This is a genomic window from Stenotrophomonas sp. 107298_Sma (assembly GCF_056480345.1).
In genome coordinates this window covers 3546255-3603925 of the sequence record NZ_CM151094.1, presented here as the reverse complement: position 1 = coordinate 3603925, position 57671 = coordinate 3546255, and the positions used below count along the sequence as shown (strand labels likewise).

Below are 57671 nucleotides of genomic sequence, written 5' to 3'. Positions count from 1 at the left end.
GGCCATCGACGAGATCACCCGCCTGGATTCACGTGGTGACGTGCTGATCTTCCTGCCGGGCGAGCGTGAGATCCGCGATGCGCACCAGTCGCTGGAGCGCCGCAAGTACCGCAATACCGAGGTGCTGCCGCTGTACGCGCGGTTGTCCAACCAAGACCAGGACCGCGTGTTCAACCCCGGCTCGAACCGCCGCATCGTGCTGGCCACGAATGTGGCGGAAACCTCGCTGACAGTGCCGCGCATCCGCTACGTGGTCGATCCCGGTTTCGCCCGTGTAAAGCGCTACAGCCCGCGCAACAAGCTCGACCGCCTGCACATCGAGCCGATCTCGCAGGCCAGTGCCAACCAGCGTAAGGGCCGCTGTGGCCGCGTGGCCGAGGGTATCTGCTACCGCCTGTACGCCGAAGCCGATTTCCAGGCACGGTCGGAATTCACCGATCCGGAAATCCGGCGCTCCAGCCTGGCCGGGGTGATCCTGCGCATGCTGCAGCTTGGCCTGGGCCGCATCGAGGACTTCCCGTTCCTGGAGGCCCCCGACGAACGTGCGGTGGCCGACGGTTGGCAGCATCTGACCGAACTGGGCGCGATCGACAGCGAGCGTCACCTGACCGCGATCGGCAGGCAGATGTCGCGCCTTCCGGTGGACGTGAAGCTGGCGCGCATGCTGGTAGCCGCGCAGGCCGCCGGCTGCCTGCGGCCGATGCTGGTGATCGCCTCGTTCCTGGGCATCCAGGACCCGCGCGAACGCCCGCCCGAAGCGCGCGGCGCGGCTGACAGCGCGCATGCGCAGTTTGCCGATGGGCGCTCCGAGTTTGTCGGTGTGCTGCGCCTGTGGGATGCCTACCGGCAGGCCCACGAAGACCTGACCCAGTCCAAGCTGCGCGACTGGTGCGGCCGTCATTTCCTCGGCTTCCTGCGCATGCGCGAGTGGCGCGAGCTGCATCGGCAGCTGCGCCTGCTGTGCGAGGAACTGGGCTGGAAGGAAGAAGCCAACGAGGCGTCGATGGCGCCGTTGCTGGCCGGCAGCAGTGCACCGCCTGCAGCCCGCGATGATGCCAGTGCAGTGAAGGCCACCCGTGGCCAGCTGCACCGTGCCGCGCGTCTGGCCCGCGAAGGCAAGGCTGAAACCGCACCTGCGCCGGTGGCGGCACGCGCGCAGAAGGATCAGGCGCCCGACGGTGGTGGTTACAGCGAGCGCGTGCGTGCCGCCACCTACCAGACCTTGCACCGGGCGCTGGTGGCGGGCCTGCCGACGCAGATCGGCCACCGCACCGACAAGGGCGATTTCCAGGCGCCGCGCCAGCGTCGCTTCCTGCCCTTCCCGGGCTCGACGCTGTCCAAGCGGCCACCGCCGTGGCTGCTGGCGGCCAACCTGCTGGACACGCAGAAGGTATGGGGCATGACCCTGGCGGCGATCGAGCCGGACTGGGTGATTGCCGAACTGCCGCACCTGCTGCTGCGAAAACATTTCGATCCGCACTGGTCACGCGCACAGGGCCAGGTGCTGGCCTCCGAGCAGATCAGTCTGTTCGGGCTGGTACTGGCACCGAAGAAGCCGGTGCACTACGGCCGCATCAACCCGGGCGAAGCGCACGACATCTTCGTGCGCCAGGCGCTGGTGACCGGCGAGATCAACACCCGCGCCAGCTTCGTGGCCGACAACCAGAAGGTGCTGGAGGTCGCGCGCGAGGAAGAAGCCAAGCTGCGCCGCGCCGGCATTGTTGCCGACGAGGATTGGCAGGCCCGCTGGTACCTGGACCGGGTGCCGCCGCAGATCCATTCGGCCGCGGGGCTGGATACCTGGTGGAAGGGGCTGGCACCGGAACAGCGGAAGACCCTGCACTGGTCGCTGGTCGATCTGTTGCCGGGTGAGGGCAGCGAACAGGAGCGTTATCCGAAGTACCTGGCGCTGGGCCAGGCGCGCTTGCCGCTGCATTACCGCTTCGAGCCGGGCGCTGACGATGACGGCGTGACCCTGGACGTGCCGCTGCACCTGCTCAATGCGCTGGATGCCGTGCAGCTGGGCTGGCTGGCACCGGGCTTCGTTGCCGACAAGGCGGCCGCGTTGATCCGCAGCCTGCCCAAGGCGATGCGCCGCAACTATGTGCCCGCGCCGGACTTCGCGCGTGCATTCTTCGAGGCATTCCCGCAGCCCAGTGCCGACGCCATCACCGGCGAGCTGGCGCGCTTCCTGTCACGCGCGACCGGCGCCAAGGTGGCAGCCACTGACTTCGAACCGGATTCAATCGAAGCGCACCTGCACATGAACCTTCGCCTGCGCGACGAGAACGGTAAGGTACTGGCAACGTCGCGCGATCTGGAGGCGTTGCGTGCGACATTCGGTGGCCGCGCCGGTGATGCCTTCGCCGCACGCGCGGGGCGCGAGATGGCCGCCGATGGCCTGCGCACGTTCCCGGCCACGCCGATTCCGCTGCAGGTACCGGGCGAGGCGGGTGTTCCTGCCTACCCGGCGCTGCTGGACGAGGGCGACAGCGTGGCCCTGCGCATCTTCGCAGACCGCCAGCAGGCCGAAGAAGCACATCCGCTTGGCGTGCGCCGACTGCTGGAGATCGGTCTCGGCGAGAAGATCAAGCAGGCGCGCAAGCAGTTGCCGGTAGCGGCCAAGACCGGCCTGCTGTACGCCTCGATCGAAACGCAGGAGCGCCTGCGGGGTGATCTGGTCGACGCCGCATTGAACGCGGTGTTGGCCGATGGCCTGGGCGAGATCCGCGATACGCAGGCATTCGAGCAGCGTCGCGAGCATGCGGCCAAGGCGTTGTTCGGCGAAGCCATGCAGCGGCTGAAACTGGCCGAGGCCATCCTGGCGCTGGTAGCGGAACTGAAGCCGATGCTGGAAGCACCGCTGATGGGCTGGGCGCGTGGCAATCTGGATGACATGGAGGCGCAGCTGGTCGGGCTGATCCACCCCGGCTTCCTGCGCGATACGCCAGCCGACGCGCTGGCGCAGTACCCGCGCTACCTGAAGGCGATGATCCTGCGCACCGAGCGTGCCAAGCGCGATCCGCCACGTGACCAGGCACGCATGCTGGAACTGCATCCGTTCCTGGAGGCGCTGCAGGTGGGTGAGCAGCAGGGCCTGCGCGAGCGCCCGCAATGGCAGGCGCTGCGCTGGGATCTGGAAGAGCTGCGGGTGTCGCTGTTCGCGCAGGAGCTGGGCGCACGCACCGGCATCTCGGCAAAGAAGCTGGCGCAGCGGGTGACCGCACTGCGCCAGGCGTGAACCCGGTCCTGTAGAGCCGAGCCGATGCTCGGCTGCTTCTGGCGATGGACGATGGCAGTCCATGGAAAGGCAGCCAAGCGTGGGCCTGGCGCTACAGGAAGGCCATGGCCTTATTTGGTACGACGAACCTTCGGCTGTACGTTCACGCCGTCAACTTTCATGTACCACACGCCCATCACGCCAGGACGCATGCTGACTTTGGGCGCATCCCTGCGTCCGCCGGAGTAGTGGGTGGAATCGACCTGCTCCCATTCCTGTCCGTTCTGCAGCACATAGTGGCGGCCCTGGCCGAATCCACGGAACTCACCCTGCAGGTTGCTTTCGATCGGCTCGGCGCTGCCGAAATCGAAGAAGCCACGATTCTTCTTGATTACCTCCTGGCGGCCCTCTTCGCGCGCTTCCTCGCGCACCGCGGCGACCGCCTGGGTGGTGGCCGCTTCGACCTTGCCCTGCAACCAGCGGTTGAGCGCAGCCAGCTCGGTGGCGTTGAGCTTGTCCAGACCGGCAGCCTTGAACTCGGCCGGCGACATCTGCTGCTGCAGGTCGCCTTCGACCACGCGCTGGGCCAGTGCAGGCGCCGACAGGGACAGCAGCAGTGCGGCGCAGACCAGCAGCCGTGGGCGGAAATGCGGGAGGATCGAGGGCATGGCGGGACTCTCCTGGGTTTGCCCGCGAGTGTAGCGGCATGTGCTCATGCCGGGCGATGCAGCCGCAGCGATTGTCCCTGAACGGCACCGGCGCTAGTGTAGAGGCCTCTGTCTTGCCTGCTCGATGCTGTGAACCGCGCTTCCGTCCCCGGCCTGGATGCCTTGTTGAACCGTCCCTCGGCAGCGGTGCTGCCCGCTCCGCTGCGCCAGGCCCTGCGCGAGCGCTGGGAAGCGCCGGAGTGCGACCACCAGATGCGCGCCAGCTGGTCGGTGCTGGGTGACACCCTCGACGCATTGGCAATGCTGTCTGCCGATGAAGGCGCGGTGGTCGCGGCCCTGCTGTTCGACCTGCCTGGCCTGCGGGCGAGCCTGGAACAGTTGCCGCTGGGCAGCCACAAGGCCGCGGTGATCGGCCTGCTTGACGGCCAGGACGCCGCCGACCCGGTATGGGCGCTGCACGCCGGCCGCGAGGCAGGGCGCAACAGTGAAGGCCTGCGCCGGCTGCTGCTGGCGATCATCCGCGACCTGCGCGTTGTACCGATCCTGCTGGCCCGGCAGCTGGCGCGGATGCGTGCCGCCGACAAGCTGGACGACGAGCAGCGCCGCGCGCTGGCGCAGCTGACACGCGACATCCACGCGCCATTGGCCAACCGGTTGGGCATCTGGCAGCTGAAGTGGGAGCTGGAGGATCTGGCGTTCCGCCACCTGGAGCCGGAGACTTACCGGCGCATCGCCCGTGAGGTGGACGAAACCCGCATCGCGCGCGAGCGCTACGTCGAGAACGTCAAGAAGGTGCTGTCGCGCGAGCTGGTCGCGCAGGGCATCAGGGCCGAGGTCAGCGGTCGCCCGAAGCACATCTACAGCATCTGGCGGAAGATGCAGAAGAAGCGTCTGGCATTCGACCAGCTATATGACATCCGCGCGGTGCGGGTGATGGTCGACGATGTTGCTGCCTGCTATGCCGCGCTGGGCGTGGTGCATGCGCTGTGGGCGCCGGTGCCCAGTGAGTTCGACGATTACATCGCCCGGCCCAAGGCCAACGACTACCGTTCGCTGCATACCGCCGTGGTCGGGCCGGAGGGCCGCACCATCGAAGTGCAGATCCGTACCCATGAAATGCACTCGCAGGCCGAGCTGGGCGTAGCCGCGCACTGGAAGTACAAGGAAGGCGGCAAAGGCGCGGAAAAGTCCTTCGACCGCAAGATCACCTGGATGCGCCAGCTGCTGGAACAGGCGCAGGAGGGGCAGGGCAATGAGCTGGCCGGTGCGCTTGATGCCGAGCTGACCGAAGACCGTGTCTATGCACTGAGCCCGAAGGACGAGGTACTGGACCTGCCGCAGGGCGCCACGCCGCTCGATTTCGCCTATCAGGTGCACACGATGGTGGGGCACCGTTGCCGTGGCGCCAAGGTCAACGGCCGCATCGTGCCGCTGACCTACCGCCTGCGCAGCGGCGACCGTGTCGAAATCCTGACCGGCAAGGAGGCCGATCCGCGCCGCGACTGGCTGATGCCGGCCCTGGGTTTCCTGGCCAGCAACCGTTCGCGCGAGAAGGTGCGCAGCTGGTTCCACAAGCTCGACCGCGCGCGCAACGTGCAGGCCGGTCGCGAGCTGCTGGAGCGCGAATTGAAGCGGCTGGGCCTGCAGCACTCGGACCTGGCGGCAGCGGCGAAGAAATTTCATGCTGACAGCGTCGATGACCTGTACATCCAGGTGGCGCTGGGTGATACCGGCCCGAACCAGGTCAGCCGTGCGCTGCTGGAAGCAGAGCGTGCGGCCAGCCAACCGGCGCCCGCGCCGACCCTGCCGCGGCCGACCGCGCGCCGCGAGAACCTTGGTAAATCCAAGTTCACCGTGCAGGGCGTGGGCAACCTGCTGGTGCAGCTGGCACGCTGCTGCCAGCCGGTGGCCGGCGAACCGATTGTCGGCTACCTGACCCGTAGCCGCGGTGTCACCGTGCATCGTGCAGACTGTGTCGCGCTGGCTCGGCTGGCCGCCACCAGTCCGCAGCGCATCCTGCCGGTGGAGTGGGGGCAGGCCGGGGGCGGCTACGAAGTGGACGTGGTGGTCGATGCGGTCGATCGCCGCTGGCTGCTGAAGGACATCACCAACCTGATCGCCCAGGAAGACGCCTACGTGCTCGACATCCACAGTGACAACGTGCGCAACAGCGGCCGTGCCCATCTGCGGTTGCGGCTGAAGGTCAGCGACTACGGCCAGCTGTCCAACCTGTTGGGCAAGCTGGACGCGCTGCCGGGCGTGAGCGAGGCGCGTCGCCTCGGCTAGGCTTCACGCTGCCCCGGCTACCCTGCACGCATGGAACGCGAGCCTCCGCATCGCCCGCATGGCGCTGAACATCCTGCGCTGGACCGCGTCCGCCGCGAAGGCCGTTGGTGGTGGCTGCAGGCGCGCCATGCACGCCGGGTCTGGCGGTGGGCACTGGTCGCCGCGCTGGCGGTGTTCGTGCTGCTGGTGTTGCTGCGCAAGCCATTGGCCGACTGGTTCTGGGACGAGCCGCAGATCGAGCAGCTGCTGGCCGAAGGTGATCGCGCATTGGCGGCCGGTCGACTGAGCGCGGCCGACGGCAGTGGTGCGCGCGAACGCTACCAGGCCGTGCTGGCACTGGATGGCGACCGTCCGCAGGCGCGCCAGGGCCTGGCCCGTACGGGTGCCGCCGCGCTGCAGCAGGCCCGCGACAAACTGCAGGCCAATGACCTGGACGGCAGCGCGCAGGCGCTGGCGCTGGCCCGTGAGCTGCAGGTGCCGCAGGCTGATGGCGACGCCGTGGCGCGCCAGCTGCAGGCACGTCGCAGCGCCGGAGCAGGTATCGGCGCGCTGCTGGCGCAGGCCCGCAATGCCTTTGCCGCCGGCCGCCTGGATGACGGGGACAGCAGTGCGCTGCCTCTGTTCCAACGCATCCTGGCAGTGCAGCCGGATAACCTGCCGGCGCTGGAAGGGCGCGAGGATGCCCTGAGCGATCTATTGCAGCATGCGCGCACACTGGCCGGGCGCGGTGAACTGGCCGCGGCCGCTGGCATCGTGCAGCGCGCACGCCAGTTCGATGCCGGCCATGCCGATCTGCCCGCCAGCCAGGAAGCGTTGGCACAGGCGGTTGACCAGCGCTTGCGGCAGGCCCAGCGTGCCTTGCAGCGGCAGCAGCTGGACGCTGCAGGGAAAGGGTTCCTGGCCGTGCTGGCCGTCGCACCCGACGATCCCAACGCTCAACGTGGCCGTGAGCAGTCGCTGCAGGCTGTGCTGGCACGCAGCCAGAAACAGGCTGACGACTTCCAGTTCGAAGCTGCACAGCGTGATGCCATGCTGGCGCAGGAACTGGGGGCGTCGCCGGCGGCGCGGCAGCAACTGGCGCAGCGCCTGCAGCGTGCGCAACAGGCGCAGCAGGCAATGCAGCAGCCAAGCGTCAGCAATGCGCAGCGTGAGCGGCAACTGCGCGAGCACCTGCGCAGGGTTGAACGCGCCGAGCGTGCTGGTCAGTGGATCAGCCCGCCGGGCCACAGCGCGTTCGATGCGCTGCGTGAGGCGCAATCACTGGCACCGCGCGATGCCCGGGTGAAAGCGGCTGCCGCGCGGCTGCTGCCGGCCAGCCGACGTTGCTTCGATGACAACCTGCGACAGAACCGCGTGCAGGCCGCGGGCGCCTGCCTGCAGGCCTGGCAGACACTGTCGCCAACCGCGGCGAGCCTGCCTGCAGCACGACTGCGACTGGCCCAGCGCTGGCTGGCGATCGGCAGCGAGCGGCTGGGCAGTGGTGATGTGTCGTTTGCCGCGCATGCGGCAGAGCAGGCCCGGCTGCTGCAACCGGATCTGGCCGAACTGCCAGCCTTCGAAGACCGCCTGCGCCGTGCCGGTGGGCACGTGGACTAGGCGAAGAACACCCGCTGCACGGTTGCGCGGGCGGCGTCGAGCGAGAAGTGCTCGGCGATGTTGGCCAGGCCGGCATTGGACAGCTGTTGCCACAACTGCGGGTCCTGGTAGAGGCGGACCACTGCATCGGCAAAGCTGGCCGCATCGTCAGCGACCAGCACATCCTGGCCGGCGCGCAGGTGCATGCCCTCCACCGCGCACGTGGTGCCAACCACCGGCTGGCCATGGGCCATGCTCAGGTTGATCTTGCCCTTCACGCCGGCACCGAAGCGCAGTGGCGCGACGGAGATGCGTGCACCGTCCATGTAGGGCGTGATGTCCTCGACGAAGCCATGCATCTGCACGCCAGGCTGGCGGGCGGCCAGTGCCAGCAGTGACTCTGGTGTTGCGGCACCGATGCAGTGCAGCCGTACCTCGGGCAGGCGGGCGCGGATGCTGGCGAATACTTCGCCGATGAACCACTCCATTGCATCCAGGTTCGGCGGATGGCGGAAGCCGCCGACGAACACCAGGTCATGGCGCTGTTCGAACGGTTTGCCGGCACCGGCGACATCGTGCAGGTTGGAAATCAATTCCACCCGTACCGCTGGCGCATCGGCCTGCAGCTGCTCCCGTTCGGCGGCACTGACCAGCACGGTGATATCGCACTGCTGCATCACGGCCAGCTCGCTCGCACGGGTGCGTTCGGCGGCACGCAGTAGGCCGGCATCTCCGGCCACTTCGGCGCCGCGGCGCTCGCGCAGGTAATGCAGGTCCACCGTATCGAACACGGTGCGCGCCCGGGGTGCATAGCGCTTCAGCAGCGGCAGGCATTCATGGGCGACATGGTGGCGGACCAGTAGTGCCACGTCGAAACGTGCACCATGCATGCGCAACCAGCCGGCCACGCCTTCCAGGAAGGGGGCGTACCAGACCTCCACGCCCATCCGCTGCAGCGCTTCGGTGGCCGAGCCGCCGTGCTCGCGCCGGGTCGGCACGAACACCACGTGGGCGCCGCCCTGCTGCAGCAGGCGGATCAGGTTGACCTGGCGCAGTGACGCGGAATCGCGATCCGGCTGCGGTACTTCCTCGTCCAGGATCAGTACCTGGCGGCGACCGCGCAGCAGCAGCGCCGGCGATGGCACCGTGCCCACGGCGGGGTGGCCTGCCAGCTCGGCCGCCCATTTCTCCGCGAAGACCGCCTGGTTGCGCACCTGGTAGGCCTTGACCCCGCTGCCGGTGTCGGTGCCATTGCTGGTGCCCTCGTCGTGGATCACCCGGCTGGCAGGCTGCACCAGCACGCGCAGGCCCTGCCCACGTACGCGGAAGGCCAGGTCGGTATCTTCGTAGTACGCCGGCTTGTAGCGCGTGTCGAAGCCGCCGAGCTGCTGCCACACGGTGCGCGCCAGCATCAGCGCGGCGCCTGAACAGTAGTCCACGTCGCGCAGGCTGGCGAAACGCGGGTCGTCGGCTGCCTCGAAGCGGCCATAGCTCCAGCCACTGCCGTCGGCGAAGATCACCCCGCCGGACTCCTGCAGGCGACCGTCCGGGTACAGCAGCTGGCTGCCGACCAGGCCGGCGTCGGGCACACTGCTGAAGGTGTCCCGCAGTGCATCCAGCCAGCCCGGCTGCGGCACGGTATCGTTGTTGAGCAGTACGACGTAACGGCCGCGCGCGCGCGAAACGCCGTCGTTGCAGGCCTCGATGAAGCCGCCATTGCGCTCCCGGACCTCGTAGCGCAGGCCGGCCACCTGTGGCATCCATTGCGCGGTCGCATCGCTGCTGCCGTCGTCCACCACCAGGATCTCGCACGCGGCGGCCGGTGGATGCGCGGCGAGGGCGCGAAGGCAGGCCAGGGTGTGCTCGACGTGGTTGTAGACCGGGATGATGATGCTCACCTCCGGCGCCGGGCTGTACGGCACCGCGAACGGGGCAAATGCCTCCGCGGGTGGCAGGTACAAGGGAGTACGCGGGGCGGGGACGGCACGCTGGGCATGGACCCGGATCCGCTGCCAGGTGGCCCTCCAGCCGCGGGTTCGCAGGCTGGCCAGGCTGCGCCGGGCCAAGCCCGACAGGCGGTTGATCAGGTATCGGATCTCGGCCAGGGACATCGCCATCCGGTTGCAACTCCAGCTTAAGCAGGGGAACCCGGGAGAATCCGCCAGCCACGGTGGCTGGGGTAGACTCGCCAGACCTTACATTCTCGCATTCCCGTGCCCCGACGCTACGATTCCGACGACATCGACGATTTCGACGACGACGACCAGCAGGACAACGGTCCCCTGTGGCGGCGCCGCCTGATCACCTGGAGCATGGCAGCGGTCGCGTTGGGATTGGGTTTCCTGATTCCCTATACGCTGTACCTGAACCAGCAGGTGACCCAGCGCTTCGGCGAACTGCGCTGGCAGATCCCGACACGGGTCTACGCCCGCCCGCTGGTGCTCACGCCGGGCAAGGCGATGGACGCGTCCACCCTGAAGACCGAGCTGGCCGCCTCCGCCTACCGCGATGACGGGCAGGGCAAGGAGCCGGCGACCTATGCGGTGCAGGGCGGGCGTTTCACCATCTCCAGCCGCGGTTACAACGATGTCGATGGCCACGTCGCTGCCAAGCGGGTGGAACTGTCGCTGTCCGGTGGCAGCATCGCGTCGCTGCGTGATCCCGATTCGCGCAAGGCACTGAAGGCCGCCCGCCTGGATCCGGCGCGCATCGCCACGTTGTACGGGCAGAAGCAGGAAGAGCGCCGCCTGATCCGCATGAACGAAGCGCCGGACCTGCTGGTGACCGGACTGCAGGCGGTTGAGGACAAGGACTTCAACCGCCACCACGGCATCGACCTGTCCGGCATCGCGCGCGCGGTGTGGGTAACCATCCGCTCCGGTGGCCAGAGCCGACAGGGCGCGTCCACGCTGACCCAGCAGCTGGCCCGCAGCGGCCTGCTCGGCATCGGCAAGGAACAGACGGTCACCCGCAAGTTCAACGAAGTGCTGTACGCGCTGATCATGGAAGCGCGCTACGACAAGCGCACCATCTTCGAGGCCTATCTCAACCAGGTGTACCTGGGCCAACGCGGCAGCCAGGCCATCCACGGCATGTCCTCCGGCGCCGAATTCTGGTTCGGCCGCGACCTGTCGTCGCTGGAAACCGAGCAGATCGCGTTGCTGATCGGCCTGGTCAAGGGCCCCTCCTTCTACGATCCGCGTCGCAACCCGGAACGCGCGCTGGATCGCCGCAACTTCGTGCTGGGCAAGCTGCACGAGGCAACTCTGATCGACGATGCCGAGTACCAGCGCGCCCTCAAGGCGCCGCTCGGCGTACCCAAGACTCCGGGCCTGGTCGCTGCCAACCGCTTCCCGGCCTACGTCGATCTGGTCCGTCGCCAGCTTGGCCATGACTATCCGGAATCGGCGCTGCAGGGCGCCGGCCTGAGCGTGATGAGCGGCATGTCGCCGTCCGCCCAGGCCTATGCCGAAGGCGCGGTGACCCGCACCATCAAGTCGCTGGAGAGCAAGCGCCGGCCCGAGCTGCAGGCCGGCATGGTGCTGACCGATGTGCACAACGGCGACGTGCTGGCGGTGATCGGCAGCCGCGAGGTCTCCGAAGTCGGCTTCAACCGCGCCATCGAGGCACAGCGCCCGGTCGGCTCGCTGCTCAAGCCGTTCGTGTACCTGCTGGCGCTGGCACAGCCGGACCGCTACTCGCTGGCCAGCTGGGTCGACGATTCGCCGGTGACCGTGCAGCTCGGCCGCGGCCGCAACTGGAACCCCGGCAACGCGGACAACCGCAGCCATGGCACTGTGCGCCTGATCGATGCGCTGGCCCATTCGTACAACCAGGCCACGGTGCGCGTTGGCATGCAGGTCGGCCCCGAGCGCGTGACCCAGCTGATTCACGTGCTGGCCGGCATCAAGGCCGAGGCGAACCCGGCGGTGATCCTCGGTTCGACCGACCAGAGCCCCTACGCGATGGCGCAGCTGTACCAGTTCCTGGCTTCGGGTGGCGAGATCCAGCCGTTGCATGCGGTGCGTGGTGTGCTCGATCCGCAGGGCAAGCTGCTCAAGCGCTATGACAAGACCCCAGCGCCAGCGCAGGAAGGTGATTCCATTGCCGCCAACCTGATCAGCATTGGTCTGCAGCAGGTGGTTGCCAGCGGTACCGCGCAGCGACTGAATGCCGATGGCCTGGGCCGCCTGCAGCCGGCGGGCAAGACCGGTACCACCAATGATGGCCGCGACAGCTGGTATGCCGGTTACACCGGCGACCACCTGGCGGTGATCTGGATGGGCAACGACCAGAACGAACAGGCCGGCCTGTACGGTGCCACCGGCGCGATGCGGGTTTGGTCGGGCATCTTCCAGCGCCTGCCAAGCGCACCGCTGAAGGTCAGCAACAAGGGCCTGGATTGGCAGTCGGTGGCCGCCACCGGCATGAACACCACCGACGATGGATGCCCGGGCGCGCGTCGCTTCCCGTTCGTGGTGGGTTATGCACCGGCCTATGCGCCGTGTGCGCCGGCGGTGTCGCCGGATGGGCAGGGTGGGGCCGAAGGTGAGGGCGGCGGCTGGCGCAGCTGGTTCGGCCTGGACCGAAAGCCCGAGCCGCCTGCTGAACCTGCCGCGGCACCCGCCGCAGCCACACCTCCTCCGAGCCGATGATGCCGATGAACATCCGATCCCTGCTGCAGCCCCTGGCCCTGACCGGCCTCAGCCTGGCCCTGGCCGCCTGCGTGAGCAGCCCGCCACCGGCGGCCAAGCCGGTGGATACCACGACGCCGGCGCAGCGCCTGGCCGCAGTCGACGCCGCCGCAGGCCCGGACGACAAGGAACTGTCGGTGCAGCCGCTGCGTGATTCGCAGGTGGAAGACCTGCGGGTGACCGCGCAGGCGCAACGCCAGGCCAACGACCTGGCCGGTGCCGCCAGCAGCTTGGATCATGCGCTGGAAATCGTGGCCGCCGATCCGGCGGTGCTGCAGGAACGAGCCGAACTGGCGCTGCTGCAGGGTCAGTGGGCACAGGCGGAGGCGTTCGCGCGCAAGGCTGTTGATCTGGGCTCGAAGACGGGGCCGCTGTGCCGCCGCCACTGGGCGACGATCGAGCAGTCGCGTCTGGCGCGCGGTGAGAAGGAAAACGCGGTGTCCGCGCATGCGCAGATTGAAGGCTGCACCGTGCCGGGGATCAAGCGGTACTGAGGTATTCCACTCCATCGGGCGCTGCCCCCTCTGCGGCGCGTGCGCACTGATGGATGCGGGTGATGGGCCGGGAGGGTGGGGCGTGCAGGACACGCCGTAAACCCATCCATGGGGGCTCGATGGCGCCATCCATGGCGCCAACGGTCCTGCACGCCCCACCCTCCCGGCCCGCCATACATCGCGCGGGCCGCAGGCAAGAACAAAATAAAACATCAAAAGCGGGTCGCGCGCTGCGCGCACTCGCTGCGGGGTCGGATCCGTTTTCCGCAGGAAAACGGATCCGACCCCTTCCACTTTCTCCGTTACACCAACCGCATCTGCTCTGCCTTTGCATTCCGTCACCGGGAAACTGTCGAAGGCGGGGGACTGTGGGTTTGCGGGGTGTCCGCGGCATGGATGCCGCGGCCAAGCCCCCAAGGACGGGTTTACGGCGTCCCCGCAAACCCACAGTCCCCCGCCAGTCCCCAGTACAACCCAGAGCCATGAGCGCCGTTGCCGTTGCTTGTGCCCCGGCTTGAAACGGGTGCCGGGCAGCGCCCGGCCGGGTATCCTTTCCCTCTGATGTCCGACCTTGTCCATGCCAGCCGCGAAGCCCTCAGCGACGGCGGCGCGCTCGCCTCGCACCTGGATGCCTTCGTCCCGCGTCCCGCACAGCTGCGCCTGACCGAAGCCATCGCCGACGCGTTGCAGCAGCGTGATCTTTTGCTGGCCGAGGCCGGTACCGGCACCGGCAAGACCTTCGCCTATCTGGTGCCGGTGCTGCTGTCCGGGCTGCGTACCATCATCTCCACCGGCACCCGCGCGCTGCAGGACCAGCTCTACCACCGCGATCTGCCGCGCGTGCGCCAGGCGCTGGGCGTCGGCCTGCGCAGTGCGCTGCTGAAGGGGCGTGCGAATTACCTGTGCCGCTATCGCCTGCAGCAGGCGCGCGGCGAGCCGCGTTTTTCCAGCCCCGAACAGGCGGCGCAGTTCCAGCGCATCCTGGCCTGGTCCGGTCGCTCGGAGTTCGGCGACATCGCCGAGCTCGACGGGTTGGCCGACGACTCCCCATTGCTGCCGATGGTCACATCTACCGTCGACAACTGCCTGGGCACCGATTGCCCGTTCTGGGATGACTGCTTCGTGGTGCGCGCGCGGCAACGCGCGCAGGCCGCCGACGTGGTGGTGGTCAACCATCACCTGCTGCTGGCCGACCTGGCACTGAAGCAGGAGGGATTCGGTGAACTGCTGCCGGGGGCGCAGGCCTTTGTCATCGACGAGGCGCACCAGTTGCCGGAGTTGGCTGCGCAGTTCTTCGGCGAAGGTTTCGGCATGCGCCCATGGCAGGAACTGGGCCGCGATTGCCTGGCGGAGGCTCGTGGTGTGGGTGGCGCGCAGTCGGCGCTGCAGGAGCCGGTCGATCAGCTGCAGCAGGCGCTGCTGGCGTTGCGTTCGGCGATGGAAGGGCTGCCATCACGTGGCACGCAGTGGCGCGCATTGGCAATGCCGCAGGTGCGTGACGGCTTCGATACGGTGATGTCCGGCCTGATGATGCTGGAGCAGTCGCTGCAGCCATTGCGCGAAGCGGCGGCCGGCCTGGATGCCTGCCATGCACGGGCGCGCGAGGCGGTCTCGCGGCTCAGCCGCTGGTTGGGCGATGACGAACCCACTCTCGATTTCGACACCGATCCGTCTGAAGCGAGCAGTGCGGCCGACGTGCTCTGGTACGAGCTTACGCCGCGTGGTTTCCGCTGCCAGCGCACGCCGATGGATGTGTCCGGCCCGTTACGTGAGCATCGCGAGCGCAGCCGAGCTGCGTGGATCTTCACTTCGGCGACGCTGACCGTTGACGGTGGTTTCGATCACATCGCCTCCCGCCTGGGTCTGGACGATCCGCACACGCTGGTGCAGCCGAGTCCGTTCAACTGGCCCGAGCAGGCCCTGTGTTATCTGCCCGAGGGCCTGCCCGATCCGGCCGCGCGCGGTTTTGGTACCGCGCTGATCCAGACCCTGCGGCCGGTGTTGCAGGCGTCGCAGGGCCGGGCCTTCCTGCTATTCGCTTCGCATCGCGCCCTGCGTGAGGCGGCCGAGGCGTTGCGCGACGGGCCATGGCCGTTGTTCGTGCAGGGCGAGGCACCACGCGCGACGCTGCTGCAGCGCTTCCGCGAATCCGGCAACGGCGTGCTGCTCGGCTCGGCCAGCTTCCGCGAGGGCGTGGACGTGGTCGGCGAAGCGCTGAGCGTGGTGGTGATCGACAAGTTGCCGTTCGCGGCGCCCGACGACCCAGTGTACGAGGCGCGGCTGGAGGCGATCCGCAGCCAGGGTGGCAACCCGTTCCGCGACGAGCAGTTGCCACAGGCCGTGATCGCACTGAAGCAGGGCGTCGGCCGCCTGATCCGCAGCGAGAGCGACCGTGGCGTGCTGGTGCTGTGCGACCCGCGCCTGCTCAACCGGGGCTATGGCCGGGTTTTCCTCGATTCGCTGCCGCCGTTCCGACGTACCCGCAGCCTGGCCGATGTGCAGGCCTTCTTTACGCCACAATGGGCACCCGTGGCCGATGATGCTGCTGCTCCGTCCGCTGTTGCGGCAGGCCCGCACCCGGCACCCGGCGCCACGTTCCCCCTGTTCTGACCTGATCCGATGAAACTGCTCGCCTTTGAAACCTCCACCGAAGCCTGTTCCGTAGCCCTGCATGTGGATGGGCAGGTGCTGGAACGTTTCGAGATCGCCCCGCGCCGGCATGCCGAACTGAGCCTTCCATGGGCCGAGGCGCTGCTGGCCGAAGCCGGCATCAGCCGCCGCCAGCTTGATGGCATCGCGCTCAGCCGTGGCCCCGGTGCGTTCACCGGCGTGCGTCTGGCGATTGCCATTGCGCAGGGCATCGCGCTGGCGCTGGACCGGCCGCTGCTGCCGGTCTCGACGCTGCAGGTGCTGGCGCTGCGTGCGCCGGCCGAAGAGATCCAGATCCTGTCGGCAATTGATGCGCGCATGGGCGAGCTGTATGTCGGGCGCTTCGAGCGCGTGGACGGCCTGCCGGTGGCACGCGATGCCGAACGCGTGTGCGCACCCGATGCGGTGGCATTGCCGGAAGGGCTGGCTGCCTACGGTGTCGGTACCGGTTTCGGTGCGGCCGAGGGCGCACTGGTGGCGCAGCTCGGTGCTGGCCTGCGCGGATTCGATGCCACTGCACTGCCGCGCGCGTCGGATCTGCTGACGCTGGCGGTGCCGGCCTTCGCACGTGGCGAAGCCATTGCGCCGGAGAAGGTGGAGCCGGCATACCTTCGCGACAACGTGGCATTGACCCTGGTCGAGCAGCAGGCCGCGCGCGAGGCGAAGGCGAAGGCCAACGGCTGAGCCCCTCGTGGCGGGGTTGGCCGCGTAAATCAAAAGCCGTGGTTTGGCCGGGCGGGTGGGCTGCGCAGGGGGCGCTGCAAGTACGTCCATGTAAGCTCGGTCGCCGCATCCATGCGGCTCACGCCCCTGCGCAGCCCACCCGCCCGGCCACGGATAGTTCCCGTGTGCGGCCGCCACGGAAAATCAAAAAAGAAAATCAAAGTCAAAAGCGGGTCGCTTCGCTCGCATCCACGCATGGCGTGGATCTACCGTGTCGACCAAGGTCGACACCTACCAACAGCGATGATGCCCCGCCAAGCCCAGCATCCTGACCGCTGCTGTTGCCGTTGATGTTGACGTTGCTTCCAGCGGGTCCCGGGCCGCAGGCCTGGGCAACAAACTCCTACCGGTCGTCGCGCAGGGCACCGCCCGGCAGGAACACCCACGTACGCGTGACCTGCAGGATGTCGATCTCGTCCTCGCTCTTCGGCAGCGGCGGGAACGGCTGTGCCAGCTGCACCACCCGCAGCGCTGCCTCATCCAGCAATGGCGTCCCGCTCGAACGCAGGATGCGGCTGCTTTCCACGCTGCCATCGCGGCGAACGCCAACGCTGATCACCACCTGGCCGCCCAGCCGGCGCTGCCGCGCCTCGTCCGGATAGTTCAGGTTGCCCACCTGCTCGGCGCGGTCGACCCACGCGCGAAGGTAATTGGCATAGGCATATTCGTGCGTACTGGCGGAGACGAATTTGCGGTTCGGGCGCTTGGCGTACTGCGCAGAACGCAGGTGCACTTCCGCTGCCAGGCGCGCCATTTCCGCATCACGCTGTTCGCGCGCGGTCATCGGTGCATCCGGCGTCGGCTCCAGCGGGGTGGGGCGGGATTGCGCCTGTACCACCGTGTCCTCGCCATTGCGGCTGCTGACCACCCGCGCCTGCGGCGGTGGCACGGGCGCGGCCGATTGCTGCTGTTGCGGCACAGGGCTCAACCCGGATTGGGCCTGCGGCACGATGCCGGCCTGGTTGTCGCGCGGGCGCTGTGCGCGGTCGTGTTCGCCGCCGCCCTCCTGGCTGGCCGCGGCAAGGAAATCGGCCTGCTTGGGCGTGAGTGCGGTGCGGGTCTGGCTGAAGATCACTTCCAGCGTCGGCACCAGCGGCGCATCGCCCTTCACGGCAAAGCCCACGCCCAGGATCAGCAGGGCGTGGACCAGCACCGACAGCGCGATGGTCGCCCCCAGCCGTTGCGCTTCGCGCGGGGGCGGGGGCAGAACGGCAGGTGCGGGGGGCATCAGCGCAGGCCGGCCTCGAGCGCGTCGAACAGGCTGCCGGCGATGTTCAGGCCGTACTGCGCGTCGAGTTCGCGCACGCAGGTCGGGCTGGTCACGTTGACCTCGGTCAGGTAATCGCCGATCACGTCCAGGCCGACGAAACGCATGCCACGACGCTTCATCTCCGGGCCGACCTGGGCGGCGATCCAACGGTCGCGCTCGCTCAGCGGGCGGCCTTCGCCGCGGCCGCCGGCGGCCAGGTTGCCGCGGAACTCATCGCCCTGCGGAATGCGCGCCAGGCAGTAGTCCACCGCCTCGCCATCGACCAGCAGGATGCGCTTGTCGCCGGCGGTGATGTCAGGGATGAACTTCTGCGCCAGCGCCATCCTGTGGCCACCGTCGGTCAGCGTTTCCAGGATCACGTTCAGGTTCGGATCGCCCTGGCCGCTGCGGAAGATCGAGCGGCCGCCCATGCCGTCCAGCGGCTTCAGCACGGCCTGGCCGTGTTCCAGGGCAAACGCCTTCAGCGCCTTGGCATCGCGGCTGACCAGGGTCGGCGGGCAGCACTGCGGGAACAGCAGGGCGGCCAGCTTCTCGTTGTAGTCGCGCAGGCCCTGCGGGTTGTTGACGACGCAGGCGCCAGCAGCCGCAGCCACGTCCAGCACCTGGGTGTCGTAGATGTACTCGGCGTCGACCGGCGGGTCCTTGCGCATCAGTACGATCTGGCCCGGGCCGAATTCGGTACGGCTGAACGCGCCCAGCTCGTACCAGCCGGCCGGGTCGTCGCGCACCTGCAGCGGCGCGGTCTGGGCAACCGCCACGCCGCCTTCCAGCGCCAGGCCGCCCGGGCGCACGTAGTGCAGGGCATGGCCGCGTCGCTGGGCTTCCAGCAGCATGGCGAAGGTGGTGTCCTTGGCGATCTTGATGTGGGCGATGGGGTCCATCACCACGATGACGTTCAACGGCATGGTCGCACCTGTCAGGCAAGACGTTGATGGTAGCGGCAACGCCGGCCGCGCGCCTCCCCGCCGTACTGCAACGCAGCGTCCGTCCGGCGGCGCAGTCATTGCGAAACCGGTCACGTTCAGCAGGGCGTCGCGCCCCGCGTGGTGGGCTGGCCTTGAAGCGGGCGCGGGAAGTGCGATATAGATACGCTTTCGTAGCGGCCCCCGCCAGAGATCGGGCCGTGCGCTTGGGGATAGGCAATGACTGAAAACACGACTGCGGGCGGGGAACTCGCAGGACTCCGGGTGATGGTCATCGATGATTCGAAGACCATCCGCAGGACTGCGGAAACGCTGCTCAAGCGCGAAGGCTGCGAGGTGGTCACGGCCACCGACGGTTTCGAAGCGCTTGCCAAGATCGCAGACCAGCAACCGCAGATCATCTTCGTCGACATCATGATGCCGCGCCTGGATGGCTACCAGACCTGTGCGCTGATCAAGGGAAACCAGCTGTTCAAGGCGACCCCGGTCATCATGCTGTCGTCCAAGGATGGGCTGTTCGACAAGGCGCGGGGGCGCATTGTCGGCTCGGAGCAATACCTGACCAAGCCCTTTACACGTGAAGAACTGCTGGGTGCCATCCGCACATACGTCAACGCCTGACCAGGGGGGAAAGGCACAATGGCTCGTATCGTCCTGATCGAGGATTCACCGACCGACCGCGCGGTGTTCACCCAGTGGCTGCGCCGTGCCGGCCACGAAGTGCTGGAAGCGGACAACGCCGAGGATGGACTGCAGCTGGTCCGCGACCAATCGCCGCAGCTGGTGCTGATGGACGTGGTGCTGCCCGGCATGAGCGGTTTCCAGGCGACCCGGGCGATGGCCCGCGACGCCGCGATCAAGCACATCCCGGTGATCATCGTCAGCACCAAGGCGATGGAAACCGACAGGGCCTGGGGCCTGCGCCAGGGCGCGGCCGATTACATCGTCAAGCCGCCGCGCGAGGATGAACTGATCGCGCGGATCAATGAACTGGTGGCCTGATGCGCTCGCCCTTCGACATTCTTGAAGCCTACGAACGGCGCAGCCTGGCCCACGCGGTGCAGCTGCCCGAACGGCAGTTCGCCCAGGACCTGTGGCGCGGCGTGGGCTATCGCGTCGGCCAGCGCCGGCTGGTGTCCGATTTCCGCGAAGTGGTGGAAATCGTGCCGATGCCGCCGGTGACCCCGGTGCCGTGCGCGCAACCGTGGTTGCTGGGCGTAGGCAATCTGCGCGGCAACCTGTTCCCGGTGGTCGACCTGAAGTATTTCCTGGAAGGCACGCGCACCGTGCAGCAGGAAGGCCAACGCGTGCTGATCATGCGCCAGGCCGGCGGCGACGTCGCGCTGACCATCGATGAATTGTTCGGCCAGCGCAGCTTTGAACTGGCCCAGCAGATCGAGGCCGGTGCACTGGCTGATGGGCGTTATGGCCATTTTGTTGACCGCGCCTTCCATGCCGACGGCCAGGACTGGGGCGTGTTCTCGCTCTCGCTGCTGTCGCGCACCCCTGAATTCCGGCAAGCCGCGGCCTGAGGCCGGGCGTTGCCCCCTGCATTGAAGAACGAGGTTGAACGATGAGTACTGCTTCGGACGCCACCAAGACCGGCAAGCTGCGGCTGGGCGGCAGCAACCTCTGGCTGTTCCTGTTGCTGGCATCGATGATCCTGTTCGGTGTCAACACCGGCGTCGCCACCTGGCAGGGCAGCCGCCTGGCCGATGCAGGCTCCAAGGCCGCCGACCTGCAGGTACTGTCGCAGCAGCTGGCCAACCAGGGCCGTGATGCGGTGGGCGGCAACGCGCAGGCGTTCACCGCCTTCAAGGCTACCCGCAACGCGATCGAACAGAACGTATCGACCCTGCAGGGGCGCTACGGCAAGGAGCCGGGCGTGTCCGGCGCGATCTCCACGCTGGGTGAAACCTGGGCGCCGCTGGGCAAGCAGGCCGGGCAGCTGGTCGCCAGTGAGCCGGCGGTGCTGGCCCTGGCCGGCAACGCCAACAACTTCAGCGGCGCGGTACCGGGCCTGCAGGCCCAGCTGAATGAACTGGTGCGTGCGATGTCCGCCTCCGGCGCGCCGTCGGCGCAGGTGTACAGCGCGCTGCAGCAGGTGGTGGTGGCCGGTTCGATGGCCCGCCGCGTGACCGAAATGCGGGCCGGTGGCAGTGGTGCGGCTACTGCGGGCGATGCGCTGGCACGTGACATCACTGTGTTCTCGCAGGTGCTCGATGGCCTGCGCAATGGCAACGAGGAACTGGGCATCACCGCCGTGCGTGGCGCTGCCGCCGTCGCTGCGCTGGAGCAGTCCCAGCAGAAGTGGGAAGCGATGAAGCAGGACGCCGATGCGATCCTGGCCAGCTCGCGCCAGCTGTTCGCCGCACAGTCCGCCGCCACTGCGCTGGGGCAGGGCTCGGCACACATGCTGGACGACAGCCGCAAGCTGTTCGAAGCGTTCTCCTCATTCGGCTCGGTGTCCGATACCCGCCTGTTCCCCAATTTCTGGATCGGCGTGGTGTCCGGTGCGCTGTCGCTGATCGCGATCATCGGCTTCGTCTCCACCAACGTGCGCAGCCGCTCGCGTGAGCAGGAACTGCGCTACCAGACCCAGGTGGAGTTCAACAGCCGCAACCAGCAGGCGATCATGCGGCTGCTGGACGAAATCTCCTCGCTCGGTGAGGGCGACCTGACGGTGAAGGCCTCGGTGACCGAGGACATGACCGGCGCCATCGCCGACGCAATCAATTACGCGGTCGACGAGCTGCGCCACCTGGTGACCACCATCAACGACACCTCGGCCAAGGTCGCGCTGTCCACCCAGGAAACCCAGGCTACCGCCATGCAGCTGGCAGAAGCGGCCGGCCACCAGGCCAACCAGATCACCTCGGCGTCGGACCGCATCGGCGAAATCGCGGCGAGCATCGAGCAGGTGTCGCGCAACTCGGCCGAATCGGCCGACGTGGCACAGCGCTCGGTGGTGATCGCTGCCGAGGGTGCCGGCGTGGTCCGCGAGACCATCCAGGGCATGGACCAGATCCGTGACCAGATCCAGGAAACCTCCAAGCGCATCAAGCGCCTGGGTGAATCCTCGCAGGAGATCGGTTCGATCGTGGAACTGATCAACGACATCTCCGAGCAGACCAACATCCTGGCGCTGAATGCCGCCGTGCAGGCGGCCTCTGCAGGTGAAGCCGGCCGCGGTTTTGCCGTGGTGGCCGACGAAGTGCAGCGCCTGGCAGAACGCACTTCGGGTGCGACCCGACGCATCGAAAACCTGGTGCAGGCGATTCAGGCCGATACCAACGAAGCGGTCACCTCGATGGAACAGACCACCGCCGAAGTGGTGTCCGGTGCACGCCTGGCCGAAGACGCCGGCACCGCATTGACCGAGATCGAGCGCGTGTCCAACGCCTTGAACAACCTCATCAAGAACATCTCCATCGCCGCCCAGCAGCAGTCGGCTGCGGCCTCGGACATCACCCGCACCATGGGCGTGATCCGGCAGATCACCGGCCAGACCTCGCAGGGTGCCGGACAGACCGCCGAATCGATCGGCCACCTCGCGCAGCTGGCGGCCGACCTGCGTCGTTCGGTCGCCGACTTCAAGCTGCCGGCGTGACGCGGGCAGGGCGGCGAGCAAGGAACCAGTCGATGAAGCATTTCCATTCCCCAAGCCAGAACTCGCGCGGCCAACGCGCGGCGGCGAACGGAGCGCGTCCATGAGCAGTCTGCGCGATGCGATGAGCCACGCAGCGCTGGGCTGGGTCAAGCCGGAGCTGGACGAGACCCTGCGCCAGGTGCGCAACGAGGTCGAGTACTACGCGGAAGATCCCAGCGATGCCAGCCGCATGCGGATCTGCGCGGGCTACCTGCACCAGGTGCAGGGCACCCTGCGCATGGTCGAGCTGTATGCCCCGGCGATGGTGGCCGAGGAGCTGGAACAGCTGGCCAATGCCATCGGTATGGGCCGTGTGGCCGATCGTGATGAGTCCTGTGCAACCCTGATGCGCGGCAGCGTGCTGCTGCCCGATTACCTGGAGCGCCTGCAGAACGGTCATCGCGATATTCCGATCGTGCTGATGCCGCTGCTCAACGAAATCCGTTCCGCGCGTGGCGAAGAAGGCGTGCATGACAGCGTGCTGCTGGCATTCGCGCCGGACAGCGTCAGCGCCACAGAGGCCGAGCTGGACCATGCCCGTGGCAGCGTGAGCGGGCGCAATCGCGAGCTGCTGGATACGGTGGGCAGTGCGGTGAAGGAAGAACTGCTGCGCATCAAGGATGCGCTCGACCTGCACCTGCGTACCGGTGGTGCGCCGGAACAGCTGCAGACCCAGGCCAACGAGCTCGGCGCGGTGGCCGATACGCTGGGCATGATGGGCCTGGGCGTGGCCCGTGGCGTGGTCGTGCAGCAGCGCGATGCGCTGCGTGGGGTGGTCGAGGGTCGCCAGCAGATCGACGAGAACCTGCTGTTGGATATCGCTGGCGCACTGCTGTACGTGGACGCGTCGCTGGACGACCAGGTCGCCCATCTGGGCGCCGGCGGCAGTGGCGAAGATGACCCGAGCGCGGTCGAGAACCGGCGCACGGTGGAGGTGCTGGCGCATGAGGCCATCGCCAACTTCGCGGCGGCCCGTGAGCATTTCGTCGCCTTCATCGAAACCAGCTGGAACCACGCCGAGCTGCAGGACGTTCCGCGCCTGCTGGGTGATGTCTCCGGTGCGCTGCGCATGCTCGACCTGGGCACCGCCGCCGACTACCTGCGCGGCGTACAGCAGTACATCGAAGCCGAGCTGATCGGTCGCCAGCGCGTGCCCAGTGGTCGCCAGCTGGATACCCTGGCCGATGCCATGGCCAGCCTCGAGTATTACCTGGAGGCGCTGCGCGACCGTCGCCCCGGCCGCGAGGACATTCTCGAGATCACCCGCAGCAGCCTGGAAGCGCTGCGCTACTGGCCGCTGCCGGACCGCAATGCAGCTGCGCCTGCCGCAGGCGAGCCGGTGGTGTTCGCATCGCTGCTGGTCGAGCGCGAGCCGGTCGCGGTGGAGCCTGGCTCGCTGCAGCCGGAACCGATCGAGATCCCGGTGCAGCCGGCCGCGCCCGCCGCTGGCAACGTGCCGGTGCCGCTGCCGGACTTCACCTTCGATCCGACGCCGATGGCGCCGCAAGAAGTTGCCGACAACAGCCTGATGTTTGGCGAGCTGGGCTCTGCAGCAGTCACGGCTGCGGTCAACGTCGGCAGCGCCGGCGCGACGCCCTTGTCGCTTCATGACGGGGAGGATGCACCGCTGGTGTTCGCGGCCTCCAGTGCACCGGCACCCGAGGTTCCGCAGTGGGACCTGGCGCCGTTCCATCCGGATGCCGATCCGCTGGCGGCCGCCGATGACGAACGCAGCCCGACCTTCGCCAGCTTCGATCCGGTCGGCTTCGAACAGGCCGATGCCGGGCAGTTCGCTGCGCCGCAGTGGGCGTGGTCCGGGGCGCCGTCGCATGACCTGGCTGATGCCACGACGCTGACCGCTGATGACGGTGGCGATGTCGCGGTATCGATCGACACCGGTTTCGATGCTGCGCCGGTGTTCGACCCGGTCGCAGCCGAGCACGAGCCCGGGGCCTTGCCGGCCGATGATGTGGTGTTCCGCTTCGATGCCGATGCGCTGGACAATGCCGACGACGTGCTTTCGCTGCACGCGATGGAGACATTGTCGCTGGACGACGATGCCGACCCGCTGCCGTCGCTGGAGATTGTCGATGCCGGCCTGCCGATCCCGGCTGCCGACAGCCTGGATGCCGCCGATGGTGATGCCGTTGCCGATGACGTGCCGGCCTTGCGTGCCGATGACACGGTCGCTGCGGCGGAGTCACCGGCTCCTGCGGTGTCGGTGATCGACATCGATACCATCGCGCCAATCGATTTCAGCGAGGCCGATGCGCAGTTCTTCGCTGAACTGAGCGCAGCCGCCGCCGATTTCAATCCGCAGGCGGCAGCCACTCCCGCCGCTGCGGAAACGCCGGTCGTGGTCGCTGCCGACGCCGGCTTCGAGGCCGGCTTCGATGACGACGCGGAGAACATCGACGAGGACATCCGCGAGGTGTTCCTGGAAGAGTTCGACGACGAACTGGCCAACCTCGGTACGTTGCTGCCGGCATGGCGTATGCAGCTGGACAACATGGACCGGTTGCGGCCGATCCGGCGCATCTTCCACACCCTGAAGGGCAGTGGTCGCCTGGTCGGTGCGCGCACGCTGGGTGAATTCGCGTGGAAGATCGAGGGCATGCTCAATCGCGTGCTGGACGGTAGCCGCGCGGCCTCGCCGGCGGTGCTGGCGATGGTCGACAACGCCCACGCCGCGCTGCCACAGCTGAACGCGGCGCTGCGCAACGGCCAGCGGATCAGTGTCGACCTGCAGGCGATGCAGGCCATCGCCGACCGCGTTGGCGCCGGCGAGGAAACCTTCTACGTACCTCTGCCGGTCGCCGCTGCACCGGCAGTGCCGCAGCCTGCGGCCGAAGGCGAAGACGAGATCAGCCGCATCCTTGAGGCTGAAGCGGTCGCATCGACGCAGGCCGACGCTGGCACGGTGGTTGAAGCGGACGGCACGCCGGCCAACATCGACAGCGTGCTGCGCGAGATCCTCGAGGCCGAGGTGGAAGTCCACCAGGCGACCCTGCAGGACTGGCTGCGCTCGGCGCAGCAGGCACCGCAGCCGGTCAGCGATGCACTGCTGCGCGCGGTGCACACCATGAACGGTGCCTTCGCGATGACCGAGGTGCCGGAGATCACCGCCGTCACCGGCGGCGCTGAGTCCTACATCAAGCGTGCACTGGCCGCGGACGTGGTGCCAGGTGAAGAAGGCCTGGCCGCACTGGATGCGACCGCGCAGGCGATCACTGCGACCATGGACGCGCTGCAGGCCGAACAGCCGCGCATCGCATCGCAGGACGCGCTGGTGCAGCGCTTGCAGGCGCTCGCCGGCGAGCTGCCGGAAGCACGCTGGCCGATGGCCGGGCTGGAAGACGGCGACGATGACCTCGCGCTGGACACCGAATTGGAGCCCCGGGCCGAGGCACCGCAGCTGGCGCTGGACGCAGAAGATGACGCCGAAGTGCCGGCAGCTCTCGAAGCGCCACCCGCGCAGGTGCTGGAACCGGTTACGGACGATGTAGAAACGGCGGCGGCCCTCGACACCGCCGACAGCGGGCTGGACGTTGCGGAGCTGACCGCCAGCGACGATCTTTCGCGCTACTTCGATGCGGGATGGCCGTCGGTGCCGGGCGAAGGTGAGCCCGCCGTGGTCGCACAGGAAGGACTTGAATCGGTCCAGGTGGACGCGACCGCGCCACTCCCTGCCGCGGAGGAAGCGGACGCGGAACCGGCGTCGTCGCTGGCCGACGGCGCTGATCTGACCGTGGCAGATGATCTGTCGCCGTACCTCGATGCCAGCGCGCTGCCGGTCGATGACCGCGACGCGGATGAACTGCCTGCGGCCGCAGAAGATGACGTAATCGACCTGAATACGCTGCAGTCCTCCGATCTGGACGACGCCGACGGCAACGGCTTCGATGATGCTGCTGCACTGCCACTCGACAGCGAGCTGTCGAGCCTGCAGGATGAAATGGCTGCGCCGGGTTTTGCAGAACCGGTCACGCTGGCAGCCGCGCTCGAGGCCGGCCTGCACGTGATCGACGAAGAGCAGACCTTGGACGACGACGGGCAATGGCCCGTGCTCGGCCTCCAGGCCAGCGAACTCGCGCCGGGCGAGGCGGAAGCCTTTGCCGAGGATGCGGACGTCGGCGGGGAGGCGGCGGTCGGTGAAGGAGAGAGCGCCGATCAGCCGTCCCCGGCGACGGTGAATGAGGAGACCACTGCAGAAGCACCGCAGGCCACCGATGAGCCGGTGCGCTTCTTCGAACTCGAAGATGCACCGGGTCAAGGGACGTTGCATGCCGAAGCCGCCGAAGTCGCCGAAGTCGCCGAAGCCAGCTCCCCGGCCATCGACGCAATGCCGGCCGCTGCAGCCGAAGAAGAAGCCGAAGACAGTGCAGACACACTCGACTTCAGCGTGTACGACCGCGAGCTGGTCGACATCTTCGTCGAGGAAGGCAAGGACCTGCTCGATCACTGCGATGGCCTGATCAGCGAACTGCGCGATGCACCACAGGACCGCGAGGCGCTGTCCGGCCTGCAGCGCGACCTGCACACCCTCAAGGGTGGCGCACGCATGGCCGGCATCAATGCCATCGGCGACCTTGGTCACAGCATCGAATCGCTGCTGGAAGCTGTCGCCGCAGGCCGCACCGAGATCGAGCGCCGCGATGTGCAGCTGCTGGAGCGTGGCTTCGACCGCCTGCACCAGCTGCTGACCCGCACCGGTGATCATCGCGTGGTGGAACCGGCGCAGGACCTGGTAGATGCGTTCGAAGTGCGTACCACCACCGATATTGCAGCGGCAGCGGCAACCAACGTGGCGAGCGTCGCAGAAACCGCTTCGGCACCGGTCGCCAGTCCGGCTCCGGCACTGCTCGATGCGCCGTTGTCGGCACCGTTGCCGGCCGAAGGCGTGGTCGACGAAGATCCGCTGGCGCGTCCGCAGCAGGAACAGGTGCGCGTGCGCGCCGACCTGCTCGACCGCCTGGTCAACCACGCCGGTGAAGTGGCGATCTACCGCTCGCGGCTGGAGCAGCAGCTGGGTGCTTTCCGAGGCGCGATGGGCGAACTGGAGCGCACCAATGCGCGTCTTCGCGATCAGCTGCGCCGCCTCGATCTGGAAACCGAGGCGCAGATCGTCGCCCGCTACCAGCGCGAGCAGGACCAGGCCGACCAGAAGTTCGACCCGCTGGAGCTGGACCGCTTCTCCACTCTGCAGCAGCTCAGCCGCGCGTTGAACGAATCGGCGGCCGACCTTGGCGGCCTGCAGGGCGTGCTCGACGATCTGTCACGCCAGTACGATTCGCTGCTGCAGCAGCAGTCGCGCGTTAGTTCGGAACTTCAGGACGGTCTGATGCGCGCGCGCATGGTGCCGTTCGATGGCCTGGTGCCGCGTCTGCGCCGTGTGGTCCGGCAGGCCGGCATGGATACCGGCAAGCAGGTCCATCTGACCCTGGAAGGTACCCACGGCGAACTCGATCGCAACGTGCTCGACCGCATGGTCGCGCCGCTGGAACACATGCTGCGCAATTCCGTGGCCCATGGCCTGGAGGCGCCGGAGCAGCGCCGCGCCGCCGGCAAGCCGGAGGAGGGCGAGATCGCCATCCGCCTGCACCGCGAAGGCTCGGAAATCGTGCTGGACGTGGCCGATGACGGCGCTGGCCTGGACCGCGAAGCGATCCGCCGCCGTGCCCTCGACCGTGGCCTGCTGGCTGCCGATGCGCAGCCGAGCGAGCAGGAGCTGGACAACCTGATCTTCGCTTCCGGTTTCACCACTGCCGACCAGGTCAGCCAGTTGGCTGGCCGCGGCGTGGGCATGGACGTGGTGCGCAACGAAGTGCGCCAGCTGGGCGGCTCGGTCGACATCCAGTCGGTGCGTGGCCAGGGCGTGCGCTTCACCCTTCGCCTGCCGCAGACACTGGCGGTCACCCAGGCAGTGTTCGTGCAGATCGGCGAAACCACTTTCGCGGTACCGGTGGCCTCGGTCAGTGGTATCGGCCGCCTGTCGCGTGAGCGTTTCGAAGCCGCCGACAGCAGCTACCGCTACAGCGGCGAAGACTACCCGCTGTACGATCTCGGCAGCCTGGTCGGACAGGCCCCGGCGCGTGCCGATGGCCAGCACCAGGTGCCGTTGCTGCTGGTCCGCGCCGGCGACCTGCGCGCCGCCGTGGCGATCGACCAGGTACTGGGCAACCGCGAAATCGTGGTCAAGCCGGTCGGCCTGCAGATCGCCTCGGTGCCCGGTATCTACGGTGCCACCATTACCGGCGATGGCCGCGTGGTGGTGATCCTGGACGTGGCGCCGCTGGTGCGCCGCTTCCTCGCCAATCCGACGCTGCCGGTACTGGCCAATGCGCCACGGCAGGAGCGCCAGGTGCCGCTGGTGATGGTGGTCGACGACTCGCTGACCATGCGCAAGGTCACCGGCCGCATCCTCGAGCGCCACAACTTCGAGGTCAGCGTCGCCCGCGATGGCGTGGAAGCGCTGGAGCGCCTGGAAGAGCGCGTGCCGGACCTGATGCTGTTGGATATCGAGATGCCGCGCATGGATGGCTACGAGCTGGCCACCGCGATGCGTGCCGACCCGCGCTACAAGGACGTGCCGATCGTGATGATCACTTCGCGCAGTGGTGACAAGCACCGCCAGCGCGCCTTCGAGATCGGTGTCCAGCGTTACCTGGGCAAGCCGTACCAGGAACTGGACCTGATGCGTAACGTGTACGACCTGCTGGGGATCGCCCGTGTCCGTGAGTGAAACCCAAGCGGCTCCGGCCGTGGCCCTGCTGGCCCGCCCCGGCGCGGCGCGTGAGCGCCTGCGTGAGGCGTTGTCGCACGCCGATGTGCAGCTGGTGCTGGAAGACGACCCGAACAGCCTGGAGCCGCAGGTCCTGCAGCAGGCGCGGCCGCAGTTCGTGGTGATTGCTCTGGAGGCGGCCATCGAGGACGCGCTGGAACGGCTGGACGCCGTGCTGTCCGCACCGGGCCTGACCCTGGTGTTCGACGAGGCCGAACTGGCCGCGCGCCGCGATGGCTGGGAAGCCCAGCGCTGGGGCCGACATCTGGCTGCGAAGCTGCACGGCCACCAGCAGGTGTTGCCGCCGGGTGCCGAGGATGAACCCAGCCTGCAGCTGGAGCCGGGCCATCCGGCACCGCCGCCCGCGCCACGTGAAGAAGCACTTCAGCCGCACCTGGACCAGGCGTTGAGCTGGGCCGACGACGTCCCGGCCGACGGCCTGTATTCGCCCCCGGCTCACCTGCATGAACCGATCGCGCTGGAGCAGGCACTGGCCGCGCTGCAGCCGGTCGTGCCGGAGCCACTGGAGGCACCGCCGTTGCCGCCAGCGATGGCAGAGCCTGCCGCAGCCGCACCGCCGGTGTCCTTCGACCACACCGCGTGGTCGCTGGTCGATGACGTGGTGGATGCACCGGCTGCCGTCGGCATCGCTGCGGTCGAGGCGGCACCGCCTTCGTTCGATACCGATCACCTGAGCCTGGTCGATCTGGACGCTGCAGCGCCGGTTGGCGCGCAGGCCGGATCCCTGCTGGTGCTGGCCGGCATTGGCGGCCCGGATGCGCTGCGACGCCTGCTCGGTGCGCTGCCGGCGTCGCTGGCCGTGCCGGTGCTGGTGCACATGCGCCTGGATGGTGGCCGTTACGGCAACCTGGTCAAGCAGATGGCACGGGTGTCGCCGTTGCCGGTGCAGCTGGCCGAAGCCGGCCAACGTGCGGCAGCGGGCGAAGTGCATGTGCTGGCCGATGACATCGGCGTGCAGGTGGCCGCTGATGGCCTGCATTTCATCAGCGACGCACAGGGCATTTCGATTGCCGCGCTACCGGCGGAACACACGGCACTGGTGCTGCTCAGCGGGGCCGACCTGGGCCACGTCGGACCGGCGCTGGACCTGGCTGCCGCCGGCGCCTGGGTGGCCGGGCAGGTGGGCGAGGGCTGCTATGACCCGGCCGCAGCCACCGCTGTGGTTGCCGCCGGCATGGTGGCGGGGGAGCCGCAGGAACTGGCACAGGCGATTGCCGCACGCTGGGGCGTGGATGACGACAACGGAGAGGCACCATGAGCTACGCCAGCAATGACGAGATCCGCGGCGTCCTGATCCAGGCAGGCAACGCGCGCGTATTGCTGCCCAATGCCACCGTGGCTGAAATGATGTCGCGCGTGCCGGTGCAGCCGGTCTCCGATGCGCCCCGCTGGCTGGTCGGCGAGATCGGCTGGCATGGCTGGCAGGTGCCGCTGGTGTCGTTCGCACGTCTTTCGGGACTGGGCGAAGAAGCCGTGGGCGGCCACAACAAAGTGGTGGTGCTGAAGGCCCTCAGCGGCAACGCGCAGCGTCCGTACTACGCGCTGCTGACGCAGAACTTCCCGCAGCTGATCTCGGTGCCGCGCGACGGCCTGCTGGCCGATGCCTCGGAGGAAACCCTGCCGGACATCGTGCACATGCGCGTGCTGCTGGGCGAGCAGAGCGCGCTGCTGCCGAACCTGGACGCGCTGGAAGCCGCGCTGGATTCGCTGGCCGTTTGATCGGGAATCCGCCGGGCATTTCGAATTCCTGGTAGTGCCGGCCGCTGGCCGGCAACCTCATGATCCGGTGGATGCCGGCCAGCGGCCGCCACTACCACGAATCAGCCTTACCCCAGATCGCCCAACCGCGCCTGCAGCGCCGCGATCGCGGCCAGCCCGGCGGTCTCGGTGCGCAGGATGCGCGGACCCAGCTGCAGGCCCTGGAAGCCAGCGGCCGCCAGTTGGTCCCGGTCGCGTGGCGACCACCCTCCTTCCGGACCGATTGCAATCACGATGCCCCCGGCAGGTGCGGCGTCCATCGTCGACAGCCGGTGCGCACCCTGCGGATCCAGGGTCAACCGAAGCGTATCCACCGGCAGTGCCGCTGCCGCCCGCGCAAGCGACAACGGTGAACCCACCTGTGGAATGCGCGCGCGCCCGGACTGGCCGCAGGCCGAGGCCACCACGTTGTTCCAGTGCGCCACGCGCTTCTCGGCGCGTGCGGCGTCGAGCTTCACCTCGGTACGTTCGGCATTGACCGGAATGATCGCCGCCACGCCCAGTTCAGTGGCCTTCTGCAGGATCAGGTCCATCTTCTCGCCACGGGCAATGCCCTGCAGCAGGGTGATCGACAGCGGCGACTCATTGTTGATGGCCTGCACGGCGTCGATGCGGACCTGCACCTCGCGCTTGCCGGCCACGGTCAGCGTCGCGCTGTAGTCGTGGCCATCGCCGTTGAACAGCACGCAGGTATCACCTTCGCGCAGGCGCATCACCCGTACCAGGTGGTTGGCCGTCTCTTCCGGCAGGGTCACGGTCTGGCCGCTGTGCAGCGCCAGATCGATGGGGCAGCGGGTCACGCGCATGCAATTGCCTCGTCGATGGCTGCCAGCGTGGTATGTGCCAGCAGTTCCAGTTGTTCATCGTCCACGCAGTACGGTGGCATCCAATACAGCACATCGCCCAGCGGGCGCAGTACCACGCCGCGTTTGAGCGCGGCCTTGTAGGCGTGCAGGCCCAGCCGCAGTGACGGGTCGAACGGTGTGCGCCTGTTGCCGTCGCGCGACAACTCGAAGGCCACCACCATGCCGGCCTGGCGTACATCGGCCACGTGCGGATGGTCGGCGAACGGCGCGGCGAGGGTCCCCATCACCGAAGCGATGCCGCGGTTGCGTGCGACCACATCGTCGTCGCGGAAGATGTCCAGCGTCGCCAACGCCGCCGCGCAGGCCAGCGGATTGCCGGTGTAGCTGTGCGAATGCAGGAACGCGCGCTCGCGGGAGTCATCGAGGAACGCGTCGTACAGTGCCTGCGTGGCGAGCACGGCGGCCAGTGGCAGGAAGCCGCCGGTCAGTCCCTTGGACAGGCACATCAGGTCCGGCATCACCCCGGCCTGTTCGCAGGCGAACATCGTGCCGGTGCGGCCAAAGCCTGCGGCGATTTCGTCGGCGATCATGAACGCACCGTGCGCATCGCACAGTTCGCGCACGCGCTGCAGGTACACCGGGTCGTGCATCCGCATGCCTCCTGCGCACTGCAGGCGCGGTTCCAGGATCACCGCGCAGATCTCGCCCGGGTGCTGGTCGAACAGCGTGGCCAGTCCATCCGCCGCCTGCCGCGCGCGATCTGCCGCACTCTGGCCAGGCTCGGCCAGGTAGGCGTCGGGCGAGGGCGCGAACAGGCCTTCGGCCAGCAGCGGCGCATAGACACGGCGGTACAGCGGGATGTCGCCCAGCGCCAGCGCGCCCAGGGTCTCGCCGTGGTAGCCGTTCTCCAGCGCGATGAAGCGCGTGCGGCGCGGCTCTCCGCGGTTCTGGAAATACTGGAACGCCATCTTCAGCGCCACTTCCACGCCAGCTGAACCGTTATCGGCATAGAACACCTTGGCCAGCGGTTCGCGGCCGGGCTGCCGTGGTGCCAGCGCCAGCAGGCGTTCAGCCAAGGTGATCGCCGGCTCGTGGCCGAAGCCGGCCAGCATCACCTGTTCCAGCTGCCCGGCCTGGGCGGCGATGGCGCCGCCGATGCGCGGCTCGGCATGGCCGAACAGGTTGGTCCACCAGCTGCTGACCGCGTCCAGGTAGCGGTTGCCGTCGTGGTCGAACAACCAGGCGCCCTGGCCGCGTGCGATCGGGACCAGTGGCAGGGTGTGCGGATGCTCGCGCATCTGCGTGCACGGGTGCCACAGCACCTTCAGGTCGCGTTGCCGCCAGTGCTCGACCAGCGGGGAGGGGGTTGGGTCTGCTAGCATTTCGGGCTCATGAACATGTTGCTGCCTGCACATTCTATCGGCCCCGGCGCAGACGCCGGCCGCCGCGGAGATTCCGCATGAACGATGACCGTGGCGGCCGTCGCTTGCCGATCATCCATCGGATCACCGATGAAGAGAACGGTCCCTTCCAGCGCCAGCACCTGGACCTGGAGTTCTCCAACGGTGAACGCCGCCGCTTCGAGCGCCTGGTCAGCCGGGGCCACGGCGCGGTGGTGGTGGTGCCGATGCTTGATGACGAGACCGTGCTGCTGGTACGTGAATACGCTGCCGGCATGCACCGCTACGAACTGGGGCTGGTCAAGGGCCGGATCGATGCCGGCGAGACCCCCGAGCAGGCCGCGGACCGTGAACTGAAGGAAGAGGCCGGTTATGGTGCGCGCCGGGTAGACGTGCTGCGCGCGATGACCCTGGCCCCGACCTACATGAGCCATCAGTCGTGGCTGGTGGTGGCGCGCGACCTGTACCCGGAAAAGCTGGCCGGCGATGAGCCGGAAGAGCTGGAAGTGGTGCCGTGGAAGCTGGCCGAGCTGGACCAGCTGATGCTGCGCGAGGACTTCTCCGAGGGTCGCTCGCTGGCGGCGCTGTTCATCGCCCGGCAGTGGCTGCAGGGAACGCGATGATCAAACTGACCACGGACCTGCGCGAGACCGCCATCGCCATCGCCCAGGAAGCCGGACAGGCCATCATGCAGGTGTATGCCGATGGCTTCGACGTGCAGCTCAAGGACGACGACAGCCCGGTCACCAGTGCCGACCTGGCGGCCAACCAGGTCATCGAGCAGGGCCTGCAGCAGCTGACCCCGGATCTGCCGATCCTGTCCGAGGAGTCGGCGCAGGTGGGCTGGGAGCAGCGCCGCCACTGGGGTGCCTACTGGCTGGTCGACCCGCTCGACGGCACCCGCGAGTTCGTCAAGCGCAATGGCGAGTTCAGCGTCAACATCGCATTGATCTACCAGGGCGCGCCGGCCTTCGGCGTGGTGCTGGCGCCGGTCACCGGCATCGTCTGGCATGCCATGCGTGGTGAGCTGGCGTACCGTCGCCAGGGCCTGCATGACACTGTGTTGCGTACCCGCACGCCGGCCACCGCACCGCTGCGGGTGGCCGCCAGCCGCTCCCACCGCTCGCCGGAAACCGAAGCGCTGCTGGCGCGGATGGGTCGCATCGAAACCATCGCTCAGGGCTCATCGCTGAAGTTCTGCCGGATCGCCGAAGGCGGCCTGGATGTCTACCCTCGGCTGGGCCCGACCTCCGAATGGGACACCGCCGCCGGCCAGTGCGTGCTGCACGCTGCCGGTGGCGCGGTGCTGTCGGCGGCGACCGGCAAGCCGTTCCGCTACAACCGCCGCGAGACCCTGTTGAACGGCGATTTCATTGCCCTTGGTGACACCAGCCTGCCCTGGCGCGACTGGTTGTCCGATTGACCCTGGAGACCGCATGAGCGCGCACGACACCCCCACCACCGACAGTGCCGCCAGCAACGAATTGGAACGCCTGCTGTCGATCATGGCGCGCCTGCGCGATCCGCAGGATGGCTGCCCCTGGGACCTGGAGCAGAACTTCGCGACCATCGCCCCGTACACCATCGAGGAAGCCTACGAGGTGGCCGATGCCATCGATCGGGGCGACCTCGATGATCTCTGCGATGAGCTGGGCGACCTTCTGCTGCAGGTGGTGTTCCATGCGCGCATGGCCGAGGAGCAGGGTGCCTTCGCCTTCGCTGAGGTCGCACGCGCGATCAGCGACAAGATGCAGCGCCGCCACCCGCACGTGTTCGCCGATGTCAGCGTCGATGACGCCGACGGGGTGACGCGCAACTGGGATGCGATCAAGCGTGCCGAGCGAGTCGCCAAGGGCGAGCAGGACACCTCCGCATTGGCCGGCATCTCACGTGGCCTGCCCGAATGGCAGCGGGCGGTGAAGCTGCAGTCGCGTGCGGCCAAGGTCGGTTTCGACTGGCCGGGCCCGCTGCCGGTGCTGGACAAGGCAGCCGAGGAACTGCAGGAACTGCGCGAGGAGTTCGAGCGCGGCGATATCGCCGGCAACAAGGCGCGCCTGCAGGAAGAGCTGGGCGACCTGCTGTTCGTCTGCGCCAACCTGGCACGCCATGCCGATATCGATCTGGGCGCGGCACTGCGCGGGGCCAACCACAAGTTCGAACGTCGCTTCCGTGCGATGGAGGCACAGGCCGAAGTGCAGGGGGAAGCGCTGTCCGCGCTGGACCTGGATGCGCAGGAAGCACTGTGGCAGCACGCCAAGGCGGCGGAGAAGGCGTGAAGACGCTCGCGCTGTTCCTGCTGACCGCGCTGGCCGAAATCGTTGGCTGCTACCTGCCGTGGTTGTGGCTGCGCAAGGGCGGCAGCATCTGGTTGCTGCTGCCGGCGGCAGCCAGTCTGGCCCTGTTCGCGTGGCTGTTGACCCTGCATCCAACCGCCAGTGGCCGCGTCTATGCCGCTTACGGTGGCGTCTATATCGGCACTGCGCTGTTCTGGCTGTGGCTGGTCGATGGCATCCGTCCCAGCCGCTGGGACCTGCTCGGTGCAGCCCTGTGCCTGGCCGGCATGGCGGTGATCATGTTCGGACCGCGCGCGCCTTCGGTGTAGAGTCGAGGCATGCTCGACTGCTTCTGCCAGGATCCGTCGAGCCGAGGCAGCCGAGCATGGCTCGGCTCTACAAGGGCAAGGATGCTCGCGCAGCGCTGCCTCCCCGTAAGGTGCATGATGCAGGCAGTACAGCCCGGAGCATGCGCATGTCCCGCTTCGCCAGCTTCCGTGAGTTCTATCCGTTCTACCTCAGCGAGCACCGCCACCCGGTGTCGCGCCGGCTGCATTTCATCGGTAGTTGCGGAGTCCTGCTGCTGGTCGCAGCCGCGATCCTGCGCGGCCAGCCGCTGCTCCTTCTCGGCGCCCTGTTCTGCGGTTATGGATTCGCCTGGGTCGGCCATTTCTTCTTCGAGAAGAACCGCCCTGCCACCTTCCAGCATCCGCTGTACTCGTTCATGGGCGACTGGGTGATGCTCGCCGACATCCTGCGCGGGCGCGTGCGCTGGTAGCCCCGGCTGTGAATGTCGCCTTCACGCGCTATGCTGGGGCCTGGACGTCATAGATAAGGAAAGCAAGATGTTCCCGACCATGTTCTTTACCGTGGTACTGGCCTTCGTGGCCGTGGTGATCCTGTTCAAGGCGGTACGGATGGTGCCCCAGGGATACGAGTGGACCGTCGAGCGCTTCGGGCGCTACACGCACACCATGACCCCAGGCCTGCATTTCCTGATTCCGATCGTGTACGGGGTGGGGCGCAAGGTGAACATGATGGAGCAGGTGCTGGATGTGCCCAGCCAGGAAGTGATCACCAAGGACAACGCCGCCGTGCGCGTGGACGGCGTCGTGTTCTTCCAGGTACTCGATGCGGCCAAGGCCGCCTATGAAGTGGCCAATCTGGAAGTGGCGATGATCGCCCTGGTGCAGACCAATATTCGTACCGTGATCGGTTCGATGGACCTGGATGAATCACTGAGCCAGCGCGAAGTGATCAATGCGCAGCTGCTGAGCGTGGTCGACCATGCCACCAACCCGTGGGGCGTGAAGGTCAACCGCATCGAGATCCGCGACATCCAGCCGCCGCGCGACCTGCTGGATGCGATGGCGCGGCAGATGAAGGCCGAGCGCGAGAAGCGCGCGCAGATCCTTGAGGCAGAGGGTTCAAGGCAGTCGGAGATCCTGCGCGCCGAAGGCGAGAAGCAAGCCACGGTGCTGGAGGCCGAAGGCCGCCGTGAGGCGGCGTTCCGCGATGCCGAGGCCCGCGAGCGCCTGGCCGAGGCCGAGGCCATGGCGACCAGGGTGGTGTCGGTGGCGATTGCCGAGGGTGACGTGCAGGCGATCAACTACTTCGTCGCCCAGAAGTACGTGGAAGCCTTCAAGGAACTGGCCAGTTCGCCGAACCAGAAGCTGGTGCTGATGCCGATGGAGGCCAGCGGGGTGATTGGTTCGATTGCCGGCGTGGCTGAGCTGGCCAAGCAGGCGCTGGCCGACCAGGACAGCAAGGCCGCCAGCAAGCGGCCACCACCGATCGGAGGCTGACATGCGCTGGGAAGTCGTAGGCTGGGGCGCGTTGGCACTGCTGCTGTTCGCGGCCGAAGCGCTGGCACCGGGGGCGTTCATGCTGTGGATCGGCATCGGCGCGGCGGCGGTGTTCGTGCTGGTGGCGGTGTTCGGCGATATCCCGCTGCTGTGGCAGGTGGTTGCCTTCGTGCTGTTGAGCGTTGTCTCGATCCAATGCTACCGGCGTTGGGGGCGGCCCCGCGCCCGGCCCAGCGATGCGCCGCTGCTCAACCGCCGCGCCGAGCAGCTGGTCGGTCGGGAGGTGGTACTGCAGCAGGGCATCGTCGGTGGCCAGGGACGGGTCAGCATTGACGATGCGTCCTGGCAGGTGAGTGGTCCGGAACTGCCTGCGGGTACGTGGGTGCGGGTGGTGGCGGTGCAGGGCAGCACGCTGCTGGTCGAAGCGGTGGCCTAGGGGTTCCCAGCCAACGGCGGAGCCCCTCGTGGGTGGTCGCGGAAGGCGGTTCATGTGTTTGGGTCGGGCGGGTTGGGTTCGCGGGACACGCCGTAAACCCCTCCATGGGGGCTCGATGGCGCCATCCATGGCGCCAACGGTCCCGCGAACCCAACCCGCCCGACCCCCGACAGTTTCCGTGCGCGTCCAGCCCACGGAAAAAGAAAAAGAGCAAAGAGCAAAAGCACTCGCTCCGACCCGCCCAGGCCGAGTCAATCCAGAGCCGATGAACTCAGGCTTTGCGCTCTAGCTGTAGAAAGCGGCGCCGGCCGCAGGCCGGCCAAACACCCCGCTGCGCTGCGGCACACCTGCGGGCGACCGATCTGGGATAATGGGGATTCTTGTTTCCTCTGCTGCCGGACCCGGTCATGACCCAGAAGACGCTGCTCAACGATACCCACCGCGCCCTTGGCGCCAAGATGGTCGATTTCGGGGGTTGGGACATGCCCATCCACTACGGCTCGCAGCTGGACGAACACCACCTGGTGCGTCGCGAGTCCGGTGTGTTCGACGTCAGCCACATGACCGTGGTCGACCTGCGCGGTGACCAGGTCAAGCCGTTCCTGCGCCGCCTGCTGGCCAATTCCGTGGACAAGTTGAAGGTGACCGGCAAGGCCCTGTACTCGTGCATGCTGAATCCGCGCGGCGGCGTCATCGATGATCTGATCGTCTACTACCTGGGCGATGACTTCTTCCGCATGGTCGTCAACGCATCCACCCGTGAGAAGGACCTGGCCTGGCTGCGTGAGCAGGCCGCGCCGTTCGGCGTCAGCGTCGAGCAGCGTCCGGACCTGGCCATCCTTGCCGTGCAGGGCCCGCAGGCGCGCGACATCGTCATCGGCCTGGCCCGCGAAGCCGACCGTGCAGCGCTGACCAAGCTTGGCCGCTTTGCTGCGCTGCAGGCGCAGTCCGACGATGGCGTCGAGCTGTTCGTCGCCCGCACCGGCTACACCGGTGAAGATGGTTTCGAGATCCTGCTGCCGCAGGATGCCGTGGTCGCGTTCTGGAACCGCCTGCTGGCGGCTGGCGTGAAGCCGGCCGGACTCGGTGCGCGCGACACCCTGCGCCTGGAAGCCGGCATGAACCTGTATGGCCAGGACATGGACGAAGCGATCAGCCCGTACGAAGCGGCGCTGGCCTGGACCGTGTCGCTGGACGAAGGTCGCGACTTCATCGGCCGCGACGTGCTGGAAGCGCAGAAGGCCGCTGGCACCGCACGCCAGATGATCGGCCTGGTGATGGACGAGAAGGGTGTGCTGCGTCATGGTCAGGCGGTGACCACCGCCGGTGGCCAGGGCGAGATCCTGTCCGGCACCTTCTCGCCGACCCTGGCCAAGGGCATCGCCTTCGCGCGCGTGCCGGCCGGTGAAGTGGGCGAGGTCACCGTCGACATCCGCGGCCGGCAGGTGCCGGTGCGCGTGGTCAAGTTCCCGTTCGTGCGCGAAGGCCAGGCCCAGCCCGGCGTGCTTGGCGACGCCTGATCCAAACATGCCGGTCGTCACTGACAGCAGTGGCGGCCGGTTGGTTACACTAGCCCCGTTTTTTCCACCCCTGCATATCTCTGGAGCAGTCCCATGAGCGAGATCCCCGGCGACCTCAAGTTCCTCAAGTCCCATGAGTGGGCCCGTGTCGAAGGCAATGGCCGCGTGACCGTCGGTATTTCCGACCACGCCCAGGGCCTGCTGGGTGACCTGGTCTACGTCGAGCTGCCCGAAGTCGGCGCGACCGCCAAGGCCAACGAGCAGATCGCGGTCGTCGAGTCGGTGAAGGCCGCCTCCGACGTCTACAGCCCGGTCAGCGGCACCATCGTCGAGGTCAACTCGGCGCTGTCGGACAAGCCGGAAACCATCAACGAAGATGCCTACGGCGACGGCTGGATGTACGTGGTCGAACTGTCCAACGCCGATGAGCTCAACGAGCTGCTGGATCCGGACGCGTACGCCGAAGCCCTGGAAGACGAAGACCACTGAGTCGTCACTTCCGGGTTCGGACACGGCCACCTTCGGGTGGCCGTTTTTGTTTTGGCGATGGTGCCCGACTCATGACGACGGGTTCGTTGCCGACCCTCGGCATGGCATCAGCGGGCAGACGAACGGCACGGAAGGGCATGCGCAGTTTTGCGCAAATCCGCGTTTCCACCCCGCGTTGGCGTGTCCGGATGTGAAAACTTTTGATGCCCCGTTGCGGCGCCGTTGTGCTGGCGTTGGCGGCAGCGGTGATGGTTGTTTGCAATGCATGCATGCTGTGGCGACGGACATGCACGCTTCTGCGTAGAGTGCTTATTTCAAGTGCTTTTTGTTCAACGATTGCGTCTGCGTTGTTGCAGACAACGTGCGTGCGCGGCGCTTCGGCGGTCGCTGCAGGCGCGACGTGGCGACCGTGCAGACGCCGCCGCGGACGGCGCGGATGTGAAAATTTTTCGCGGGGGTTGTTGACAGTAAAAAAAACCGTGATTAGGTTTCGCCTCAGCAGACCTTGCCTGCCCAACCGAGTGCGCAGAATCAATCGTCCGATGCGAAGCAGCCCCTTCAAGACCACCGCGACCCTGATGACGGTGGACATGGCCCCGCTTCCCCCGGAGAAATGCAAGGTACCTCCCGTTCCGATGCCCGCTCCGCCGATCGAGGCGGGCATTGCCGCATCCGTAACGGCGCGCCTGACGCGCCGGCGGTCCCCGCACGCAGCATCCGCGGGTTTGATCCACCTGGGCGTTTCAACTCCCTATCACTGACGAGGAGCCATCCCATGGCAACCAAGAAAGCTGCGAAGAAAAAGCCCGCCGCCAAGAAAGCGGTGAAGAAGGTCGCTAAGAAGGCCGCTGCCAAGAAGGCAGTGAAGAAGGTCGCGAAGAAGGCGACCGCCAAGAAGGCAGTGAAGAAGGCTGCGAAGAAGGTCGCCAAGAAGACCACTGCGAAGAAGGCAGTGAAGAAGGCGGCAAAGAAGGTAGCCAAGAAGTCCACTGCCAAGAAGGCCGTCAAGAAGACCGCGAAGAAGGCCGTCAAGAAGGTAGCCAAGAAGGCCACCAAGAAGACTGCCAAGAAGACTGCCAAGAAGGCTACTGCCCGCAAGCCGGCCAAGAAGGTCGCCAAGAAGGCAGTAAAGAAGACTGCAAAGAAGGCGGTGAAGAAGACCGCCAAGAAGGCAGTGAAGAAGACCGCGAAGAAGGCCACCAAGAAGGCTGCCCCGAAGAAGGCAGCGAAGAAGGTTGCCAAGCGCAAGCCGGCCGCCCGCAAGAAGAAGGCTGCTCCGGTCGCTCTGCCGGCAACCCCGGCGCCGCTGATCTAAGTACTTCCCGATAGCCGCATCCTGAAACCCCTTCCCTGTTGCCCAGCAGGGAGGGGGTTTTTTTATGCTCGGATGTCGGTTGCGAACGTGGTCGGCAAGGGCGGGAAACGCTCGACCAGGAAGTCGAGGAAGCTGCGCAGGCGGGTTGAGCGGTAGCGGTCGTGGGCGTAGACCACGTGCATCGGCCGACCGGCCTGACCGTGCTCGGGGAACAGCTGCACCAGGCGCCCGGCGTCGACATCCGCGGCCAGCAGCAGGGTCGATTGCAGCACGATGCCCAGCCCATGCAGTGCGGCCGAACGCAGTGCTTCGCCGTTGTTGATCTGCAGCCGGCCATCGGGCGCGTGGTCGAGCTCGCCAGCGCCGGCCTGCAGCCACTGCGCTAGCGCGCTGGGTTCGAAGGACAGGCATTGATGCGAGGCGAGCGCTGGCAACGTGTCCGGGGTGCCGTGGCGCGCGAGGTAGGCCGGCGAGGCGCACATCATCAAGCGATACGGGGCGAGCGGCCGTGCTATCAGTTCGCTGCTGCCGGCCAGGGTGCCGATGCGCAGCGCTGCTTCGAAACCTTCCTCGGCCAGGTCGACCACGCGGTCGGTCAGCGTCGCCTCGACACGGACGTCCGGGTAGCGGGCCATGTACTCGGCCAGCGCCGGCACCAGTGCATGGGTGCCGAAGATTACCGGAGCGCTGATGCGTAGCGTTCCTGCGGGTGCCAGCTGCTGGTGCTGGGCCTGCGCATCGGTCTCGTCCACCAGGCGCAGGATCTCCTTGCATCGCGCGTAGTAGTCCTCGCCGAAGGGGGTCAGGTGCTGGCGCCGGGTGGTGCGGCTGAGCAGCTGCATGCCGAGCCGGGCCTCGAGCGAGCGCAGGTGCTTGCCGGCCATCGTCGCGGAAATATCCATCGCCGCTGCCGCAGCGCTGAGGCTGCCCTTGTCCACGATCAGCACGTAGACCCGCATGCTCTCCAGCAGGTTCATCTGACACCCCGGGTGTTGAATGCTGAAACCTGCGCGGAGTTTATCAATCAGTGGTGATCAAAGAGCATGCGCTGCACGGGCCGGATGTGCCGGCCATGCTCACAGGAGAACACCATGGATTTGAACCTCGAGGGACGCACCGCGCTGGTCACCGGTGCGGGCAGTGGCATCGGTGCCGGTGTTGCCAGGTTGCTGGCGGCGCAGGGTGTGCGTGTTGTGATCAGTGCACGGCGCGCGGAGCCGCTGCAGGCCCTGGCGGCGGAAATCGAAAGCGGTGGCGCGCCCGCGCCGGTCATCGTGCTCGGTGATGTCACCGATGCCGATGATGTGCGCCGCATCGCCGATGCCTCGCTGGCGGCGCTGCAGCGGGTGGACATCCTGGTCAACGCGGCTGGAGGAGGGCGGCCGGCCACGGTGGATGCGGGCGACGATGTCTGGGAGGAGGCGATCGCACTGAATTTCTCTGCGGCGCGACGGCTGACCCAGGCATTGCTGCCGGCGATGCAGGCGCAGGGGTGGGGACGAGTGATCAACTTCAGTGGTTCGATGGAGCCGCGTGCCGTGAACGCCGCCACGGCAGCAAAGGCAGCGCTGCATCTGTGGAGCAAGGGGCTGTCGTCGGCGCTGGCCACACAGGGCATCACGGTCAATGCAATCGCGCCGGGACGGATCAATAGCGCGCAGATCCGGGACCGCCTGCATCCTACCGAGGAAAGCCGGCGCGAATTCATCGCCCGCAACATCCCGATCGGGCGCTTCGGCGAACCGGAGGAAGTGGCGCCGCTGGTGGCGTTCCTGGCCTCGCCGCTGGCCGGCTACATCACCGGTGCCGTGATTCCGGTGGACGGCGGAATGCACTACTTCGCGCATTAGCCCTCCGGAACTGTAGAGCCGAGCCCTGCTCGGCTGCTTCACGCATTTGTAGAGTCGAGCCGTGCTCGACTGCTTTGCACGGACAGTCGAGCAAGGCTCGACTCCACGACAGCCAACAAAAAGGGCGACCCGCGGGCCGCCCTTCGTACTCACCGTCGAGCCCGCCAGATCAGCGCGGCGAGGCGACGGCACGGTTGCTGGAAGCACCCTTGCCCTTGCGCTTGTCCTGCTGCGCAGGGCTCGCGCCTTCGGCCATCAGGTTGTCGCTGCCGAAGTCGGTGTCCACGTCCAGCCAGCGCTGCGTCGGCAGGCCGAGGGCGGCGTCGAGCACGGTCGGCAGCAGGCCGCTGGGCAGGCCGCTTTCGCCGTTCCACATGATGGCGATGCCAAGGTCGCGTTCCGGCACCAGCGCGACCAGGCCGCGGTAGCCCTGCACGGCGCCGGCATGGAACACCACGTCGTGGCCGGCATAGTCGAAGGTGCGCCAGCCCAGTGCGTAGCCGGCCGAGTGCAGGCGCTCGCGGCGCCAGCCCGAACGCATCTCGCCCGGGGTGTTGATCAGGCTGGAATGCAGGGTGGCCAGCAGCGGTGCCGGCAGCACGTCCGGACGGTGGCCGGTGTGGGCCAGCAGCCATTGCGCCATGTCGCTGGCGCTGGCGTTGACGCCGGCGGCCGGGGCGACGCGGTAATAGGTCGGCTTCGGCGTCAGCGACACCCAGCCATTACGGCTGCGCACGTGCGGGCGCGCCCAGCGTGAGCTGGCCTGGATGCCGGCCAGTCCGAGGCTGGCATCGTTCATGCCCAGCGGCTTGAAGATGCGGCGCTCGACCGACTGCTCGTAGAAGCTGCCCGAGGCGGCATAGACCACGTCACCGATCAGGCTGAAGGCCACGTTCTGGTAGGCGTAGCAGTCGCCCGGCAGGCACTTCAGGCTGGTGTTGGCCAGTTTCTGGGTCAGCGAGTAGTACTCGGCATTGCCTTCGATGTCGCGGTCGTAGGCGTTGTACGGCAGGCCGACGCGGTGGCTGAGTACGTCGGCCACGGTCAGGCGATCAGTCGCTTCCGGCGAGTTCAGGCGGAAGCCCGGCACGTAGTCGGTGACCTTGCTGTCCCAGCGCAGGGTGCCATCGTTGACCAGCAGGCCGGCCATGGTGCCGGCGAAGGCCTTGGACAGCGACGCCAGGCGGAACACGGTATGCGCATCGACCGGCAGCGGGTTGTTGACGTCGGTGACGCCATAGCCGCGCGCGCTGAGCACACGGCCACCCTGCACGATGGCCACGGCCATGCCCGGCACGCGCTCACCATAGGTCAGCTGCTGCGCCATCGATTCGATGTTTGCGACGTTGAAGCCGGCCGCCGGCAGCTGCACCTGCGGCACCAGGCCGGTGCGGTATGCGGCGGGCTGGGTGTGGGCGACGGCGGTGGCGGCGGATTCGATGTTGGCCGGCATCGGCGGCAACGGCGGCGGGGTCTGCGCGGTGGTGGACAAGGCAACGGGCATCAACATGCCCAGCAAACCGGTGGCCGCCGAACGGATCGGACGACGCAGGCTGTTCTTTTTCATCGTGGAGACCCGTGCGCGACTGCTGATGGCGATTCTAGCGCCGCTTTTCCCTTGTGCACAAACAAAGCGAAGATGAATGCGCATCTCGTTGAAAAAGTTGGAATTTTGACGCTCCGGAAGCGTGTGTCGGAACGTATCGTCCGGGTGGGATCGTGACACTGCGTTTCAGCCTTCTGCGGGGCTGCTGCTGGCGATGTTGCAGTGCATTGGCTAACGTACGCGCTTCACTGCCCCCGGAGCCTGCCATGCCGCTGTCCAACCGCCGTCTTCTGGCGAGGGACGCCGCGTGAGTGCGGTGCAGGTCAGGGGGCCGCTGAGGGGCCTGAGCGCGGCACTGCGTGAGTCGCCGGCGCTGTGGTGGTCGTTCCTGTACTTCTTCTGCCTGCTGAGCGGCTACTACGTGCTGCGCCCGGTGCGTGAGGCGATGGCCGCTTCGGCCGACCTGGAGACCGTGTTCCCGGCGGCGTTGATCGCCTGGTTCGCCAGCCATGGCATCGCCCTGAAGGACTTCGTCCTGCAGTTCCTGTTCTCCTGCGTGTTCGTGATCATGCTGGTGCTGCAACCGGTCTATGGATGGCTGGTCAGCCGCTTCCCGCGGCGGGTGTTCCTGCCGGCGGTGTACGGCTTCTTCATCGCCACCCTGCTGGGCTTCTACGCACTGTTCGACAGCGGCGTACCCGGGCGGGGCATGGCGTTCTTCTTCTGGATCACCGTGTTCAACCTGTTTGCGGTCGCGGTGTTCTGGAGCTTCATGGCGGATGTGTTCTCCAATGCGCAGGCGCGGGCCTACTACGGCTACATCGGTGCGGCCGGCACTGTTGGCGCCTTCCTCGGCCCGATCATCACCAGTGCGCTGGTGCAGCGGGTGGGCATCGCCAACCTGATGCTGGTTTCGGCCGGCTTCCTGGTCGTGTGCCTGTTGTGCATCTGGCGCCTGCGGCACTGGGCGGTGCTGCGCGAGCGTGAGCAGCGGCTGGTGTCGGGCGAGCAGCCGATGGGTGGCAGCGTGCTCGATGGCCTGAAGTTGATCGTGCGCGAGCCCCTGCTGCGCTGGCTGGCGATCATGGTGGTGTTCGGCGTGGGTGTCGGCACCTTGCTGTACAACCAGCAGGCCAGCATCGTACGTGCCTCGTTCAACGATGCAGGCGCTGCCACAGCCTTCTTCTCGCGCATCGACCTGGCGGTGAACGCGCTGGCGCTGTTGATGCAGCTCGGGCTGACCCGCTGGTTGCTGTCGCGCCACGGCATCGCCCCGGCGTTGCTGATTCCCGGTTTTGCGATCCTGATCGGCTTCTCGGTGCTGGCCGCATCGCCGATGCCGCTGATGGTGGCGGTGGTGCAGGTGATGACCCGCGCCAGCGAGTTCGCCCTGGCCAAGCCGGCCCGCGAAACCATCTACACCCGCGTGGACCGGCAGTGGCGCTACAAGGCCGGCGCGGCGATCGACACGGTGGTGTACCGCGGCGCCGACCTGAGCTTCGCCTGGGTGCACAAGGGCCTGTCCCTGTTTGGTTCGCACGTGGTGTTCATCGGCGGCGTGGTGGTTGCCGCGTGCATGACCGCTGCCGCATTCGGCGTGCTGCGCGAAGAAAAGAAGCTGCCGCGCGACCGCTGAGCCGCGCGGGGTCGGATCCCTCTCCCACGGAGAGGGCTCTGACCCCATCACCCCATCCATTTATCCAAGGAAACGCCCATGTACTGGATCGCACTTGCCTTGACCCTGCTGGTCGCCCTGCTGCACGTCTATTTCCTGGTGCTGGAGATGTTCCTGTGGACGCGCCCACTGGGCCTGAAGACGTTCCGCAACACGCCCGAGAAGGCAGAGACCACGCGCGTGCTGGCGGCCAACCAGGGCCTCTACAACGGCTTCCTGGCTGCAGGCATCGTGGTGGGGCTGTTGATCGACCAGCCGGTGCTGGTGACGTTCTCGCTGGCCTGTGTGGTGGTAGCGGGGTGCTATGGCGCCTACAGCGTGAACCGCCGTATTTTCATGATCCAGGCGCTGCCGGCGATTCTGGCGTTGGTGTTTCGCGCGGTGGCGTAGTTTCCTGCCAACGGCGCAGCCCCTCGTGGGGTGGTCGCGTAGAGCTTGTCATGGGGTTGGCCGGGCGGGTTGGGTTCGCGGGGGACGCCGCAAGTCCCCCTCCGGGGCCCGGCCCAGCCGCTGGCGGCTGTGCGTTCAGGCGCTTGCGAAGCAGTGCTTCGCAAGCAAAGCGCCTTCACCCCTGTAAGCTCGATGGCGCCATCCATGGCGCCAACGCCCCTGCACGGCCCACCCGCCCGACCCCTGACAGGTTCCGTGCGCGGCCAGCCCACGGAGAAGAAAAGAAGATCAAGAGCAACAGCGGGTCGCTGCGCTTGTGGGTTCTGCGTGCATGAAAAAAAGCGGCCGATGGGTCGCTTTTGCTTTTGCTCTTCTTTTTCTCTTCCGTGGGGGACGCCGCAGAGATCCGTCCGAGGCCGGAGGGGTGGGGCCGGGCGGGGTATCCGCGCCATGGATGGCGCGGCTAAGCCTACAGGGACGTACTTGCGGCGTCCCCGCATGGACCCACCCCTCCGGCCCAACCGATAAACCGCTTTCGCCGTCCACCCACGAGGGGCTGCGCCGTTCGCGGGAACCTTACTTCGCCGGCGACAGCCACATGTCGATCACCGCGCTGAACACCTCCGTTCCCGCGTGGTCGCGCACGCTCACCGTCACCGGCAGCGCATAGCCCTCGGCCGCAACGACAATCGGCTGCGCCGGCAGCGCCACCGCCTGCAGCGTGCCACGGGCCTTGGCCAGGTACTGCACCTGCATCCCCTTCGGAATCCAGCGCATGCCCTTCGGCAACGACGCATCGACCATCAGCCCGGCGGTCAGTTCGGCCAGGTTACACATCGCGATCGCGTGCACCGTGCCGATGTGGTTGCGCACCTTGCGGCGGTCGGGCAGCGTGCCTTCGCAGCGGCCGTGCTCAAGGCGGGTGATGCGCGGGGCGATGCTGGCGAAGTAGGGTGCCTTGAAGCACACCGCACGCGAGAACAGCCAGTTGCCGGCAGGCCATCGCTGCAGACGCTGGTAGAGGGACAGCAGGGGCGTGGACATGGTTGGAATTCCGGTCGGCAGATGAAACAACGGCGGGCCGAAGCCCGCCGTCGAAGGCAACACATGTCGCGGGCGATCAGGCTGCCTGCGAGTGCGGGTCCTTGTGCTGGCGGTCGTAGTAGCTGGCCGCGCGCAGTTCGTGGGTGTCGAAGTCGTCCACGGTGATGGTGTCCAGGGTCAGCGTACGCAGCTCTTCCAGCAGGCTGCGCTCGTCCTGGGTGATCACGCCTTCGGCCACGGCTTCGTCCAGCTGGCTGTTGAAGTCCAGCGCTTCGATGCCCTTGCTCTTCAGTGCCTTCAGGAACTTGCGCTCCACCGGCTCGGCCATGATCGCCTTGCTCAGGTAGCTGTTGATGCGGCCACCCGGGTTGTTCTCGCACGGGGTCAGGAACACGCCGCTGGCCAGACGATCACGCGCTTCGTTCGGGGCCATCAGCAGGGCAGCAACACGGCGGCTCAGGCGGTCGCCCGGAGCCTCGGCGCGACGGCCCAGCGGGAAGATCAGCGCCCACATCAGCCAGCCGATCGGACGGATCGGGAAGTTGCGCAGGGCGGCCGACAGTGACTCCTCGATCTTGTGCACGCTGTCATGGAAGGCCCAGGCCAGCAGCGGCTGGTCGGCCTGCGGTGCGCCTTCGTCGTGGTAGCGCTTGAGCATGGCGCTGGTCATGTAGACGTGGCTCAGCACGTCGCCCAGGCGGCCGGACAGCGATTCCTTGAACTTCAGCTTGCCACCGAGGGTCATCATCGAGATGTCGGCCATCAGCGCCAGGTTGGCCGAGTAACGGTCCAGCTTGCGGAAGTAGCGGCGGGTGTAGGCGTCACCCGGAGCGGCACCGAAGCGCGCGCCGGTCAGGCCGAACCAGAACGAACGCACGGCATTGGAGATGCCGTAGCGGATGTGGCCGAACAGGCTGCGGTCGAAGTCCTGCAGGCCGGCACGGGTGTCCGGATCCTGCGCCGCCTTCATTTCCTTCAGCACCCACGGGTGGCAGAGGATCGCACCTTGGCCGAAGATCAGCAGGCTGCGGGTCATGATGTTGGCGCCTTCCACCGTGATGGCGATCGGCGCGGCCTGCCAGCTGCGGCCGGCGAAGTTGCGCGGCCCCAGGATGATGCCCTTGCCGCCGATCACGTCCATCATGTCCGAGATCACTTCGCGGCTCATGTTGGTGCAGTGGTACTTGGCGATCGCCGACGGCACCGACGGCACGTCACCGCGGTCCACAGCAGCGGCGGTGGCCTGCGACAGCGCGCTGATCTTGTACGCCTTGCCACCGATGCGGGCCAGCGCTTCTTCCACGCCTTCGAAGCGGCCGACCGACAGGCCGAACTGCTTGCGGATGCGTGCGTAGGCACCGGTGACGGCTGCGCCGGCCTTGGCACCGCCGCTGGCGGTGGAGGGCAGGGTGATCGAGCGGCCCACGGCCAGGCACTCGTTGAGCATGTTCCAGCCCTTGCCGGCCATCGCAGCGCCACCGATCAGCTGGGTCAGCGGAATGAACACGTCCTTGCCGCGGATCGGGCCGTTCTGGAAGGTCGAATTCAGCGGGAAGTGGCGACGGCCGATTTCAACGCCGGCGGTCTCGCGCGGCAGCAGGCCCAGGGTGATGCCGATGTCGCGGGTTTTACCAATCAGGCCGTCCGGATCGTACATGCGGAAGGCCAGGCCGATCAGCGAGGCAACCGGGGCCAGCGTGATGTAGCGCTTGTCGAAGGTCAGCTTGACGCCGAGCACCTGCTCGCCGTTCCACTCGCCCTTGCAGACGATGCCGTAGTCGGGAATCGAGGTGGCGTCGGAGCCGGCGAACGGACCGGTCAGGCCGAAGCAGGGCACTTCGCGGCCATCGGCCAGGCGCGGCAGGTACTGGTCCTTCTGTTCCTGGGTGCCGTAATGCACCAGCAGTTCACCCGGGCCCAGCGAGTTGGGCACACCGACCGTGGAGCTGACCACCGAAGACACCGAGGCGAGCTTCTGGATCACCTTGTGGTGAGCCAGCGCGGAGAAGCCCAAGCCGCCATACTCCTTCGGGATGATCATGCCGAAGAACTTGTTCTTCTTGATGAAGGCCCACAGTTCCGGTGGCAGGTCCGCGTGGACGTGGGTGATTTCCCAGTCGTTGACCATCTTGCACAGCTCTTCCACCGGACCATCGAGGAAGGCCTGTTCTTCGGCGGTCAGCTGCGGCTTCGGGTAGTTGAGCAGGATGTTCCAGTCCGGGTCACCGGTGAACAGCTCGCCTTCGAAACCGACCGAGCCGGTTTCCAGCGCAATGCGCTCGGTCTGCGACAGCGGCGGCAGCACCTTGCGGAACACCTTCATCATCGGGCCGGTCAGCAGCGGCTTGCGGATGAACGGCAGCAGCAGCGGCACGGCGATGACGGCCAACACAGCGGCCGCGACGATCGTGGCGGTCTGGTTGACGTAGGGAATGAACCAGCAGGCGGCCAGCAGGGCCACGCTGATCAGCGTCCAGGTAACCAGCCGCATGCGGTGGTAGGCGACGAACGCGCCTGCCAGCAGCAGGGCGAGGAAGGGAAGAACGATGCTCATGAGCGTGCTCCGGTGACGTGCTCGTTTGTGGCGGACGAAGCCGCAGCATCCGCTGCGGGCAACACGTCCAGATAGTCCAACACAGTAGCGGTAAAGGCGTTGTTGTCGTCGCCGGCAACCATATGTGTGGCCTGCGGCAGCTGTACATGGCGCGCGTGCGGCGCCAACGCCAGGAATTCGGCCACGGTCTGTGGCGTGACCAGGTCGCTGCGGCCACCGCTGACCAGCAGCAGCGGGCACTTCACCTGGCGTGCGGCTTCAGCCAGCGCGTCCTGGTGCTGTTCGCTGTCGCGGGCCAGTTCGGCTACCAGCCGCGGGTCCCAGTGCCAGCGCCAGCGGCCGTGGTCGTCCTCGCGCAGCAGCGCGCGCAGCGACTGTTCGGATTTGCGCGGGCGGTGCGGCATGTAGGCCGAGATCACGTCGGCGGCCTGGGCCAGCGAGGCGAAGCCATCGGGATGGGCGGTCATGAAGGCCAGGATGCGTTCGACCCCGGCGGTATCCCAGCGCGGGGTGATGTCGACAAGCACCATCGCCGAGAACAGGCCCGGCCAGCGCGACTCGGCCAGCAGGCCGAACAGGCCGCCCATCGATGCCGCGACCAGCACCGGCGGGCGCGGTTGCTCGCCGGCCAGCACGATCAGATCATCTGCGAACTGTTCGCCGTGATAGGGCAGGTCGGCGGCATTCCAGTCCGAATCGCCATGGCCGCGGGCATCGTAGGCCAGGGTCTGCAGGCCCGCTGCGGACAGGGCGCCGGCGGTCGCATTCCAGGCGTGCCGGGTCTGGCCGAAGCCATGCGCGAACAGCACGCGGCCACGACGACCGTGGTCACTGGCGGTGGCGGCCAGACGGGTGCCATGGGCCGCTTCCAGGCGCAGGTCATGGAACGCAGCGGGAGTCGGGGACATAACCATACTTGCTAGTATGGATTGCTTCGGAAGGAAGTCAATACTGCATCGTATGGTGCGGTGCGGGAGGCGATCTGGACGCCGCTGTGACGGTTCCGGCTGCAATCGCGTACTGCAACGAACCCCGGCGTATGGTTAAATCAGCCCATGAATCAACCTGACGCTTCTGCCGGCGAACCGCGCGCCGGCCGCAACAGCCGCCTGAGTGCCGAAGACTGGGCCCAGGCGGCCCTCGATCTGATTGCTGAACAAGGCGTGGGTGCCGTCGCGGTGGAACCGTTGGCGCGGCGCCTGGGCGTGACCAAGGGCAGTTTCTACTGGCATTTCCCATCGCGCGATGCGTTGCTGCAGGCGGCGTTGGAGCGCTGGGAACTGTTCGAACAGGAACAGGTATTCGGCAGCCTCGAAGACGTGCCGGATCCGCGCGTGCGCCTGCGCCAGCTCTTCCAGATGGTCGCCCATGAAGTGCAGCCGCACATCATCTACAGCGAACTGCTGAAGGCGCTGGACCACCCGATGGTGCGCCCGGTGATCGACCGCGTCTCGCAGCGTCGCCTGGATTACCTGATCGCTTCCTTCCGTCAGGCAGGGCTCAGTTCGACCGATGCACGCCATCGTGCGCGCCTGGCCTATGCCGCCTACGTCGGCTTCCTGCAGCTGTCGCTGCAGCTGCAGCAGCCCAAGCAGGCCCGTGAGGATTTCGAGGCGTATGTCGAACACCTGATCGACACGTTGATTCCGAACGGATAAGCGCCCTGCGATGAGGTGGGGGGCCCCCCCCCCCCCCCGGCCCTTTTTTTTGGGCGCCGGTCAGCCACCTGCCCGGTGGCACAAAGAACAACGGCCCCTTGCGGGGCCGTTGCTGCATCAGCTGATCAGTGGATCGATCAGAACTTCTGCTTGTACTGCATGTACATGAAGCGACCGATGTCGTAGCCGCCGTAGTACGAGTACTGCGAGTTCGGCGCCGAGTACATCTGCGGGCCGTAATGGTCGAACACGTTGCGTGCGCCGACCGCGATGGTCGCATTCCACGGGGCGTTCCAGGACACCTGGACATCGTGGAACATGGTCGAGCCACGCTCGTTCATCGCGCGGTCGCGCACCGGATCCGGCGAGCCGAAGTCCGGCAGGGTGCACTCAGTGCTGTAGTAGCAGCGCTCCTTGACACCCGAGAAGTAGCGGGTGCCCCAGGTGACGCCCCAGTCACCACGCTCCCAGCCCAGCACCAGGTTCGAACGCAGGCGGAAGTTGCTGCCGAAGCCGTTGAGGATCGACACCGGCACTTCCTGCGCATTGGTGGTCTTCAGCACGTTCTTGCTGACGTAGCTGTTCTGCAGGTTGGCGTTGAAGGTACCCCAGCTGCTGGTCTCGAAGCGGTAGGCCACGTCGAAGTCGAAGCCTTCGGTTTCCTGGTAACCAGCGTTGCGCGGTGCATAGGTCAGGTTGACCACGTTGTGGCGGTTCGGATCGCGGGAGAACGAGTTGCAGCGTTCAGCAATGCCGAGCACGTAGCAGTCGTTCAGCTGGTCATCCGGGCTGTCGGTGACGATGGTGTTGGTGATCTTGATGTTCCACCAGTCCAGGCTCAGGTTCAGGCCCTGGGCGAAGGTCGGGCTCCACACCAGGCCGACGGTCTTGGACTTGGACTTCTCCGGGGTCAGGTCCGGATTGGAGACCGCATTGAACGGGTCCGGCGTCTGCTCATCCGGTCCGCTGGCAGGCACATAACCCTGGCGCAGCTGACGGAAGGTGCTGGCGGTCGGGCCGATGGCGGCGGCGCAGCGAGCGGCGACGGCCGGATCGCCGGTCGAGCCGAACGACGTGTCGCACGGATCGGTGAAGTACGCGAAGGTCTGCGAACTGCCACCGTACAGATTGTCGATGGTCGGCGCGCGGAAGCCTTCAGCGTAGGTTGCACGCACCAGCAGCTGGTCGATCGGCTTCCACTTCAGACCGAACTTGTTGTTGGTGGTGTTGCCGAAGGTGTTGTACTTGGAATAACGCGTGGCCGCGTTGAAGCTCAGTTCCTTGGCACCCGGCAGGTCAGCCAGGATCGGAACATTCAGCTCCAGATACACTTCGTTGACGTTGTAGCCGCCACCGGTCGGACCTGCGGCCAGATCGGTGGAGTAACCGGTCTGCGACAGGGCGTCAGGATTGTAGGAGCCCTTGTCTTCACGGTACTCGTAGCCCAGCGCGAAGCCCAGGTCGCCAGCGGGCAGGGTGAACAGGCTGCCGGCGATGTTCGCGTAGTAAGTCTTGGTGGTGACTTCACCAGTGTTCTTGGTGGTCGGGAACAGGAACTGCTGCAGGTCCGGGTTGCCGCTCAGGCCACCGTCGCCGGTACGGCCCGCCGGAATGGCCGGATTCCACGGGATACAGCCGCCGGCACCGGAACCGTAGATCGGGTTCGAACCATCCACCAGCCCAGCTGCACTGCCGCACTCGACGCGACCGGTGGCCGGGTTGAAGAACGACGGACCGGTAGCTGCGTTGACCGCCAGCACGTTGTAGTTACCGGTCTGGGTCTGCAGGTTCTCCGAGTTCTGGTAGATGTAGCCAGCTTCCCAGTCGAAGTACTTGTCATTGAACTGGAAGCTGCCCTGCAGTGCTCCGGTGAATCGGAAGGTGGTCAGCTTGTTGGTCGACAGGCGCGGCACTTCCCAGCCACGGCGCATGAAGCCCATGTCCTTGCCGAACGGGTTGTAGTAGCTGTCAGCGTCCCACTTTGCGCCCTGCCGCGAATAGGCAGAAGACTGCAGCGGATAGCCGGCGACCTGGGCCTGCGCTTCACGACGCGTGTACAGCAGGTCGGAGACGAAACGGACGTTGTCGGTGAGGTCGTACTGGACATTGGCAAATACCGAACGCCGCTTGGTCGGCGTCAGCAGGTGCATCTGCTCGTTCGAGTTGCTGGTATCACCGGTGATGCCGGCGAAGTCCTGGTCGTGATACTGGTTGACGTCGCGGTAGTCGCCACCGCGGTTCAGGGTGAGCCAGTCATCGGTGTCCGGATCGATGATCGTGCCCCACTGGCTGACCGGGCTCCAGTTCTGTTCCGGGTGGAAGGTGGTGCGCGAGTAACGGCTGAACCAGCGATCCCTGGCCCAGACTTCCTTTTCTTCGGCGTACTCGGCACCGATGGTGACCGAGCCACGGTCACCGGTGAAGCCGGCCACGAAGTCGTAGCTGGTCTTCTGGCCGTCACCTTCGCCGTACTGGCCGACGTAGGCATTGGCCTCCAGGCCTTCGAAGTTCTTGCGGGTGATGATGTTGATCACGCCGGCGATCGCGTCGGAGCCGTAGATCGACGAAGCGCCATCCTTCAGCACGTCGATACGCTCGACGATGGCCGACGGGATCTGCGAGACGTCCTGCAGGCCGCTGACGCTGGCGCCGAGGCGCTTGCCGTCGACCAGCACCAGGGTGCGCTCGGCACCGAGATTGCGCAGGTCGATGTAGAAGCCACCGACGGCTTCACCGGAGGACAGCGGCTCGGAACGGCTGATGGCCGGGCTGCCGGCGGCTGCGATGTTCTGCAGGACGTCGGCAACCGTCTTGAAGCCGCTCTTCTCGATCGAAGCACGGCTGATGCTCAGAACGGGCTGGGCGGTTTCGGTATCGACCTGACGGATGCGCGAACCGGTGACCTCGATACGGTCGAGGTTGGTGGCTTCCTGGGCATGTGCCGTCGCGGTGGTAGCACCGGCGACAAGCGCGATCACAACTGCGTCACGCAGCTGGCTGGACTTGAGTTTCATTGGCTCTCTCTCTCCAAGAAATCTTGGCTGGGTTAATGCCCGGCGGGGGAGCGAAAAGCGCTCCCAAATCGCGAGGCTGAGCCGATAGTAGCGGGCGTTCGCCAAGAATTAAAGCTGTGTTAATCAAACCTGTGATTTTGGTAAAAATTCACTGTTTCAAGAAAAATCAAACGTTTACGTTGTATGGGATGACGAGGTGCCTCGTTTGTTAACGCAGAATGACGAAAAAATTCTCTTTTGATATGTGTCGATACGTATCAATATGTTTTCCGCAGTATCTCTGCCGCGGCGGAATTTCCTTCAGAAGATTCCAGGCGCGCACATACAACGGGCGCCTTTCGGCGCCCGGGAGAAAGTCACTGCGGTATCAGCGTAGCGGGATCAGAGATCCTGTTCGTAACGCACGTACGGCACGGTGCCATCGTCGTTGCTCTCGTTGCGGGGCGAGAACGGATTCTTGCCGCGGCTGATCACATTCTCGGCGCCGACGGTGAGCTGGCCAGACCACGGGGTGCGCCAGGTCAGGCCGATACCCAGGCCTTCCCACTTTCCGGGCTTGCCCGGTACGTCGATGACGCGGCCGATGATGCTGCCGGTAAAGTTGCCATAGCCGGCGCCGATGCTCAGGCTTTTGCTGTCCCAGCGGTCGACGAGGGCCGGTGAGGCATCGGCCAATGGCACCAGCCGCGCCTTGGCGTAGGTACCGGCGATGGAGACGAACCCCTCGCGGCCGATGTTCTTCTGCGCGAATACAGTCAGGTCGTTCTGCTCGGCGCGCAGCGAAGGCGTCTTGTTCGGTCCTGACAGCCAGGCGGGCAGGGTTTCACGGCCGGTGCCGGCGGTTATGCCCAGTCGGCTGTTGCCACGGTTCAGCGCTGCGGTGCCGGTGAAGCGACGGCTGTTGAGGTCATCGTCATCGCCGAGGCTGGCCAGCATGCAGTGGCTGGCGAGACCGCTCATGCTGGTTCCGCTGCTGTTGCTGCAGAGCAGGCCCAGCGAGTCGCCGGACGACAGCCCGAAGGCGGCATCCAGCGAGTTGCGGCCGAAGTGCCAGCGCGCGCCGGCGGCCTGTTCGCCGGTCGGTTCAAGGTACAGCAGGGCCTCGACCTTGCCGCTGCCCTTGTTCCACACCGGTAGAACGGTGCGGGTGTCCTTGCTCTGCGCATGCACGCCCGTGATCGCGCCAAGGGCGATCAGCAGGGCCAGCGGTAGACGCAGGAAGGTACGCATCGGACCAGTTCAGACAGGGACGGACAACGGAAGTTCCCGCGAATACGGGAACTTGATCCTAGGGTGTTTATGAATTCTTAACAAGCCTTGATCCCCCCAGATGCAAGACAAGCCGTTTACTGAAGCCGTTCAGGCGCCGGTACAGTCCCCTCGGCACCGTGGAACAGTATGCCGAACTCCGTCAACGGAAAGTGATACTCCCGCCCGCAGAATTCGCAACGGACCTCGACCGCGCCACTGGCTTCGGCGGCAGCACGGGCCTCGTCCTCGCCCAGCGACTGCAGCATCGAGGCCACCCGGTCACGGGAGCAGGAACAGGCGAAGGACAGCGTCTTTTCGCCCAGCAGCGCCGGCTGCTCCTCGTGGAACAGCCGGTGCAGCAGCTGCTCGGCCGGGGTGGCCAGCAGTTCGGCCTTGCCCAGGGTCTCGAACAGGGCGCTGGCGCGTGCCCAGCCATCCTCGTCGCCCTCGTCACCGGGCAGCTTCTGCAGCAGCAGGCCGGCGGCGCCGTCGCGGTCGGCGACCAGCAGCAGGCGGGTTGGCAGCTGTTCGGACTGGCGGAAGTAGTCCTCGAAGGCCTCGTCCAGTTCCGGCGCGGTCAGCCCGACCAGGCTCTGGTAGCGCTGCGGCTCGCGCGGGTCCAGTCCCGGGTTTTCAATGGTGATGGCGAGCAGGGCGTCATCGCCGAGGCTGGACAGGTCGCGCGGCGCGTCGGCGCCCTCGCTGAGCTGGGCGATGCCACGCAGGGTGCCGGCCGCCGTGCATTCGGCGAACAGGGTGCGCAGCGCAGTGCTGCTACGAAGCTGGATCGACAGGCGGCCATCGATCTTGGTGTGGCCGGTGAACAGTGCCGAGGCCACGCAGGCCTCGCCGAGCAGCTCGGCGGCGGTATCCGGGTACTGGGCGTGGGACAGGATCTCCTGCCAGGTCGCCTGCAGGCGCACATGGACGCCGCGGACGCCGGCGTCGGGCAGCAGGAAGCGGATCAGGGAATCGGGGTTGGCGGTCATCGGCTCACATCGCGCGTAAACAGGGGCGGTTGCCGGATAATGTGCCGACAACCAGACAGAAGAAGGATGCACCAGTAATGGGGGCAGCGGGAGAGCAGCACAAGGTAGAAGCGGTTGCGGTTCCGCCACGCCGTCGTCGCTGGCACTGGAAGCGCCTGCTGTGGCTGCCGGTGCTGCTGGCTGCCTTCAGTTGCCTGCAGGTGCTGGTGCTGCGCTTCATCGACCCGCCACTGTCCACGGTCATGCTGTGGCGCTATGGCGAGGCGCTGGGCGAGGGTGACTGGTCCTATCGCCTGCACTACCAATGGCGGGATATGGAGCAGATGGCGCCGAGCCTGCCGATTTCGCTGGTGGCGGCCGAGGACCAGCGCTTTCCCGAGCACAGTGGCTTCGATCTGCAGGCCATCGAGAAGGCCCGTGACCACAATGCCAAGGGCGGGCGCCTGCGCGGTGCCAGTACGATCAGCCAGCAGGTGGCCAAGAACCTGTTCCTGTGGCAGGGCCGCAGCTGGATCCGCAAGGGCCTGGAGGTCTGGTACACGGTGCTGATCGAGGCGCTGTGGCCGAAGGAGCGGATCCTGGAGATGTACGCCAACATCGCCGAGTTCGGTGATGGCGTGTACGGCGCGCAGGCGGCAGCGCAGAAATTCTGGGGCAAGGATGCAGCGCGGCTGAGCCCCGCCGAGAGTGCGCGGTTGGCGGCGGTACTGCCGGCGCCGCGACGCTACAACGCAGCGGCGCCGGGGCCGTATGTGCAGCGGCGCGCGGCGTGGATCCAGCGCCAGGCGCGGCAGTTGGGTGGAGCGTCATACCTTTCGGAGGATTGAGGCGCCAGCGGGCGGATTGGCAGGCCGGGCGCCTGCTGCCAACGTACAATCCCGGCATGACACGTGAACGCCTTACTTTCGTCATCGCCGCCTACAACGAAGCCCAGGCCCTGCCTTG

45 protein-coding genes (2 of these 45 cut by a window edge) are annotated in these 57671 nt (G+C 66.9%); 30 read left to right on the top strand and 15 right to left on the bottom strand.

Features of this window, described 5'->3' with window-relative positions:
* A protein-coding gene (hrpA, locus tag ACZK2G_RS16845) for an ATP-dependent RNA helicase HrpA (protein WP_478473905.1) crosses the window boundary here: on the top strand, nt 1-3241 show its 3' portion. It extends 842 nt beyond the left edge of the window; 3241 of the gene's 4083 nt are visible here — the last part of the coding sequence; the start codon falls outside the window, past its left edge; its stop codon occupies nt 3239-3241.
* Nucleotides 3242-3351: 110 nt separating this feature from the next.
* Here hrpA and ACZK2G_RS16840 read toward each other — a convergent pair whose 3' ends face one another.
* Nucleotides 3352-3888 (bottom strand): hypothetical protein, encoded by a 537-nt coding sequence (locus tag ACZK2G_RS16840; protein WP_046987845.1) that lies wholly within the window; start codon nt 3886-3888, stop codon nt 3352-3354.
* Between the two features lie 129 nt (nt 3889-4017).
* On the opposite strand from ACZK2G_RS16840, the gene ACZK2G_RS16835 reads away from it, so the two are divergent.
* On the top strand, nt 4018-6174 hold the full coding sequence (locus ACZK2G_RS16835; RefSeq protein WP_046987844.1) for a RelA/SpoT family protein: 2157 nt from the start codon (nt 4018-4020) through the stop codon (nt 6172-6174).
* Nucleotides 6175-6204: 30 nt separating this feature from the next.
* Complete coding sequence (locus ACZK2G_RS16830) at nt 6205-7770, top strand: hypothetical protein (RefSeq protein ID WP_136640000.1); 1566 nt, start codon at nt 6205-6207, stop codon at nt 7768-7770.
* On the opposite strand, the gene ACZK2G_RS16825 is transcribed toward ACZK2G_RS16830, so the two are convergent.
* Nucleotides 7767-9866, bottom strand: coding sequence for a glycosyltransferase (locus ACZK2G_RS16825; protein WP_478473903.1), 2100 nt, complete (start codon nt 9864-9866; stop codon nt 7767-7769). The two genes, ACZK2G_RS16830 and ACZK2G_RS16825, sit on opposite strands and share 4 nt — an antisense overlap.
* 96 nt (nt 9867-9962) lie before the next feature.
* Here ACZK2G_RS16825 and mrcB point away from each other — a divergent pair, with 96 nt between their 5' ends.
* From mrcB to tsaB, 4 genes are all read left to right on the top strand, one after another.
* Nucleotides 9963-12404, top strand: coding sequence for a penicillin-binding protein 1B (gene mrcB, locus ACZK2G_RS16820; protein WP_337302814.1), 2442 nt, complete (start codon nt 9963-9965; stop codon nt 12402-12404).
* On the top strand, nt 12401-12937 hold the full coding sequence (locus tag ACZK2G_RS16815) for a hypothetical protein (RefSeq protein ID WP_478473901.1): 537 nt from the start codon (nt 12401-12403) through the stop codon (nt 12935-12937). Before mrcB ends, ACZK2G_RS16815 begins: the two co-directional genes overlap by 4 nt.
* A 561-nt stretch (nt 12938-13498) precedes the next feature.
* On the top strand, nt 13499-15547 hold the full coding sequence (locus ACZK2G_RS16810) for a DNA repair helicase YoaA (RefSeq protein ID WP_478473900.1): 2049 nt from the start codon (nt 13499-13501) through the stop codon (nt 15545-15547).
* A gap of 9 nt (nt 15548-15556) precedes the next feature.
* Nucleotides 15557-16270: a tRNA (adenosine(37)-N6)-threonylcarbamoyltransferase complex dimerization subunit type 1 TsaB gene (tsaB, locus tag ACZK2G_RS16805; RefSeq protein ID WP_478473898.1), complete on the top strand. Its 714-nt coding sequence runs from the start codon at nt 15557-15559 to the stop codon at nt 16268-16270.
* Between the two features lie 382 nt (nt 16271-16652).
* Here the strand turns inward: tsaB and ACZK2G_RS16800 are convergent, their stop codons facing one another.
* Together ACZK2G_RS16800 and gshB are read right to left on the bottom strand one after the other, a co-directional pair.
* A complete protein-coding gene (locus tag ACZK2G_RS16800; RefSeq protein ID WP_426355397.1) occupies nt 16653-17537 on the bottom strand; it encodes an energy transducer TonB family protein in 885 nt (294 codons plus the stop codon).
* On the bottom strand, nt 17537-18484 hold the full coding sequence (gene gshB, locus ACZK2G_RS16795) for a glutathione synthase (RefSeq protein WP_478473897.1): 948 nt from the start codon (nt 18482-18484) through the stop codon (nt 17537-17539). Before gshB ends, ACZK2G_RS16800 begins: the two co-directional genes overlap by 1 nt.
* A gap of 237 nt (nt 18485-18721) precedes the next feature.
* On the opposite strand from gshB, the gene pilG reads away from it, so the two are divergent.
* The 7 genes from pilG to ACZK2G_RS16760 all read left to right on the top strand — a co-directional run bounded on the left by pilG (nt 18722) and on the right by ACZK2G_RS16760 (nt 30672).
* Nucleotides 18722-19123 (top strand): twitching motility response regulator PilG, encoded by a 402-nt coding sequence (gene pilG, locus ACZK2G_RS16790; protein ID WP_005418455.1) that lies wholly within the window; start codon nt 18722-18724, stop codon nt 19121-19123.
* Nucleotides 19124-19141: 18 nt separating this feature from the next.
* Nucleotides 19142-19504: a response regulator gene (locus ACZK2G_RS16785; RefSeq protein ID WP_478473895.1), complete on the top strand. Its 363-nt coding sequence runs from the start codon at nt 19142-19144 to the stop codon at nt 19502-19504.
* On the top strand, nt 19504-20034 hold the full coding sequence (locus tag ACZK2G_RS16780) for a chemotaxis protein CheW (RefSeq protein ID WP_006385330.1): 531 nt from the start codon (nt 19504-19506) through the stop codon (nt 20032-20034). The genes ACZK2G_RS16785 and ACZK2G_RS16780 overlap by 1 nt, the downstream gene beginning before the upstream one ends.
* A gap of 41 nt (nt 20035-20075) precedes the next feature.
* Complete coding sequence (locus tag ACZK2G_RS16775) at nt 20076-22112, top strand: methyl-accepting chemotaxis protein (RefSeq protein WP_253079656.1); 2037 nt, start codon at nt 20076-20078, stop codon at nt 22110-22112.
* A gap of 100 nt (nt 22113-22212) precedes the next feature.
* A complete protein-coding gene (locus ACZK2G_RS16770) occupies nt 22213-28893 on the top strand; it encodes an Hpt domain-containing protein (RefSeq protein ID WP_478473894.1) in 6681 nt (2226 codons plus the stop codon).
* Complete coding sequence (locus ACZK2G_RS16765) at nt 28880-30211, top strand: chemotaxis protein CheB (protein WP_136639835.1); 1332 nt, start codon at nt 28880-28882, stop codon at nt 30209-30211. The genes ACZK2G_RS16770 and ACZK2G_RS16765 overlap by 14 nt, the downstream gene beginning before the upstream one ends.
* Nucleotides 30208-30672, top strand: a complete 465-nt coding sequence (locus ACZK2G_RS16760; RefSeq protein ID WP_046983706.1) for a chemotaxis protein CheW — start codon at nt 30208-30210, stop codon at nt 30670-30672. Before ACZK2G_RS16765 ends, ACZK2G_RS16760 begins: the two co-directional genes overlap by 4 nt.
* 107 nt (nt 30673-30779) lie before the next feature.
* Here ACZK2G_RS16760 and ACZK2G_RS16755 read toward each other — a convergent pair whose 3' ends face one another.
* Complete coding sequence (locus tag ACZK2G_RS16755) at nt 30780-31517, bottom strand: 16S rRNA (uracil(1498)-N(3))-methyltransferase (protein ID WP_478473893.1); 738 nt, start codon at nt 31515-31517, stop codon at nt 30780-30782.
* Nucleotides 31508-32899: an adenosylmethionine--8-amino-7-oxononanoate transaminase gene (gene bioA / locus ACZK2G_RS16750; protein WP_046983704.1), complete on the bottom strand. Its 1392-nt coding sequence runs from the start codon at nt 32897-32899 to the stop codon at nt 31508-31510. The genes ACZK2G_RS16755 and bioA overlap by 10 nt, the downstream gene beginning before the upstream one ends.
* A gap of 77 nt (nt 32900-32976) precedes the next feature.
* Between bioA and nudE the strand changes: the two genes are divergently transcribed.
* From nudE to gcvH, 9 genes are all read left to right on the top strand, one after another.
* The gene (nudE, locus tag ACZK2G_RS16745) at nt 32977-33540 is read left to right on the top strand and encodes an ADP compounds hydrolase NudE (protein WP_012511871.1); all 564 of its coding nucleotides are present in this window, start codon (nt 32977-32979) and stop codon (nt 33538-33540) included.
* A complete protein-coding gene (cysQ, locus tag ACZK2G_RS16740; RefSeq protein ID WP_046983703.1) occupies nt 33537-34340 on the top strand; it encodes a 3'(2'),5'-bisphosphate nucleotidase CysQ in 804 nt (267 codons plus the stop codon). Before nudE ends, cysQ begins: the two co-directional genes overlap by 4 nt.
* 13 nt (nt 34341-34353) lie before the next feature.
* On the top strand, nt 34354-35193 hold the full coding sequence (gene mazG, locus ACZK2G_RS16735) for a nucleoside triphosphate pyrophosphohydrolase (protein ID WP_136639833.1): 840 nt from the start codon (nt 34354-34356) through the stop codon (nt 35191-35193).
* Nucleotides 35190-35519: a YnfA family protein gene (locus tag ACZK2G_RS16730; protein ID WP_006385121.1), complete on the top strand. Its 330-nt coding sequence runs from the start codon at nt 35190-35192 to the stop codon at nt 35517-35519. The genes mazG and ACZK2G_RS16730 overlap by 4 nt, the downstream gene beginning before the upstream one ends.
* A gap of 146 nt (nt 35520-35665) precedes the next feature.
* On the top strand, nt 35666-35968 hold the full coding sequence (locus tag ACZK2G_RS16725) for an Mpo1-like protein (protein WP_478473891.1): 303 nt from the start codon (nt 35666-35668) through the stop codon (nt 35966-35968).
* Nucleotides 35969-36035: 67 nt separating this feature from the next.
* Nucleotides 36036-36995 carry an SPFH domain-containing protein gene (locus ACZK2G_RS16720; RefSeq protein WP_012511869.1) on the top strand — a complete coding sequence of 320 codons (960 nt, stop codon included), beginning with the start codon at nt 36036-36038 and terminating at the stop codon, nt 36993-36995.
* Nucleotide 36996: 1 nt separating this feature from the next.
* On the top strand, nt 36997-37431 hold the full coding sequence (locus ACZK2G_RS16715; RefSeq protein WP_046983701.1) for an NfeD family protein: 435 nt from the start codon (nt 36997-36999) through the stop codon (nt 37429-37431).
* A gap of 407 nt (nt 37432-37838) precedes the next feature.
* The gene (gene gcvT, locus ACZK2G_RS16710; protein WP_136639831.1) at nt 37839-38951 is read left to right on the top strand and encodes a glycine cleavage system aminomethyltransferase GcvT; all 1113 of its coding nucleotides are present in this window, start codon (nt 37839-37841) and stop codon (nt 38949-38951) included.
* Between the two features lie 93 nt (nt 38952-39044).
* Nucleotides 39045-39440, top strand: a complete 396-nt coding sequence (gene gcvH, locus ACZK2G_RS16705) for a glycine cleavage system protein GcvH (RefSeq protein ID WP_046987801.1) — start codon at nt 39045-39047, stop codon at nt 39438-39440.
* A gap of 4 nt (nt 39441-39444) precedes the next feature.
* Here gcvH and ACZK2G_RS16700 read toward each other — a convergent pair whose 3' ends face one another.
* Nucleotides 39445-40032: a hypothetical protein gene (locus tag ACZK2G_RS16700; protein WP_136639830.1), complete on the bottom strand. Its 588-nt coding sequence runs from the start codon at nt 40030-40032 to the stop codon at nt 39445-39447.
* A gap of 183 nt (nt 40033-40215) precedes the next feature.
* Between ACZK2G_RS16700 and ACZK2G_RS16695 the strand changes: the two genes are divergently transcribed.
* Complete coding sequence (locus tag ACZK2G_RS16695; RefSeq protein ID WP_046987800.1) at nt 40216-40755, top strand: hypothetical protein; 540 nt, start codon at nt 40216-40218, stop codon at nt 40753-40755.
* A gap of 62 nt (nt 40756-40817) precedes the next feature.
* Here ACZK2G_RS16695 and ACZK2G_RS16690 read toward each other — a convergent pair whose 3' ends face one another.
* On the bottom strand, nt 40818-41732 hold the full coding sequence (locus tag ACZK2G_RS16690; RefSeq protein ID WP_046987799.1) for a LysR family transcriptional regulator: 915 nt from the start codon (nt 41730-41732) through the stop codon (nt 40818-40820).
* A 114-nt stretch (nt 41733-41846) separates the two neighbouring features.
* Between ACZK2G_RS16690 and ACZK2G_RS16685 the strand changes: the two genes are divergently transcribed.
* Nucleotides 41847-42605 carry an SDR family NAD(P)-dependent oxidoreductase gene (locus tag ACZK2G_RS16685; RefSeq protein WP_046987798.1) on the top strand — a complete coding sequence of 253 codons (759 nt, stop codon included), beginning with the start codon at nt 41847-41849 and terminating at the stop codon, nt 42603-42605.
* Nucleotides 42606-42774: 169 nt separating this feature from the next.
* On the opposite strand, the gene ACZK2G_RS16680 is transcribed toward ACZK2G_RS16685, so the two are convergent.
* Nucleotides 42775-44172 carry a serine hydrolase domain-containing protein gene (locus tag ACZK2G_RS16680; protein WP_046987797.1) on the bottom strand — a complete coding sequence of 466 codons (1398 nt, stop codon included), beginning with the start codon at nt 44170-44172 and terminating at the stop codon, nt 42775-42777.
* Nucleotides 44173-44458: 286 nt separating this feature from the next.
* Here ACZK2G_RS16680 and ACZK2G_RS16675 point away from each other — a divergent pair, with 286 nt between their 5' ends.
* Nucleotides 44459-45787: an NTP/NDP exchange transporter gene (locus tag ACZK2G_RS16675; RefSeq protein ID WP_478473889.1), complete on the top strand. Its 1329-nt coding sequence runs from the start codon at nt 44459-44461 to the stop codon at nt 45785-45787.
* A gap of 78 nt (nt 45788-45865) precedes the next feature.
* The gene (locus ACZK2G_RS16670; protein ID WP_253079647.1) at nt 45866-46216 is read left to right on the top strand and encodes a DUF1304 domain-containing protein; all 351 of its coding nucleotides are present in this window, start codon (nt 45866-45868) and stop codon (nt 46214-46216) included.
* Between the two features lie 576 nt (nt 46217-46792).
* Here the strand turns inward: ACZK2G_RS16670 and ACZK2G_RS16665 are convergent.
* The 3 genes from ACZK2G_RS16665 to ACZK2G_RS16655 all read right to left on the bottom strand — a co-directional run bounded on the left by ACZK2G_RS16665 (nt 46793) and on the right by ACZK2G_RS16655 (nt 50728).
* The gene (locus ACZK2G_RS16665) at nt 46793-47260 is read right to left on the bottom strand and encodes a hotdog fold domain-containing protein (RefSeq protein WP_295379708.1); all 468 of its coding nucleotides are present in this window, start codon (nt 47258-47260) and stop codon (nt 46793-46795) included.
* A 76-nt stretch (nt 47261-47336) separates the two neighbouring features.
* Nucleotides 47337-49814, bottom strand: coding sequence for an acyl-CoA dehydrogenase (locus ACZK2G_RS16660; protein WP_478473887.1), 2478 nt, complete (start codon nt 49812-49814; stop codon nt 47337-47339).
* The gene (locus tag ACZK2G_RS16655; protein WP_295379712.1) at nt 49811-50728 is read right to left on the bottom strand and encodes an alpha/beta fold hydrolase; all 918 of its coding nucleotides are present in this window, start codon (nt 50726-50728) and stop codon (nt 49811-49813) included. The genes ACZK2G_RS16660 and ACZK2G_RS16655 overlap by 4 nt, the downstream gene beginning before the upstream one ends.
* Before the next feature lie 141 nt (nt 50729-50869).
* On the opposite strand from ACZK2G_RS16655, the gene ACZK2G_RS16650 reads away from it, so the two are divergent.
* Nucleotides 50870-51472: a TetR/AcrR family transcriptional regulator gene (locus ACZK2G_RS16650; RefSeq protein ID WP_046987072.1), complete on the top strand. Its 603-nt coding sequence runs from the start codon at nt 50870-50872 to the stop codon at nt 51470-51472.
* A 137-nt stretch (nt 51473-51609) separates the two neighbouring features.
* On the opposite strand, the gene ACZK2G_RS16645 is transcribed toward ACZK2G_RS16650, so the two are convergent.
* From ACZK2G_RS16645 to hslO, 3 genes are all read right to left on the bottom strand, one after another.
* Nucleotides 51610-54486 carry a TonB-dependent receptor plug domain-containing protein gene (locus ACZK2G_RS16645; RefSeq protein ID WP_136639091.1) on the bottom strand — a complete coding sequence of 959 codons (2877 nt, stop codon included), beginning with the start codon at nt 54484-54486 and terminating at the stop codon, nt 51610-51612.
* Between the two features lie 381 nt (nt 54487-54867).
* Nucleotides 54868-55716 carry an XOO1806 family protein gene (locus ACZK2G_RS16640; protein WP_046987070.1) on the bottom strand — a complete coding sequence of 283 codons (849 nt, stop codon included), beginning with the start codon at nt 55714-55716 and terminating at the stop codon, nt 54868-54870.
* A gap of 116 nt (nt 55717-55832) precedes the next feature.
* Nucleotides 55833-56726 (bottom strand): Hsp33 family molecular chaperone HslO, encoded by an 894-nt coding sequence (gene hslO, locus ACZK2G_RS16635; RefSeq protein ID WP_136639090.1) that lies wholly within the window; start codon nt 56724-56726, stop codon nt 55833-55835.
* A gap of 77 nt (nt 56727-56803) precedes the next feature.
* On the opposite strand from hslO, the gene mtgA reads away from it, so the two are divergent.
* Nucleotides 56804-57553 (top strand): monofunctional biosynthetic peptidoglycan transglycosylase, encoded by a 750-nt coding sequence (gene mtgA, locus ACZK2G_RS16630; RefSeq protein ID WP_136639089.1) that lies wholly within the window; start codon nt 56804-56806, stop codon nt 57551-57553.
* Between the two features lie 56 nt (nt 57554-57609).
* A protein-coding gene (locus ACZK2G_RS16625) for a glycosyltransferase family 2 protein (protein ID WP_478473886.1) crosses the window boundary here: on the top strand, nt 57610-57671 show its start. 958 nt of this gene lie beyond the right edge of the window; 62 of the gene's 1020 nt are visible here — the first part of the coding sequence; it begins with the start codon at nt 57610-57612; its stop codon lies off the right edge, out of view.

What these genes read in the sequence shown, in the direction of transcription:
- ACZK2G_RS16685 (WP_046987798.1), top strand. Translation starts at nt 41,847, where the DNA reads ATGGATTTGAACCTCGAGGGACGCACCGCGCTGGTCACCGGTGCGGGC.
- ACZK2G_RS16825 (WP_478473903.1), bottom strand. Translation starts at nt 9,866, where the DNA reads ATGGCGATGTCCCTGGCCGAGATCCGATACCTGATCAACCGCCTGTCG.
- ACZK2G_RS16815 (WP_478473901.1), top strand. Translation starts at nt 12,401, where the DNA reads ATGATGCCGATGAACATCCGATCCCTGCTGCAGCCCCTGGCCCTGACC.
- ACZK2G_RS16665 (WP_295379708.1), bottom strand. Translation starts at nt 47,260, where the DNA reads ATGTCCACGCCCCTGCTGTCCCTCTACCAGCGTCTGCAGCGATGGCCT.
- gcvH (WP_046987801.1), top strand. Translation starts at nt 39,045, where the DNA reads ATGAGCGAGATCCCCGGCGACCTCAAGTTCCTCAAGTCCCATGAGTGG.
- tsaB (WP_478473898.1), top strand. Translation starts at nt 15,557, where the DNA reads ATGAAACTGCTCGCCTTTGAAACCTCCACCGAAGCCTGTTCCGTAGCC.
- mtgA (WP_136639089.1), top strand. Translation starts at nt 56,804, where the DNA reads ATGGGGGCAGCGGGAGAGCAGCACAAGGTAGAAGCGGTTGCGGTTCCG.
- ACZK2G_RS16690 (WP_046987799.1), bottom strand. Translation starts at nt 41,732, where the DNA reads ATGAACCTGCTGGAGAGCATGCGGGTCTACGTGCTGATCGTGGACAAG.
- ACZK2G_RS16650 (WP_046987072.1), top strand. Translation starts at nt 50,870, where the DNA reads ATGAATCAACCTGACGCTTCTGCCGGCGAACCGCGCGCCGGCCGCAAC.
- ACZK2G_RS16755 (WP_478473893.1), bottom strand. Translation starts at nt 31,517, where the DNA reads ATGCGCGTGACCCGCTGCCCCATCGATCTGGCGCTGCACAGCGGCCAG.
- ACZK2G_RS16760 (WP_046983706.1), top strand. Translation starts at nt 30,208, where the DNA reads ATGAGCTACGCCAGCAATGACGAGATCCGCGGCGTCCTGATCCAGGCA.
- bioA (WP_046983704.1), bottom strand. Translation starts at nt 32,899, where the DNA reads ATGCTAGCAGACCCAACCCCCTCCCCGCTGGTCGAGCACTGGCGGCAA.
- ACZK2G_RS16830 (WP_136640000.1), top strand. Translation starts at nt 6,205, where the DNA reads ATGGAACGCGAGCCTCCGCATCGCCCGCATGGCGCTGAACATCCTGCG.
- ACZK2G_RS16775 (WP_253079656.1), top strand. Translation starts at nt 20,076, where the DNA reads ATGAGTACTGCTTCGGACGCCACCAAGACCGGCAAGCTGCGGCTGGGC.
- ACZK2G_RS16810 (WP_478473900.1), top strand. Translation starts at nt 13,499, where the DNA reads ATGTCCGACCTTGTCCATGCCAGCCGCGAAGCCCTCAGCGACGGCGGC.
- ACZK2G_RS16715 (WP_046983701.1), top strand. Translation starts at nt 36,997, where the DNA reads ATGCGCTGGGAAGTCGTAGGCTGGGGCGCGTTGGCACTGCTGCTGTTC.
- ACZK2G_RS16680 (WP_046987797.1), bottom strand. Translation starts at nt 44,172, where the DNA reads ATGAAAAAGAACAGCCTGCGTCGTCCGATCCGTTCGGCGGCCACCGGT.
- nudE (WP_012511871.1), top strand. Translation starts at nt 32,977, where the DNA reads ATGAACGATGACCGTGGCGGCCGTCGCTTGCCGATCATCCATCGGATC.
- ACZK2G_RS16770 (WP_478473894.1), top strand. Translation starts at nt 22,213, where the DNA reads ATGAGCAGTCTGCGCGATGCGATGAGCCACGCAGCGCTGGGCTGGGTC.
- ACZK2G_RS16695 (WP_046987800.1), top strand. Translation starts at nt 40,216, where the DNA reads ATGGCAACCAAGAAAGCTGCGAAGAAAAAGCCCGCCGCCAAGAAAGCG.
- ACZK2G_RS16840 (WP_046987845.1), bottom strand. Translation starts at nt 3,888, where the DNA reads ATGCCCTCGATCCTCCCGCATTTCCGCCCACGGCTGCTGGTCTGCGCC.
- hslO (WP_136639090.1), bottom strand. Translation starts at nt 56,726, where the DNA reads ATGACCGCCAACCCCGATTCCCTGATCCGCTTCCTGCTGCCCGACGCC.
- pilG (WP_005418455.1), top strand. Translation starts at nt 18,722, where the DNA reads ATGACTGAAAACACGACTGCGGGCGGGGAACTCGCAGGACTCCGGGTG.
- ACZK2G_RS16720 (WP_012511869.1), top strand. Translation starts at nt 36,036, where the DNA reads ATGTTCCCGACCATGTTCTTTACCGTGGTACTGGCCTTCGTGGCCGTG.
- ACZK2G_RS16645 (WP_136639091.1), bottom strand. Translation starts at nt 54,486, where the DNA reads ATGAAACTCAAGTCCAGCCAGCTGCGTGACGCAGTTGTGATCGCGCTT.
- ACZK2G_RS16640 (WP_046987070.1), bottom strand. Translation starts at nt 55,716, where the DNA reads ATGCGTACCTTCCTGCGTCTACCGCTGGCCCTGCTGATCGCCCTTGGC.
- gcvT (WP_136639831.1), top strand. Translation starts at nt 37,839, where the DNA reads ATGACCCAGAAGACGCTGCTCAACGATACCCACCGCGCCCTTGGCGCC.
- ACZK2G_RS16780 (WP_006385330.1), top strand. Translation starts at nt 19,504, where the DNA reads ATGCGCTCGCCCTTCGACATTCTTGAAGCCTACGAACGGCGCAGCCTG.
- gshB (WP_478473897.1), bottom strand. Translation starts at nt 18,484, where the DNA reads ATGCCGTTGAACGTCATCGTGGTGATGGACCCCATCGCCCACATCAAG.
- ACZK2G_RS16660 (WP_478473887.1), bottom strand. Translation starts at nt 49,814, where the DNA reads ATGAGCATCGTTCTTCCCTTCCTCGCCCTGCTGCTGGCAGGCGCGTTC.
- cysQ (WP_046983703.1), top strand. Translation starts at nt 33,537, where the DNA reads ATGATCAAACTGACCACGGACCTGCGCGAGACCGCCATCGCCATCGCC.
- ACZK2G_RS16785 (WP_478473895.1), top strand. Translation starts at nt 19,142, where the DNA reads ATGGCTCGTATCGTCCTGATCGAGGATTCACCGACCGACCGCGCGGTG.
- ACZK2G_RS16725 (WP_478473891.1), top strand. Translation starts at nt 35,666, where the DNA reads ATGTCCCGCTTCGCCAGCTTCCGTGAGTTCTATCCGTTCTACCTCAGC.
- ACZK2G_RS16700 (WP_136639830.1), bottom strand. Translation starts at nt 40,032, where the DNA reads ATGTCCACCGTCATCAGGGTCGCGGTGGTCTTGAAGGGGCTGCTTCGC.
- mazG (WP_136639833.1), top strand. Translation starts at nt 34,354, where the DNA reads ATGAGCGCGCACGACACCCCCACCACCGACAGTGCCGCCAGCAACGAA.
- ACZK2G_RS16655 (WP_295379712.1), bottom strand. Translation starts at nt 50,728, where the DNA reads ATGGTTATGTCCCCGACTCCCGCTGCGTTCCATGACCTGCGCCTGGAA.
- ACZK2G_RS16670 (WP_253079647.1), top strand. Translation starts at nt 45,866, where the DNA reads ATGTACTGGATCGCACTTGCCTTGACCCTGCTGGTCGCCCTGCTGCAC.
- ACZK2G_RS16800 (WP_426355397.1), bottom strand. Translation starts at nt 17,537, where the DNA reads ATGCCCCCCGCACCTGCCGTTCTGCCCCCGCCCCCGCGCGAAGCGCAA.